The organism is Pseudoalteromonas aurantia (genome assembly GCF_005886875.1).
GTDB classification, from domain to species: Bacteria; Pseudomonadota; Gammaproteobacteria; order Enterobacterales; family Alteromonadaceae; genus Pseudoalteromonas; species Pseudoalteromonas aurantia_A.
The window spans coordinates 57,672-115,342 of the sequence record NZ_PNBY01000036.1; the positions used below are offsets into that span (position 1 = coordinate 57,672).

At 41.6% G+C, this 57,671-nt stretch carries 60 protein-coding genes and 1 tRNA gene (2 of these 61 cut by a window edge); 52 read left to right on the forward strand and 9 right to left on the reverse strand.

Annotation, left to right across the window (positions count from 1 at the left end; translation table 11 throughout):
• The 29 genes from CWC18_RS08550 to CWC18_RS08690 form a co-directional block, all read left to right on the forward strand.
• Positions 1-291: the final stretch of a sensor histidine kinase gene (locus CWC18_RS08550; RefSeq protein WP_138590492.1), read on the forward strand. The gene continues 819 nt to the left of window position 1, outside the view; 291 of the gene's 1,110 nt are visible here — the last part of the coding sequence; its start codon lies beyond the left edge, outside the window; its stop codon occupies positions 289-291.
• Entirely contained in the window at positions 288-1,685 is a 1,398-nt protein-coding gene (locus CWC18_RS08555) for a sigma-54-dependent transcriptional regulator (protein WP_138675089.1), read from the forward strand. Before CWC18_RS08550 ends, CWC18_RS08555 begins: the two co-directional genes overlap by 4 nt.
• Positions 1,686-1,847: 162 nt before the next feature.
• Positions 1,848-2,180, forward strand: a complete 333-nt coding sequence (fliE, locus tag CWC18_RS08560) for a flagellar hook-basal body complex protein FliE (RefSeq protein WP_119861819.1) — start codon at positions 1,848-1,850, stop codon at positions 2,178-2,180.
• 25 nt (positions 2,181-2,205) lie between these two features.
• Positions 2,206-3,918, forward strand: a complete 1,713-nt coding sequence (fliF, locus tag CWC18_RS08565; RefSeq protein WP_138675090.1) for a flagellar basal-body MS-ring/collar protein FliF — start codon at positions 2,206-2,208, stop codon at positions 3,916-3,918.
• Positions 3,911-4,951, forward strand: coding sequence for a flagellar motor switch protein FliG (fliG, locus tag CWC18_RS08570; RefSeq protein WP_138590497.1), 1,041 nt, complete (start codon positions 3,911-3,913; stop codon positions 4,949-4,951). Before fliF ends, fliG begins: the two co-directional genes overlap by 8 nt.
• Before the next feature lie 3 nt (positions 4,952-4,954).
• Complete coding sequence (fliH, locus tag CWC18_RS08575; protein WP_138590499.1) at positions 4,955-5,770, forward strand: flagellar assembly protein FliH; 816 nt, start codon at positions 4,955-4,957, stop codon at positions 5,768-5,770.
• 21 nt (positions 5,771-5,791) lie between these two features.
• Positions 5,792-7,123 (forward strand): flagellar protein export ATPase FliI, encoded by a 1,332-nt coding sequence (fliI, locus tag CWC18_RS08580; protein WP_138590501.1) that lies wholly within the window; start codon positions 5,792-5,794, stop codon positions 7,121-7,123.
• Positions 7,123-7,566, forward strand: a complete 444-nt coding sequence (gene fliJ / locus CWC18_RS08585; protein ID WP_138675091.1) for a flagellar export protein FliJ — start codon at positions 7,123-7,125, stop codon at positions 7,564-7,566. Before fliI ends, fliJ begins: the two co-directional genes overlap by 1 nt.
• 78 nt (positions 7,567-7,644) lie before the next feature.
• Entirely contained in the window at positions 7,645-9,594 is a 1,950-nt protein-coding gene (locus CWC18_RS08590) for a flagellar hook-length control protein FliK (RefSeq protein ID WP_138590505.1), read from the forward strand.
• A 57-nt stretch (positions 9,595-9,651) separates the two neighbouring features.
• The gene (gene fliL, locus CWC18_RS08595; protein ID WP_119861825.1) at positions 9,652-10,176 is read left to right on the forward strand and encodes a flagellar basal body-associated protein FliL; all 525 of its coding nucleotides are present in this window, start codon (positions 9,652-9,654) and stop codon (positions 10,174-10,176) included.
• Positions 10,177-10,188: 12 nt separating this feature from the next.
• Positions 10,189-11,283, forward strand: a complete 1,095-nt coding sequence (fliM, locus tag CWC18_RS08600; RefSeq protein ID WP_138590507.1) for a flagellar motor switch protein FliM — start codon at positions 10,189-10,191, stop codon at positions 11,281-11,283.
• A gap of 27 nt (positions 11,284-11,310) precedes the next feature.
• Positions 11,311-11,709, forward strand: a complete 399-nt coding sequence (gene fliN / locus CWC18_RS08605) for a flagellar motor switch protein FliN (RefSeq protein ID WP_138590509.1) — start codon at positions 11,311-11,313, stop codon at positions 11,707-11,709.
• The gene (gene fliO, locus CWC18_RS08610) at positions 11,706-12,110 is read left to right on the forward strand and encodes a flagellar biosynthetic protein FliO (protein WP_249348216.1); all 405 of its coding nucleotides are present in this window, start codon (positions 11,706-11,708) and stop codon (positions 12,108-12,110) included. The genes fliN and fliO overlap by 4 nt, the downstream gene beginning before the upstream one ends.
• Positions 12,103-12,843: a flagellar type III secretion system pore protein FliP gene (gene fliP, locus CWC18_RS08615; RefSeq protein ID WP_138590511.1), complete on the forward strand. Its 741-nt coding sequence runs from the start codon at positions 12,103-12,105 to the stop codon at positions 12,841-12,843. The genes fliO and fliP overlap by 8 nt, the downstream gene beginning before the upstream one ends.
• Position 12,844: 1 nt before the next feature.
• Positions 12,845-13,114 (forward strand): flagellar biosynthesis protein FliQ, encoded by a 270-nt coding sequence (gene fliQ / locus CWC18_RS08620; protein ID WP_138590513.1) that lies wholly within the window; start codon positions 12,845-12,847, stop codon positions 13,112-13,114.
• 1 nt (position 13,115) lies between these two features.
• The gene (fliR, locus tag CWC18_RS08625) at positions 13,116-13,895 is read left to right on the forward strand and encodes a flagellar biosynthetic protein FliR (RefSeq protein ID WP_138590515.1); all 780 of its coding nucleotides are present in this window, start codon (positions 13,116-13,118) and stop codon (positions 13,893-13,895) included.
• A 3-nt stretch (positions 13,896-13,898) separates the two neighbouring features.
• Positions 13,899-15,029: a flagellar biosynthesis protein FlhB gene (gene flhB, locus CWC18_RS08630; protein ID WP_138590517.1), complete on the forward strand. Its 1,131-nt coding sequence runs from the start codon at positions 13,899-13,901 to the stop codon at positions 15,027-15,029.
• A 158-nt stretch (positions 15,030-15,187) separates the two neighbouring features.
• On the forward strand, positions 15,188-17,287 hold the full coding sequence (flhA, locus tag CWC18_RS08635) for a flagellar biosynthesis protein FlhA (protein ID WP_138590519.1): 2,100 nt from the start codon (positions 15,188-15,190) through the stop codon (positions 17,285-17,287).
• Between the two features lie 21 nt (positions 17,288-17,308).
• Positions 17,309-18,832, forward strand: coding sequence for a flagellar biosynthesis protein FlhF (gene flhF, locus CWC18_RS08640; protein ID WP_138675092.1), 1,524 nt, complete (start codon positions 17,309-17,311; stop codon positions 18,830-18,832).
• A complete protein-coding gene (locus CWC18_RS08645) occupies positions 18,825-19,685 on the forward strand; it encodes a MinD/ParA family ATP-binding protein (RefSeq protein WP_119861833.1) in 861 nt (286 codons plus the stop codon). The genes flhF and CWC18_RS08645 overlap by 8 nt, the downstream gene beginning before the upstream one ends.
• 26 nt (positions 19,686-19,711) lie before the next feature.
• Positions 19,712-20,422, forward strand: coding sequence for an RNA polymerase sigma factor FliA (locus CWC18_RS08650; RefSeq protein WP_040696547.1), 711 nt, complete (start codon positions 19,712-19,714; stop codon positions 20,420-20,422).
• A 38-nt stretch (positions 20,423-20,460) separates the two neighbouring features.
• Positions 20,461-20,844: a chemotaxis response regulator CheY gene (cheY, locus tag CWC18_RS08655; RefSeq protein ID WP_138590523.1), complete on the forward strand. Its 384-nt coding sequence runs from the start codon at positions 20,461-20,463 to the stop codon at positions 20,842-20,844.
• Between the two features lie 19 nt (positions 20,845-20,863).
• Positions 20,864-21,646 (forward strand): protein phosphatase CheZ, encoded by a 783-nt coding sequence (locus CWC18_RS08660; protein WP_138590525.1) that lies wholly within the window; start codon positions 20,864-20,866, stop codon positions 21,644-21,646.
• A 15-nt stretch (positions 21,647-21,661) separates the two neighbouring features.
• A complete protein-coding gene (locus CWC18_RS08665; protein WP_138590527.1) occupies positions 21,662-23,839 on the forward strand; it encodes a chemotaxis protein CheA in 2,178 nt (725 codons plus the stop codon).
• An 84-nt stretch (positions 23,840-23,923) separates the two neighbouring features.
• Positions 23,924-25,072, forward strand: a complete 1,149-nt coding sequence (locus CWC18_RS08670) for a protein-glutamate methylesterase/protein-glutamine glutaminase (RefSeq protein ID WP_138590529.1) — start codon at positions 23,924-23,926, stop codon at positions 25,070-25,072.
• A gap of 83 nt (positions 25,073-25,155) precedes the next feature.
• A complete protein-coding gene (locus CWC18_RS08675; protein ID WP_138590531.1) occupies positions 25,156-25,926 on the forward strand; it encodes a ParA family protein in 771 nt (256 codons plus the stop codon).
• Between the two features lie 8 nt (positions 25,927-25,934).
• Positions 25,935-26,732: a chemotaxis protein CheW gene (locus CWC18_RS08680; RefSeq protein ID WP_138675093.1), complete on the forward strand. Its 798-nt coding sequence runs from the start codon at positions 25,935-25,937 to the stop codon at positions 26,730-26,732.
• A 24-nt stretch (positions 26,733-26,756) separates the two neighbouring features.
• Positions 26,757-27,254 carry a chemotaxis protein CheW gene (locus CWC18_RS08685; protein WP_119861839.1) on the forward strand — a complete coding sequence of 166 codons (498 nt, stop codon included), beginning with the start codon at positions 26,757-26,759 and terminating at the stop codon, positions 27,252-27,254.
• Positions 27,255-27,311: 57 nt separating this feature from the next.
• On the forward strand, positions 27,312-27,686 hold the full coding sequence (locus tag CWC18_RS08690; protein ID WP_171041062.1) for a DUF2802 domain-containing protein: 375 nt from the start codon (positions 27,312-27,314) through the stop codon (positions 27,684-27,686).
• Here the strand turns inward: CWC18_RS08690 and CWC18_RS08695 are convergent, their stop codons facing one another.
• A complete protein-coding gene (locus CWC18_RS08695) occupies positions 27,687-27,983 on the reverse strand; it encodes an EscU/YscU/HrcU family type III secretion system export apparatus switch protein (RefSeq protein ID WP_138675094.1) in 297 nt (98 codons plus the stop codon).
• A 13-nt stretch (positions 27,984-27,996) separates the two neighbouring features.
• On the reverse strand, positions 27,997-30,240 hold the full coding sequence (locus tag CWC18_RS08700) for a flagellar hook-length control protein FliK (protein ID WP_138675095.1): 2,244 nt from the start codon (positions 30,238-30,240) through the stop codon (positions 27,997-27,999).
• A 103-nt stretch (positions 30,241-30,343) separates the two neighbouring features.
• Between CWC18_RS08700 and ccmA the strand changes: the two genes are divergently transcribed.
• From ccmA to CWC18_RS08750, 10 genes are read left to right on the forward strand one after another with little or no spacing between them, the layout of a single operon-like run.
• Complete coding sequence (gene ccmA / locus CWC18_RS08705) at positions 30,344-30,964, forward strand: cytochrome c biogenesis heme-transporting ATPase CcmA (protein WP_138590541.1); 621 nt, start codon at positions 30,344-30,346, stop codon at positions 30,962-30,964.
• Entirely contained in the window at positions 30,964-31,650 is a 687-nt protein-coding gene (gene ccmB, locus CWC18_RS08710; protein ID WP_138675096.1) for a heme exporter protein CcmB, read from the forward strand. The genes ccmA and ccmB overlap by 1 nt, the downstream gene beginning before the upstream one ends.
• Before the next feature lies 1 nt (position 31,651).
• Positions 31,652-32,389, forward strand: coding sequence for a heme ABC transporter permease (locus tag CWC18_RS08715; protein WP_138675097.1), 738 nt, complete (start codon positions 31,652-31,654; stop codon positions 32,387-32,389).
• Positions 32,390-32,391: 2 nt separating this feature from the next.
• Entirely contained in the window at positions 32,392-32,595 is a 204-nt protein-coding gene (gene ccmD, locus CWC18_RS08720) for a heme exporter protein CcmD (RefSeq protein WP_138675098.1), read from the forward strand.
• Positions 32,592-33,071, forward strand: a complete 480-nt coding sequence (ccmE, locus tag CWC18_RS08725; RefSeq protein ID WP_119861847.1) for a cytochrome c maturation protein CcmE — start codon at positions 32,592-32,594, stop codon at positions 33,069-33,071. Before ccmD ends, ccmE begins: the two co-directional genes overlap by 4 nt.
• Position 33,072: 1 nt before the next feature.
• Positions 33,073-35,037: a heme lyase CcmF/NrfE family subunit gene (locus tag CWC18_RS08730; protein ID WP_138675099.1), complete on the forward strand. Its 1,965-nt coding sequence runs from the start codon at positions 33,073-33,075 to the stop codon at positions 35,035-35,037.
• Entirely contained in the window at positions 35,034-35,606 is a 573-nt protein-coding gene (locus tag CWC18_RS08735; protein WP_138675100.1) for a redoxin family protein, read from the forward strand. Before CWC18_RS08730 ends, CWC18_RS08735 begins: the two co-directional genes overlap by 4 nt.
• 11 nt (positions 35,607-35,617) lie before the next feature.
• Positions 35,618-36,070 (forward strand): cytochrome c-type biogenesis protein, encoded by a 453-nt coding sequence (locus CWC18_RS08740; RefSeq protein ID WP_432760768.1) that lies wholly within the window; start codon positions 35,618-35,620, stop codon positions 36,068-36,070.
• A gap of 8 nt (positions 36,071-36,078) precedes the next feature.
• The gene (gene ccmI, locus CWC18_RS08745) at positions 36,079-37,347 is read left to right on the forward strand and encodes a c-type cytochrome biogenesis protein CcmI (RefSeq protein WP_171041066.1); all 1,269 of its coding nucleotides are present in this window, start codon (positions 36,079-36,081) and stop codon (positions 37,345-37,347) included.
• A complete protein-coding gene (locus CWC18_RS08750) occupies positions 37,348-38,082 on the forward strand; it encodes an MlaA family lipoprotein (protein WP_138590558.1) in 735 nt (244 codons plus the stop codon).
• Positions 38,083-38,171: 89 nt separating this feature from the next.
• Here the strand turns inward: CWC18_RS08750 and CWC18_RS08755 are convergent, their stop codons facing one another.
• Positions 38,172-38,456, reverse strand: coding sequence for a hypothetical protein (locus CWC18_RS08755; protein ID WP_138590560.1), 285 nt, complete (start codon positions 38,454-38,456; stop codon positions 38,172-38,174).
• Positions 38,457-38,742: 286 nt separating this feature from the next.
• Complete coding sequence (locus CWC18_RS08760; RefSeq protein ID WP_138590562.1) at positions 38,743-40,314, reverse strand: cation:proton antiporter family protein; 1,572 nt, start codon at positions 40,312-40,314, stop codon at positions 38,743-38,745.
• A 208-nt stretch (positions 40,315-40,522) separates the two neighbouring features.
• On the opposite strand from CWC18_RS08760, the gene CWC18_RS08765 reads away from it, so the two are divergent.
• The gene (locus CWC18_RS08765; protein WP_138675102.1) at positions 40,523-41,266 is read left to right on the forward strand and encodes a sporulation protein; all 744 of its coding nucleotides are present in this window, start codon (positions 40,523-40,525) and stop codon (positions 41,264-41,266) included.
• A 63-nt stretch (positions 41,267-41,329) separates the two neighbouring features.
• Positions 41,330-41,782: a GNAT family N-acetyltransferase gene (locus CWC18_RS08770; RefSeq protein ID WP_138590659.1), complete on the forward strand. Its 453-nt coding sequence runs from the start codon at positions 41,330-41,332 to the stop codon at positions 41,780-41,782.
• A 50-nt stretch (positions 41,783-41,832) separates the two neighbouring features.
• Here CWC18_RS08770 and CWC18_RS08775 read toward each other — a convergent pair whose 3' ends face one another.
• From CWC18_RS08775 to CWC18_RS08790, 4 genes are all read right to left on the reverse strand, one after another.
• Positions 41,833-43,179, reverse strand: a complete 1,347-nt coding sequence (locus tag CWC18_RS08775) for a sodium-dependent transporter (protein ID WP_138590566.1) — start codon at positions 43,177-43,179, stop codon at positions 41,833-41,835.
• A gap of 223 nt (positions 43,180-43,402) precedes the next feature.
• The gene (locus CWC18_RS08780; RefSeq protein ID WP_138590568.1) at positions 43,403-44,701 is read right to left on the reverse strand and encodes a sensor histidine kinase; all 1,299 of its coding nucleotides are present in this window, start codon (positions 44,699-44,701) and stop codon (positions 43,403-43,405) included.
• A gap of 9 nt (positions 44,702-44,710) precedes the next feature.
• The gene (locus CWC18_RS08785; RefSeq protein ID WP_138590570.1) at positions 44,711-45,415 is read right to left on the reverse strand and encodes a response regulator transcription factor; all 705 of its coding nucleotides are present in this window, start codon (positions 45,413-45,415) and stop codon (positions 44,711-44,713) included.
• A 281-nt stretch (positions 45,416-45,696) separates the two neighbouring features.
• The gene (locus tag CWC18_RS08790) at positions 45,697-46,500 is read right to left on the reverse strand and encodes a hypothetical protein (protein ID WP_138675103.1); all 804 of its coding nucleotides are present in this window, start codon (positions 46,498-46,500) and stop codon (positions 45,697-45,699) included.
• 95 nt (positions 46,501-46,595) lie between these two features.
• On the opposite strand from CWC18_RS08790, the gene CWC18_RS08795 reads away from it, so the two are divergent.
• Positions 46,596-47,735 carry a serine hydrolase domain-containing protein gene (locus CWC18_RS08795; protein WP_138590574.1) on the forward strand — a complete coding sequence of 380 codons (1,140 nt, stop codon included), beginning with the start codon at positions 46,596-46,598 and terminating at the stop codon, positions 47,733-47,735.
• A 33-nt stretch (positions 47,736-47,768) separates the two neighbouring features.
• Here CWC18_RS08795 and yhbY read toward each other — a convergent pair whose 3' ends face one another.
• A complete protein-coding gene (gene yhbY / locus CWC18_RS08800) occupies positions 47,769-48,065 on the reverse strand; it encodes a ribosome assembly RNA-binding protein YhbY (RefSeq protein WP_138590576.1) in 297 nt (98 codons plus the stop codon).
• An 85-nt stretch (positions 48,066-48,150) separates the two neighbouring features.
• Between yhbY and rlmE the strand changes: the two genes are divergently transcribed.
• The 10 genes from rlmE to CWC18_RS08850 all read left to right on the forward strand — a co-directional run.
• Positions 48,151-48,780, forward strand: a complete 630-nt coding sequence (rlmE, locus tag CWC18_RS08805; protein WP_138675104.1) for a 23S rRNA (uridine(2552)-2'-O)-methyltransferase RlmE — start codon at positions 48,151-48,153, stop codon at positions 48,778-48,780.
• Positions 48,781-48,847: 67 nt separating this feature from the next.
• Entirely contained in the window at positions 48,848-50,782 is a 1,935-nt protein-coding gene (gene ftsH, locus CWC18_RS08810) for an ATP-dependent zinc metalloprotease FtsH (protein ID WP_138590580.1), read from the forward strand.
• Positions 50,783-50,917: 135 nt separating this feature from the next.
• Complete coding sequence (gene folP / locus CWC18_RS08815; RefSeq protein WP_138590582.1) at positions 50,918-51,763, forward strand: dihydropteroate synthase; 846 nt, start codon at positions 50,918-50,920, stop codon at positions 51,761-51,763.
• On the forward strand, positions 51,760-53,100 hold the full coding sequence (gene glmM / locus CWC18_RS08820; protein ID WP_138675105.1) for a phosphoglucosamine mutase: 1,341 nt from the start codon (positions 51,760-51,762) through the stop codon (positions 53,098-53,100). Before folP ends, glmM begins: the two co-directional genes overlap by 4 nt.
• A gap of 78 nt (positions 53,101-53,178) precedes the next feature.
• Positions 53,179-53,928: a triose-phosphate isomerase gene (gene tpiA, locus CWC18_RS08825; RefSeq protein WP_138675106.1), complete on the forward strand. Its 750-nt coding sequence runs from the start codon at positions 53,179-53,181 to the stop codon at positions 53,926-53,928.
• A 1-nt stretch (position 53,929) separates the two neighbouring features.
• A complete protein-coding gene (secG, locus tag CWC18_RS08830) occupies positions 53,930-54,277 on the forward strand; it encodes a preprotein translocase subunit SecG (protein ID WP_138590588.1) in 348 nt (115 codons plus the stop codon).
• A gap of 66 nt (positions 54,278-54,343) precedes the next feature.
• Positions 54,344-54,428 (forward strand) — tRNA-Leu (locus tag CWC18_RS08835).
• 145 nt (positions 54,429-54,573) lie between these two features.
• Entirely contained in the window at positions 54,574-56,559 is a 1,986-nt protein-coding gene (locus tag CWC18_RS08840) for a UvrD-helicase domain-containing protein (RefSeq protein ID WP_138675107.1), read from the forward strand.
• A gap of 167 nt (positions 56,560-56,726) precedes the next feature.
• Positions 56,727-57,647 (forward strand): FIST signal transduction protein, encoded by a 921-nt coding sequence (locus CWC18_RS08845; RefSeq protein ID WP_138675108.1) that lies wholly within the window; start codon positions 56,727-56,729, stop codon positions 57,645-57,647.
• A gap of 1 nt (position 57,648) precedes the next feature.
• Positions 57,649-57,671, forward strand: partial view of a putative bifunctional diguanylate cyclase/phosphodiesterase gene (locus tag CWC18_RS08850; RefSeq protein WP_138675109.1) — the 5' end (the start) only. Its footprint extends 1,876 nt past the window's final position; the window shows 23 of its 1,899 coding nt (coding positions 1-23); the start codon lies at positions 57,649-57,651; the stop codon falls past the right edge of the window.

A 57,671-nucleotide genomic window follows, 5' to 3' on the forward strand; every position in this document is an offset into this window, starting at 1 on the left:
GGAGAGCATGCGCATGTTGTTGTATGTGCTGAACGTGATGTAGAGACTGAACGAGTACGGATCTCGGTATCGGATAATGGCCCGGGCATTGATGAAGCGATGAAAGGGAAGCTGTTTGAACCTTTCTTCACGACTAAAACACAAGGTACTGGCCTTGGACTTGCAGTGGTTAACTCGGTTGCTAATTCTCATAAAGGATCTGTAGAGGTGTGTAACCTCACTAGTGGTGGTGCACAATTTAGTTTGTTGTTGCCAATTTCATTTGCTATGGAACAATTGGAGGCTGTATGAGTCATTCTATTTTAGTGGTTGAAGATGATGCCGGTTTACGCGAGGCGTTACTCGACACATTACAGTTAGCAGGCTTTGAGTGCGTAGAAGCGTCGAGTGCAGAAGAGGCTGTTATGCTCCTAAAAAAGCAAAGCTTTTCTTTAGTTGTGAGCGATGTTCAAATGGGAGCTATGAGCGGTATAGATTTACTGCGAACCATTAAGCTAAATTACCCCGATTTGCCAGTATTGATGATGACAGCGTATGCGACGATAGACGATGCTGTCGAAGCGATGAGGTTAGGCGCTATTGATTATATGGCTAAGCCCTTTGCTCCTGAAGTGCTTTTAAATATGGTAAGTCGTTATATGCCTGAAAAAGCAAAAGAAACAGACGGACCCATTGTTGCTGATCCACAAAGTATTCAATTATTAGAGTTAGCAGCGAAAGTGGCTAAATCTGATGCAAGTGTAATGGTATTAGGGCCAAGTGGTTCAGGTAAAGAAGTACTCGCACGTTATATTCACGATAAGTCAGACCGTGTCGACGCCCCTTTTGTTGCCATTAACTGTGCTGCAATCCCTGAAAATATGCTTGAAGCAACGCTATTCGGTTATGAGAAAGGGGCATTTACAGGGGCTATCCAAGCTTGTCCGGGTAAATTTGAGCAGGCACAAAATGGTACTATTTTACTTGATGAAATCACGGAGATGGAACTGGGTTTACAGGCTAAATTATTACGCGTGTTACAAGAGCGTGAAGTAGAAAGGCTCGGCGGGCGAAAAACCATTGAATTAAATGTAAGAGTACTGGCTACAAGTAACCGAGATTTAAAAGAAGCCGTCGCAAAGGGTACATTTAGAGAAGATTTATATTATCGCTTAAATGTCTTTCCACTTATGTGGAAGCCTTTGCAGCAGCGTCCGGGTGATATTATTGTTTTGGCCGAACATTTGGTCGCGCGTCATTGTGCCAAATCTGCTCAGGTCACGCCAGTTTTGAGTACCGAAGCAAAAGCGAAGTTGTTGGCGCATAGCTGGCCTGGTAATGTGCGTGAGTTAGATAATGTGGTGCAAAGAGCGCTCATATTGTTGCAAGGCAATAAAATATCAGAGCAAGACATATTTATCGAAAATACAGAAACCTTTGATGTTGCAGAGCCGGTAAACGTGAATAGTACTGAGACGGTGGAACTAGATTTGCAGCTAGAATCAACAGTAGACTCATATGCGCAAAATCAAGGCACTGATTACAAAAGTGAGCTGCAAGACAAAGAACATCAAATTATTTTAGACACCCTTTCACGTTATCAAGGCAAGCGTAAAGATGTTGCTGAGGTACTGGGGATGAGCCCTCGAACACTTCGATATAAACTAGCCAAAATGCGTGATTTAGGGATCGCCTTACCAGCGTAACTACACCTTTACCTTCCTTAGTTATAAGAGCCAGCCCTGTCTGGCTCTTTGGCTGTCAATAATGTGACACAATAAGATCTTTGTAACTCCATGTATTTAAAGTTTTATTTTTGGCATGATTAATGCTTTATCTCTATGTAACAAATTTACAGGATCAGCATTATGAACATTCAACCTAACGCTTTATATCAAGAAATGCAGTCACTCGCGGTTGAGGCGACTCGCAATAAACCCGACACCATTGTACCAACGCAAACTGCTGCAACGTCGTCAGCGCAATTTGGTGATTTATTATCAGATGCAATTAATACTGTAAGTGGCTTGCAAAAAGATGCAAAATCAAAAGTAACGGCGCTCGAAATGGGTGATCGTAGTGTATCATTATCACAAGTGATGATAGCTTCTCAGAAATCTTCAGTGGCATTTGAAGCAACAGTGCAGGTTCGCAATAAGCTTGTTGAATCGTATAAAGAAATCATGAGTATGCCAGTTTAATTATATTGGGTAGTGGAGAGTAACTGTGGCAACGAATCAATCAACCGAATTGGCTTTATCCGATGGCGCGACTGGCGACAGTGGATCTGAAGACCAACAAGAACAAAAATCAGGCTATTTGAGTGGGTTAAATGGCGTTGATATGTTGCGTCAGGTTACTCTTGTAATCGCATTGGCTATTTGTTTAGCTATCGCGATTTTCATTATCATTTGGGCTCGCCAACCTGATATGCGTCCGCTGGGTCAGTATCCTACTGATGAGCTAGTTCAAACACTTGATTTTCTAGATGCTCAAAAAGTTGAATATGAGCTGGATGGCAACACGATCATGGTTGCTGAAAATGACTATCAAAATATTAAACTTAAAATGGCACGAGATGGCTTTACCCAATCACCAAGCTCGGGCACTGATATCTTAATGCAAGATATGGGCTTTGGTGTGAGTCAACGTCTTGAAAGAGAGCGCTTAAAGCATAGTCGTGAACAGCAATTAGCGCGCACGATTGAAGAGCTTCAAGATGTTTCTAGGGCTAAAGTATTATTAGCTATTCCTAAAGAAAACGTATTCGCAAGACGAGAGAAAAAACCGTCGGCGACCGTGGTGCTGACTTTAAAACGTGGCAGAACTCTCGGAGGTGAAGAAGTCGATGCCATTGTTGATATTATTGCTTCAGCGGTACAGGGTTTAGAGCCTGCTCGAGTTACTGTGACTAACCAAAATGGACGTTTATTGAATTCAGGGTCGCAAGACTCATTAGCTGCACGTTCACGCAAAGAATATGACATTGAGCGTAAGAGAGAACAAGAATACTTAGAAAAAATTGACAGCATTTTGATCCCAGTCGTTGGCTTAGGCAAATTTACTGCGCAAGTTGATTTAACCATGGACTTTAGCTCTATTGAAGAGACGCAAAAGCGTTTCAATCCAGATCTGCCGGCAGTACGAAGTGAAACCACATTTGAAGAAAATAATATTGGGGGGTTAGCTGTTGGGATCCCAGGTGCTTTGACGAACCAACCACCAGTAAATTCGAATATTCCGGAAGTTGCCGGGCAAGGTAATGCCCGAAACGGTGCAAACCCAAGTCGTACACACAAAGAAGCTACGCGCAATTATGAGTTAGATACCACTATTAGTCATAAGCGCCAGCAAACCGGTGTAATCCGTAGGATCAGTGTATCAGTAGCTGTAGATTATTTGGCAAAAGCGAATGCAGAAGGTACCGTAATTATGGCGCCGCGCAGCCAAGAAGAGATTAATAACATCAGACGCTTATTACAAGGTGGTGTTGGCTTTGATATGCAACGTGGTGATGCCTTAGAAGTTGTTACAGTCCCATTTGTACGAGAAGATATTTTAGAAACTGCAGAACTGCCCTTGTGGGAGCAAGAGTGGTTTATGAAAACGATGCGCTTAGTGATGGGGGCACTGGTCATTATTGTTTTAATATTAGCAGTTGTGAGACCTATGCTGAAACGCCTGATTTACCCAGACGATACACTAGAAGAGTTTGATGAGGATTCGCTGACGTCAGGTGTTGACTTAGGTGATAGCACACTTGACATGTTAAATAATGATTTTGACGCAGCAGCAGTTGGTTTCTCATCGGACGGTACATTACAATTACCTGACTTACATGGCGACGAAGACTTACTTAAAGCAGTACGAGCTTTAGTCGCGAATGAGCCTGAACTCTCCTCACAAGTAGTGAAAGCGTGGTTAACTGAAGATGACTGATGAAGAACAAAAACAATTACCTGCAACCTTTGATGTTGAAAAGTTGGATGGTGTCGATAAAGCAGCAATTTTACTATTAAGCCTGACAGAGGAGGATGCTGCTCAAATATTAAAACACCTTGAGCCAAAGCAAGTACAAAAAGTGGGTATGTCGATGGCGGCTTTGGATGACTTATCACAGTCAAAGATAAGTGCAGTTCATAACCTATTTATCGAACAAATACAGAGCTTTAGTACAATTGGATTTCAGTCCGAAGACTTTATTCGTAAAGCATTGACCGCTGCACTAGGTGAAGATAAAGCTGCCAGTTTAATCGATCAAATCGTGATGGGATCTGGGGCGAAGGGCTTAGATTCACTGAAATGGATGGATTCTAAGCAGGTTGCTAACATCATTCGTAATGAGCATCCACAAATCCAAACCATCGTACTGTCTTATTTAGAACCTGAGCAATCAGCTGAAATATTGTCTCAGTTTCCTGAAAAGGTGCGTTTAGACTTAACTATGCGTATAGCTAATTTGGAAGAAGTACAACCTGCGGCACTACAAGAGCTTAATGAAATCATGGAGAAACAGTTTGCAGGTCAAGCTGGTGCTCAGGCAGCTAAAATGGGAGGGTTGAAGGCCGCTGCTGATATTATGAACTATCTAGATACTAATGTTGAAGGGCAGTTAATGGATTCAATAAGAGAACACGACGAAGAAATGTCGCAGCAAATTCAAGATTTAATGTTTGTCTTTGAAAATCTACTGGATGTCGAAGATAGAGGGATCCAAGCGATATTACGTGAAGTACAGCAAGACGTATTGATGAAAGCGATTAAAGGTACAGATGATGCGCTCAAAGATAAGATTTTAGCTAATATGTCGAAGCGAGCGGCTGAGATGATGGTAGATGATTTAGAAGCAATGCCACCTGTGCGAATAAGCGAAGTGGAAGCGGCGCAAAAAGAAGTACTCTCAACGGCCAGAAGATTAGCCGATTCTGGTGAAATCATGCTTGGTGGCGGCGGCGGTGAGGAGTTCTTGTAAACGATGAGTGATCCAAAGTTCTACAAAGGACGACCAATCGAAGGCGAAGCATTAGACGAATTATTAAAAAATTGGCCAATCCCAGATGTCTCTGATGATCCAAAGAAATACGCAGGTCGGTCAACGGCTTTTGGACAGCCTCTAGAAGACATATTTCAAAAGCCTGATGACAAAAAGAATGTAGAGCCAGAAGCACAAGAGCCTGAATTTCCAACACTGACAATGGAAGAGCTTGAGCAAATTCGTCAGGATGCGTATGAAGAAGGGATCAAGCAAGGCCATGAGCAAGGTTACATTGATGGCTTTGACAAAGGCGTTAGTGAAGGAAAAGAAGCGGGTTATAAAGAAGGCGTAGACATTGGCAAGCAACAAGGGTTAGATGATGCCAAACCTCTCATTGAAGATAAATTACAGGTGCTATCCCAACTGGTAAATGATTTAAATGCACCATTGAGGCAAGTTGATGAGGCATGTGAAAAGCAGCTCGTTTACCTCGCCAATTTATTGGCGGAGGCCGTGATTTTCCAAGAGGTGACGACTAAGCCTGAGCTCATCTTATTGGCTTTGAAAAAAGCCATGGACGCATTACCCATTGCCGAGCAAACCGTAAAAATTCACTTAAATCCGGAAGATATAGAAATCGTCAAAACAGCGTATGGTGAAGAAGAGCTTGAAAAGCAGCAATGGCAATTAATGGCGGAACCAACCTTAGATAGAGGGGGCTGTGAAGTTAAAACGACACAGTCATCTATTGATATGACGTTAAAAACACGGATAAAAGAAATATTGGATAAATTCTTGCATAATAGTGGTATCTAGTGATGATCATTGAATCCATTTATGAGTCTAAGTAGTCCTTTCGCAGAACGAATAGCACGTTATAAAAATCACATTCCACAATTCTCAGTACCCGTTGCAGGTAGCTTAACACGGGTTGTTGGGCTCACATTAGAAGCTAAAGGCTTGATAGCCCCGGTAGGCAGTCAATGTAAAATCGAGACCATTAGAGGGTTTGTTGATGCTGAGGTGATTGGTTTCAATAATGACATGTTATATCTCATGCCCAATGACCATATTTCGGGTGTATTGCCCGGTGCGCGTGTTATTCCACAATTAAATGAAACAGGCTTACCAGTCGGAATGGGTCTTTTAGGTCGTGTAGTCGATGGCCTTGGGCGACCGTTGGATGGCCTAGGTAATATCGATGCACAAGAGACGTTAAAGTTTGCTCAAGAGCCAATTAATCCCCTTGCTAGACGACCGATAAAAGAGCCAATGGATGTTGGTGTTAGAGCAATCAACTCAATCATTACCGTTGGACAAGGCCAGAGAATGGGGCTATTTGCTGGTAGTGGTGTGGGGAAATCTGTTTTATTAGGAATGATGACGCGCGGCAGTGAAGCTGATGTTATTGTTGTTGGTTTGGTTGGCGAGCGTGGTCGAGAAGTAAAAGAATTTATTGATGAAATCTTAGGTGCTGAAGGGCGAAAGCGTTCAGTGGTGGTCGCTGCGCCTGCAGATGCATCGCCTTTAATGCGCTTAAAGGGGTGTGAAAGTGCGATAACAATTGCAGAGTACTTCCGAGATCAAGGCTTAAGTGTATTGTTATTACTTGACTCGGTTACTCGCTATGCCATGGCGCAAAGAGAGATTGCGCTTGCGGTTGGAGAACCACCAGCCACTAAGGGTTATCCCCCCTCGGTTTTTGCTAAATTACCTGCGTTGGTTGAAAGAGCGGGTAATGGGGGAGAAGGGCAAGGATCGATCACCGCATTTTTTACCGTATTGAGTGAGGGTGACGATATGCAAGACCCTATCGCTGACGCGGCACGCGCTATTTTAGATGGTCATATTGTGCTATCACGAGAACTTGCTGATAGTGGACATTACCCCGCGATAGACATTGAGAAGTCAATTAGTCGTGTCATGCCACAGGTTGTGTCAGAAAGCCATATGCAACAAGCAAGGGTATTAAAACAGGTCTATTCTATGTATCAGCAGAACAAAGACATGATCACGTTAGGGGCTTATCAGCAAGGCAGTGATCAAATGTTAGATCAGGCAATAAATATGATGCCAACAGTGAATGCTTTTTTACAGCAAGGCATGAAAGATGTATTAAATTACGATGAGTGTTTACAGGGGCTCGCACAATTATTGGGGCAAGGCTAATGGCATCAGATAAATTAGCGCTACTTTACAAATTGGAAAGTGAAAAAGAAGAAAATTTGAAAGTAAATTATGTGCAAGCGCAACAGCACCTATCAGCGAATCAGCAAAAGCTTAAAGGCCTTAATGATTTTCGGTTAGAGTATACACAGCAGTTACACTTAAAAGCACAGAATGGCTTACAAACGAGTGGTTTTAATCAGTATCAGGCGTTCATAAAAAAAATTGAAGAGGCTATAAAACAACAGGCTTCTACTGTGATGACGGCACAGCAAGTTGTAGAACAGCGTAAGAAAATTTGGCTTGCTCAGCAAGTTAAAGCCAAAGCGATCGAAATGCTTATGAATAAGCGTGCATTGGAAAAGCAAGCGCGTATAAATAAAGCTGAACAAGTTATGTTAGATGAATTTGCAACAAATCAATTTATGCGTCGAAAAGCGAGCTAAATTGGCGTGTTAATTGCTTTGATAAAATAAGTTATTCAATGTGCGGCCTTCTCTTGCCGTCCAAGTACAGGTGATTATATGCTCAATGTGAAATCAGATTTGGCCTTACTCAACGCAGAATATTCTGAACGGCTCATTAGTGAAGAACAAAAATCGTCAGAAGCTGATGAGGAGTTTGCTCAGGAGCTAAGTAAATATGAAGAGCATATAGCTTGTCAACATAGAGACAAGCATGAGGGTGCCTATGACAGTGAAGTACATAGTCAGAATCATTCAGCGGATGAGGCCTCACGCTCTGGCGATGTTGAATTTGAGCAAGTGAAATCAATGTCGGCTAATGAAGGAGATAATACAGACTTCTTAGCACAGATAAATGCCGCGCAACAACAAAGCACTTCTATACAAAGTCATAGCGATGAAGAAAGTCCCGCTTCGACATCTCAGTTGTCGCAAGTCGCTCAGGCAATAGAAAAAGCGAAACAGGGGCAAGCCCAGCAAAGCATGCCTTCCCTTGAAACGGGTGCAGTTAAAAATTTGAATCGTGAATTGGTAGCAAAAGAGCAAACGGTTGTCTCGGGCAAAGACGAAAAGAAAATAATGGAAGTCTTTGCGAGTAAACAAGGTGTTGTTGATCCAAAAGTAGTTAACGCTTCTGAAAAAGCAAGTGTAGGGGCCGAGGCAGTCCAAATAAAAGACATGACAAATAAATCTGATGGACGCACGAATTTAGGTTCGCTTTTGGTAAATAAAGATCAAATCCAAAAGGGTTCCATTGATGAGCAGCCTAAACATCAAGGCGGTGTAACAATTGATGTGTTAAATCGTAAAGATGAGCACAAAATTGATGTTGATAATGTGAGTGTAAATAAGGCCAGCCCGAATGAACAAACTGCTGGTAAAAAGGGACTACTCAATGGCATAGAAGCGCGTATTACCCCACCTTCCTCTGATACAAAGCCCATAGCACTGTTACAGCAGGCTGAGTCGACTCTGACTGATGAACTTGGCTACCCACAATTAAGTGGCACAGATAAAAAAGCCCTAGAATCGTTACTTCGTGATGCCATTGAAAGCGGTAAGTTATCGAGCGAAGGCAGAAAGCAAGCTGAATTGACATTACAAGCGATGAAAAACTTAGACAATGAGAAGCTTGATAAAACGATGCTTAAGGACGAAGCTGAGCTGCCATCTGAAGTGACAGTAGAGCAGCGCCAAGGTGAGACTAAGCCTGTCGCAAAAAAAACGGATGTAGCACAGTCCCCCTTGAACGCAGTAAAAGTGGGCGATGAGTCTGCTCGTAGTTATGAAGTAAAGGCACTGCAAGAACAAAACCTTAAAGACCAACAAATAGTTGATGAGTTGATATACAAATCAGATGTAGCCACGAATAAAGCGCCGGTCAGTACTCAGGTTGAACAATTATTCAAAGCTGTAATGCAGCCTACTAATTCACAAATGCATTCGACCCAAGTTCAGAGTAATACCGGCTTGAGTGACTTTAACACGACAATTCAAATGTTAGATTCAGTGCAAAGTCAGCAAGTGAATCAAAATCAACAAAGTATGCTCTCGGGTAAGGTCATGGCAGATCCTGAGGTTCAGCAAGCGATAAACATGGCACGTAATGATGCAGCTAAAGTACTACAAGAAAAAGTATCTATGATGCTGAACTTAAACAACAAGCAGGCGGAAATACGATTAGACCCACCAGAGCTTGGTAGTATGCAGATCCGCATTAGGAGTGATGCGGAACAAGCTCAGGTTAACTTTGTGGTGCAAAATCAGCAAGCAAAAGAGGTGCTTGAGCAATCTATGCCTAAACTGAAAGAAATGCTAGCTGAGCAAGGCATTGAATTGGGTGAAAGTAATATACAGCAAGAAAACTCAAGTGCTGAACAGGAACAAAGTGATAACAATCAACAACAAGGGCATTCAAAGCTTGCTAATCACAATGACGAAGCGCAAAATAGCCCACAATTGGTCACTAGCAGATCAGATGAAGGATCAGGAATAGATTACTATGCGTAACAGCTGCTATGATATAAATAGAAACCTAGTGATTTTGCATCACTTTTAAGGATTGGTATGGCAGAAGAAACAGATTTAGAGATAGAAGAAGCGGGTGGTGGGAAGAAAAAGCTCATCATTATCATTGCAGCAGTTGTTGTAATTTTGGGCGGTGTAGCTGGGTTTTTTCTGATGTCAGGGTCGGACGAGCCTGTTGAAACACTGGAAGAAGAAACGGCAATGGTGGAGACCCCAGCTTCTGGTGGAGCGACCGCTGAAACAGGCAGTGCACTTTACGTTGCAATGCCAAGGCCATTTGTTTTTAACGTACCGGGTGCAAGTCGAGATAGGATTGTACAAATTAAGGTACAGCTCTTAGTCAGAGGAGATGGTAATGAGGAAATTGCAAAGAAGCATATTCCTTTAATTGAGGGAACACTTTTAAGTGTATTTTCTACAACCACCGCAGATGAGTTGAGCACTAGCGCAGGCAAAGAAACGCTTAGATTAACCGCATTGGATAAAGTACAAGCGGCAATGGAAGGTGTCGAGGGTAGCAAAGTCGTTGAACGGGTTTTGTTTACTGGCTTTGTAATGCAGTAGTGAGGGTTTACGGTGAGTGATTTATTATCTCAAGACGAAATTGATGCGCTATTACATGGCGTTGATGAAGTTGAAGAAGAAGAAGTAGTCGATGGTGAGGACGGAGAGCCCTCTAACGCTCTACAATATGACTTTTCATCACAAGATCGGATTGTGCGTGGTCGCATGCCGACGCTTGAGATTGTTAATGAACGCTTTGCGCGCCATATGCGGATCAGCTTGTTTAATATGATGCGTCGAACAGCTGAAGTGTCGATTAACGGTGTTCAAATGCTGAAGTTTGGCGAATATATCCATACTTTATTTGTACCAACTAGTTTGAATATGGTGCGTTTTCGTCCGTTAAAAGGCACTGGTCTTATTACCATGGAAGCGCGTTTAGTCTTTATTCTAGTAGACAACTTCTTTGGTGGAGATGGGCGCTATCATGCAAAAATAGAAGGTCGAGAATTTACTCCAACAGAACGCCGTATTGTTCAAATGCTCTTGAAGATTATATTTGAAGACTACAAAGAGGCGTGGGCGCCCGTAATGGATGTCTCTTTCGAATATTTAGATTCAGAAGTAAACCCTGCAATGGCTAACATTGTAAGCCCCACTGAGGTCGTTGTTATAAGCTCTTTTCATATCGAGCTTGATGGCGGTGGCGGCGATTTTCATATTTCTTTGCCTTACTCAATGCTAGAGCCTATTCGTGAATTATTAGATGCCGGTGTGCAATCTGATACAGAAGATACGGACTTACGCTGGAGTAAAGCATTGCGTGATGAAATTATGGATGTTGAGGTTGAGCTATCAACTCAATTACTTGAAGTAGACTTATCGCTAGAGCAAATTATGGAGCTAAAAACGGGTGATGTTATTCCGGTTGAAATGCCTGAACACATTACTGTTTTTGTTGAAGAGTTGCCAACATACCGTGCAAAAATGGGTCGCTCTCGTGACAATATTGCTTTGCAAATTAGCGAAAAAATTAAGCGTCCAGAGTCTGTTAAATCTGAGCTACATGTATTTACCAAAGGCGGTAAAAAATTGGACTCGGATGCAGAACTGGCTGAGTTAGAAGAAGATTTACACTTGTCTGATGGCGTAGACCTCGACTGGTGATCATTGATTTAATAAGGTTTAAATAGTATGAGTGATGATCAAGATACAATGGATGAGTGGGCTGCCGCGTTAGCTGAAGCTGATGATAGCGCTCAAGGCGAAGAACCTGAAGTAGCTGAACTTGATGAACTAACAGATGCATCCGGTAGTTTATCGGCTGATGAAACTCGAAAACTTGATACCATTTTAGATATTCCCGTTACCATTTCTATGGAAGTGGGTCGTTCAAAGATAAATATCAGAAATTTATTGCAGCTCAACCAAGGATCTGTGGTTGAATTGGATCGTGTCGCGGGAGAGCCGTTGGATGTATTGGTAAATGGCACTTTGATTGCACATGGTGAAGTCGTTGTGGTAAATGATAAATTTGGTATTCGTTTAACAGACGTGATCAGTCAAGTAGAACGTATTAAAAAGCTACGATGAACAGACTGCTACTCTTACTTTTATTATTCCCCTGTGTGGCTCTTTCTTCCACACAGACCGTAGGTCTAAGCTCTGAACTCGTATCAGTGGCCTTGTCCTTACTTATGGTTGTATTGTTGATCATTGGTTTAGGTTTTTTTTTAAAAAAGCTGAATCCAAATATTGGGAATAATAGAGACTTTAAAGTTGTGAGAAGTTTGCCACTGGGTACGAAAGAGCGTTTGCTTGTTGTAGAAATTGACGGTAAACAATTGCTCCTAGGTGTAACTCCACAAAATATCAATTACTTACATCAGTTAGATACTCCCTTAGAAGTACAAACTGCCCCAGCTTTTGCCAAAGAGCTAAGCCGCTTTTTAACAATGAACCATAAAAATAATAAGAACACTTCTGATGATTAGATTATTCTTTATTGCGCTTATGCTGATGATCTCACCACATGTTGCAGCCGAAGGTATTGATGCCTTGAGTATTACGACAAATCCAGATGGTTCTCAAGAGTACTCTGTAACATTGCAAGTATTGGCAATAATGACAGCGATGAGTTTCATACCAGCCGCTGTGATTATGATGACGTCATTTACGCGAATTATTATTGTGTTGGCTATTTTGCGACAAGCTATTGGACTTCAGCAGTCTCCCTCCAATCAAATCTTATTGGGTATGTCTCTGTTTTTAACGTTTTTTATTATGGCGCCTATTTTTGGGCAAATAAACGATGATGCAGTACAACCTTATTTGAATGAGAAGATGACATCGATTGAGGCACTAAACGTAGCAAAAGAACCGATTAAAACATTTATGCTGTCGCAGACTCGAATTAAAGATTTGGAAACATTTGCAAAAATAGCCGGTTACGACAAGCTAAATGCGCCAGAAGACACGCCTTTTATGGTCATTATTCCTGCATTTGTGACCAGTGAATTACAAACGGCGTTTATTATTGGTTTTATGTTTTTTATCCCGTTTTTGATAGTTGATTTAGTGGTTGCCAGTGTCTTGATGGCAATGGGTATGATGATGCTGTCGCCTATGATTGTTTCTCTTCCGTTTAAAATTATGCTTTTTGTCCTTGTTGATGGTTGGGGGCTGGTGATGGGGACCCTCGCACGTAGCTTTGGTTTAGGGACTTGATATGGAACCTGAAGTATTTGTTGATATATTAAGTGATGCATTATTCTTAGTGATTAAACTTGTTGCGGCAATTGTACTTCCGGGGTTAACAATTGGCTTAGTCGTCGCAGTGTTTCAAGCTGCGACGTCAATCAATGAACAGACGTTAAGCTTTTTACCTCGACTAATTATTACGATATTAGCTTTGATAGTTGGTGGACATTGGTTAACACAAGAGTTAATGGATTTCTTTAAAGGCTTAGTACTCATGATCCCTGAAATTGCAGGTTAATATGGAGTTCCCGTTTGCAATTATCATCCAATGGTTGAGCGATTTTTTATTACCTCTAGTACGAATAAGCTCGATGATTATGGTCATGGCAGGATTGGGAGCCCAAACAGTGCCAACTAGGATAAAGCTTGGGCTTTCAGTGACCGTTACCTTTGCTGTGGTACCAGTACTACCACCTGCTCAATTTACCGAGCTATTTTCATTGTCTATGATTTTTGTCGTGATCCAGCAAATGATCATTGGTATTGCGATTGGCTTCGCATCTTTATTGTTACTTAATACATTCATTATTGCAGGGCAAATATTAGCAATGCAAACAGGTCTTGGTTTTGCCTCTGTCGTCGACCCTGCAAACGGTTTGAGTGTGCCAGCCGTTGGTCAATTTTATCTTATTTTAGCGACCTTTTTATTTTTTGTATTTAATGGCCATTTGATGATGTTGCAGATGGTGGTGTTTAGTTTTGAAACATTGCCGATTAATGGCCAATGGTTAGTTGTTGATAATTATTGGCAGATAGTAAACTGGGGCGGATGGATGTTTACGACTGCTTTAGCTTTGTCGTTGGCCCCCCTAACAGCTATGCTAGTGATTAATATCTCCTTTGGTATTATGACTCGAGCTTCGCCTCAAATGAATATATTTGCCGTTGGCTTTGCGTTTACTCTAGTAGCGGGTTTGACAATTATATGGGCTACTCTGGGAAATTTTATTGTGCAATATGAGTTTCAGTGGCTGAAAACTGTTGAATTAATGTGTAACTTAATTGGGTGCTCGGTGTAGTGTATGGCAGAAGATTCCGGTCAAGAAAAAACAGAAGAGCCCACAGGGAAAAAAATTGAGGAGTCGCGAAAAAAAGGTCAAGTAGCTCGCTCGAAAGAATTAGGGACGACTTTTGTTCTGATTTTTTCGGCTATTTCACTTTTGATGTATGGGCCTGCGATTGGTAAGGGTCTATACAACATTATGGGCCGTGCATTAACGCTCAATCGGAACGAAACATATGACACAACAAAGATGTTCTCAATTTGGGGGGAAATGTTCTCTGAATTAATCTTTCCGATGTCGATGTTTGTTTTTATAATTGTTATCGCTGCTTTTATAGGTAATACGTTATTAGGCGGTTTTAATTTTAGTTGGCAAGCGGCTGCTCCCAAAGCAAGTAAAATGTCACCAGCGAAGGGAATTAAGCGAATGCTTGGGCCTCAAGCGGGTATTGAACTAATTAAGGCTCTGTTGAAATTTGTACTTGTAGCTGGCTTTGCCATATTTCTCATCAACACGTTCTTTTATGAGATACTTCACCTTAGTGTTGAGCAAGTACCAAGTAGTATTGTTCATGCGTTGGAGATTTTAGCGTGGATGTTTTTAGCGTTGAGCTGCACGCTTATTATTATTTCTGCAATTGACGCCCCTTACCAAAGCTATAATCATCATAAACAGCTTAAAATGACGCTTCAAGAAGTAAAAGATGAATATAAGAACTCTGAAGGTGATCCGCAAATAAAAGCGCGTATAAGGCGGACACAGCGAGAGATGTCGCAGCGCAGAATGATGCAAGATGTCCCCGATGCTGATGTGATTGTGACTAACCCGACACACTATTCAGTTGCGTTAAAATACGATACAGAAAAGGCGGGTGCGCCAATCGTAATTGCTAAAGGGGTAGATGAACTCGCTATGCAAATTAGAAAAGTCGCCATAGGTAATGAGGTACCTATTGTTGAATCTCCGGTTTTAACGCGCTCTTTATATCACACAACAGAAGTGGGACATCAAATACCTGATCAACTATTTACTGCGGTCGCACAAGTCTTAGCGTATGTTTTTCAATTAAAGCGTTTTCAAAAAGGTCGAGGCAAGCGCCCCATCGGTTTGAGTGATGACTTGCCTATTCCTAACGAATTAAAACACTAAAACCACCTCTTTGTGTCTGATCCATGTGATGAGGCCATGAACAGCACATTTATCAAAAAGTGACGATTATTCTAAGAACGTCCATATTGTGAGTCTCCACGATATGGCGCGTAACTTGCTTTAACTAATTAGTGTCAAATTTTTGTAGTCAGTAAGTAATGGATTTTAAAGCGTTTTTACAGCAAATCAACAGAGATAAAAAAGACTACGCCAAAGGCGTAGGAACCCCTCTAATGGTATTGGCTGCACTGGGCATGGTAATATTACCTCTACCCCCATTCTTACTAGATATTCTTTTTTCCTTCAATATAGCATTAGCGCTCGTCGTTTTACTTGTGACTGTGTACACAATGAAGCCACTTGAATTTGGCATGTTCCCTGCTGTTTTATTGATTGCCACGATCATGCGACTCGCACTCAATGTCGCAAGCACACGTGTAGTGTTGTTAGAAGGTCATAACGGTGGGGACGCAGCCGGTAAGGTAATAGAAGCATTCGGATCGGTGGTCATCGGTGGAAATTATGCTGTGGGCTTAGTTGTATTTTTAATTCTTATTATTATTAATTTTGTGGTAATTACAAAGGGAGCTGGGCGTATATCTGAAGTGTCAGCTCGTTTTACTCTAGATGCCATGCCAGGAAAACAAATGGCCATTGATGCTGACTTGAATGCGGGGTTTATTAGTGCGGATGAAGCTCGTGCAAGGCGAGATGAAGTAACCCGGGAAGCTGACTTTTATGGCTCTATGGATGGTGCGAGTAAGTTTGTTAAAGGTGATGCAATAGCGGGTATTGTGATCTTAGCGATTAATATTATAGGTGGTCTTTTTGTCGGGATGATCCAGCATGATCTTTCTTTTGGTCGAGCGATGGAGGTCTATACTTTATTAACAATTGGTGATGGCTTAGTCGCCCAGCTTCCCTCATTGTTGCTTTCCATTGGTACGGCGATTGTTGTAACCAGACAAAATGAATCCCACAATATGGGGGACCAATTTAAATCTCAGCTAGGAAACGAAAAGTCACTTTTTATCGCAGCGGCTATTTTAATTGTGATGGGGTTGGTACCAGGGATGCCACATGTCGCTTTTTTAAGTCTAGGTGCACTGTTGGGGTACCTTGCATATTATACACAAACACAAAAAACCAAAGCTGAAGAAGAGAAAAAGGCGGAAGAGACTAAAGGTGGTGATGTTGCGGCACGTAAACAAGACCAAAAAGAGTTAGGCTGGGATGATGTACAACCTGTTGATGTTATTGGCTTAGAAGTGGGCTACCGTTTAATTCCATTAGTAGACCAAGCGCAAGGAGGTGAGTTACTGAGTCGTATTAAAGGTGTTCGTAAAAAGCTGTCGCAAGAGCTCGGTTTCTTGGTACCACCAGTTCATATTAGAGATAACTTAGAGCTGGATCCTAATGCTTATAATATTACTTTAATGGGAGTCGGTTCTGGGGATGGCGAATTAAAGCACGGTGATGAGTTAGCAATTAACCCAGGCCAAGTATTTGGACCTATCAATGGTGTTGCCACAACTGACCCTGCATTTGGCTTAGAAGCTGTTTGGATAAAACCAGATCAAAAAGATGAAGCCCACTCATTAGGTTACACTGTAGTAGATGCTGCGACAGTCGTTGCGACCCACATTAGCCAATTACTGACAAATAATGCGTCTTTATTACTAGGTCATGAAGAGGTTCAAAACTTGTTGGATATATTAGCAAAAACCCACCCTAGATTAGTCGAAGGACTAGTACCAGATATTTTGCCTTTAACAACTATCGTAAAAGTCCTGCAAAATTTACTTAATGAAGGCGTAGCAATTCGCGACATGCGTTCAATTGTACAGACCCTAGTTGAGTATGGTCCTAGAAGCCAAGACCCAGATGTATTAACGGCCGCAGTGAGGATAGCACTGCGCCGACTGATTATTCAAGACGCAGTTGGGGGGGCTGAAGAAATCCCTGTCATAACATTGGCGCCTGAGTTGGAACAGATGTTGCATCAGTCACTTCAGAACGCAGGTGATGAAGGGGCGGGTATTGAACCAGGCCTTGCGGAGCGGCTTCAAGAATCGTTAAGAGAAGCGCATCAAACGCAAGAAATGTTAGGTGACCCGTCAATTTTATTAACCTCAGGTATGTTGAGAAGTGTGCTCTCAAGATTTGTGAAACATACAATACCTGGACTTCGAGTGATGTCATATCAGGAAGTACCAGATGAAAGACAAATCAAGATTGTGAGCTCAGTTGGACAATAATAGGACTCAAGGGGTTGTAACATGAAAATTAAACGTTTTTTTGCTAAAGATATGCGTACAGCATTAAAAGAAGTCAAAGAAGAACTTGGCGTTGATGCAGTGATCATGTCAAATAAAAAATTGGCAGATGGTGTTGAGATAGTTGCAGCTGTGGATAATGACCGAGAGGTGGTTAAACAACCAGAAGCGTCACCGCAAGCCCCTACGGCCGCTATAAAACCGCAATCACAAGCATCAAGAATCGTGCGGCCTGAGCCTCAACGCGCTCGCCCTGAGCCACAAGCACAGGTGGCTGATAGTTTACAAGCGTTATTGGAACGCCAAGCCCCCCGTCCTCGTTCCCCCGAGCTTGCTTCTATGTTTTCTCAATCAGGAATTGATACAGAACAAGTATTTAATAAACCAGCAAATAAATATGAGCAATATGTGCCTAATCAGTCTCGCGTTGAGCCGCAAAATTACGCTAGACATTCGCCGCAAAAGCAAGCACAACCCCGTCAAAATGATATTTCAGCGAGAATACACTCTGATAGTTCAGATTGGCAGTTCTGCGATGAACTGGACTCTGGCTTTGGCGACGACATGACGAAAGCAAATACTGCAGCTAAACCTGATGAAATGACATCTATGCGTGAAGAGATGAATGCAATTCGTCAATTATTAGAACATCAGGTTTCAGGTTTAATGCAGCAAGATATGGCGCGTAGAGATCCAACAAGAGCCTGCTTAACTGACCGACTCCAAGGTATGGGGATCGATGCTGAAGTCGCTGAGCAAATGGCATGCTTTATACCTGATGATGTTTCTCGAAAAGAGGCGTGGAATGCGTTATTGAGCATGGTGGTCAACCAGATGCACACAACTAACAATGATATTTTACGTCAAGGTGGTGTTTATGCGCTAGTTGGACCTACAGGTGTAGGGAAAACGACGACGGTAGCGAAGCTCGCAGCGTTAGGGGCTCAGAAATATGGCGCTGATAAAGTTGCTTTAATTACAACGGATACATATAGAATTGGGGCGTATGAACAACTTGCGACGTATGGCCGTATTATTGGTTGTCCAGTAAAGCAGGTAAAAGATGCTAATGAATTAGCGGAAGTTTTATATCATTTACGTAATAAGCGTCTAGTATTAATAGATACTGCGGGCATGAGTCAAAGAGATTTGCGTTTAACAGAGCAATTAAATACGTTAATGCGCAGCGCACGTGTAGATATTAGAAGTTATTTAGTGTTGAGTGCCACGTCTCAGATGCATGTATTGCAAGAGTCAGTGCGTCATTTCCAAAAAGTGAATTTAAGTGGTTGTATTTTCACAAAACTTGATGAATGTCTAAGTTTAGGTGAGATTATTAGTATTGCGATTCAAAATCGCTTGCCAATAGGGTATCTTACCAATGGTCAACGAGTGCCTGAAGACATTCGAGTGGCAAATGCTCAAAAGTTAGTCAAAAAAGCTGAGCAATTGTATTTAAAGAGAATAAAAGCACAACATTCAAGGCGTGAAGCAGTGGCGTCTCAGACAGTAGGAATGTATGATTAACACAGTTTTAGATCAAGCAAGTGGCCTGCGTAGGATGAATCAAAATAATAACCATGGTGTAAAAGTCATTGCCGTTACCGGAGGTAAGGGGGGTGTTGGGAAAACCAATGTGTCGTTGAACACAGCTATAGCGCTAGGCCAACAAGGCAGTAGAGTACTGGTTTTAGATGCCGATTTAGGCTTAGCAAATTGTGACGTTATGTTAGGTTTGCGTGTTGAAAAGAATTTATCACATGTGCTTTCGGGCGAGTGTGAGTTAGATGAGATTCTGGTTGAAGGGCCAGCAGGCATTAAAATTGTGCCTGCTACATCCGGCTCGCAAAATATGGTTGAGCTAACTCCGGCTGAACATGCTGGACTAATTCGTGCTTTTAGTGAGCTAAATACCGAGTTTGATATACTCATTGTAGATACCGCTGCGGGTATTTCAGATATGGTTCTGAGCTTTTCTAGAGCGGCCCAAGATGTGATGGTGGTTGTATGTGATGAACCTACATCAATAACTGATGCCTATGCACTAATCAAAGTGTTGAGCAGAGAGCACGGCGTTTACAAATTTAAAATAGTTGCCAATATGGTGCGAAGTTTAAGAGAAGGGCAAGAATTGTTTGCTAAACTGTCAAAAGTGACGGACAGATTCTTAGATGTGGCACTTGAGTTAGTTGCAACGGTCCCTTATGACGAAAATATGCGAAAATCTTCGCGTCGTCAAAAAACAATTGTTGAACTATTTCCAAAATCTCCAGCTGCGGTTGCATTTCGTGGTTTGGCAAGCAAGGCCGTCAAATGGCCTATACCACATCAGCCATCAGGTCATTTAGAGTTTTTTATTGAACAACTTGTCAATGGGTAATTATGGCATCATCGGTGGGTAAAGCGATGGGGTATCAAACGACAGAACACTTGAGCATGGTGGTAGAGCGCCATGCATCACTTGTTAAAAAGGTGGCGTGTCATTTGCTGGCACGTTTGCCTGCAAATATCCAATTAGATGATTTAATTCAATCTGGTATGATTGGCCTTATCGAAGCATCAAAGAACTTTGATGCCAGCAAAGGTGCGAGTTTTGAAACATTTGCCGGAATTCGGATCCGAGGCGCTATGCTTGATGAGATCCGCCGTGGTGATTGGGCACCGAGGTCTGTTCATAAAAATAGCAGAACGGTGGCTGAAGCGATATCTTTTCTCGAATCTGAGCTTGGGCGAGAACCAAAAGACACTGAAATCGCTGAAAAACTTGATATTACGCTAGATGAGTACCATCATATTCTACATGATGTAAATGCGAGTAAGATTATCGGTATAGAGGACTTAGGCGTCGATGAAGACGTTATAACTCCTGCAAACCATGATTTATCGCTAGACAAACCCTTTAATAACGTTAAAAATGAACGTTTTAACGAATCGTTGCTTTCAGCGATACAATCCCTGCCGGAAAGAGATGGGTTAGTATTGTCTCTGTATTACAACGATGAGATGAATTTAAAAGAAATCGGCCAGATACTTGATGTAAGCGAATCTCGTGTTAGCCAAATACATGGGCAGGCAATGATAAAGCTCAAAGCTAAAATCAATGACTGGGTCAATTAGAGTAAAAATAATAGGTTGAAACCTCACTGGAGGATGTTTTGGATAAAAACATGAAAATTCTCGTGGTTGATGATTTTTCTACAATGAGGAGAATAATCAAAAACTTACTTAGGGACTTGGGCTTTACAAATGTACAGGAAGCTGATGATGGAAGTACTGCGCTTCCTATGCTGCAAAATCAAGAGTTTGATTTTGTGGTAACCGACTGGAACATGCCGGGGATGCAAGGCATCGATCTCTTGCGTGCAATCCGTGCAGATGACGGCCTGAAGCATATCCCAGTTCTTATGGTAACTGCTGAAGCTAAGAAAGAGCAGATTGTTGCTGCGGCGCAAGCTGGTGTGAATGGATACATCGTTAAGCCATTTACTGCAGGAACACTGAAAACTAAGTTAGAAAAAGTGTTTGAACGTTTAGGTTAATAATAAGAAGGAGAGGCTTATGTCAACGCCTTCTGTGCCTCAAATCACCCTTGAACAAGCGAAGCAACTTGTTGTGTACTTGGAGCAAGGTGAGCAAGACAAAGCAGACCAGCTTATTCTGGATGCTGCCAATAAAGAACAGTCTGAGTTGTTCGCGGAGGTTGGGAAATTAACCCGACAGTTGCATGAATCTTTAAAAAGTTTTGAACTCGACACTCGTCTTTCTGATTTGACGACTGAAGCCATTCCCGATGCTAAACAACGTTTAAACTACGTCATGGAAATGACGGAAAATGCGGCGAATAAAACAATGGATGCGATAGAGGCTAGTTTGCCTTTGGCGCAACAATTGGGTGATGACATATCACAAATAAAGCCTACTTGGGACCGTCTTATGAACCGAGATATTCAGCTTGGTGAGTTTAAGACTTTATGTCATGATCTAGACCGCTTTATGCAGGGCTCTCAAACTCGAACGGATGAGCTACAGAGCCTGATGACTAACGTGCTAATGGCACAAGATTATCAAGATTTAACCGGCCAAGTTATTCGCCGTGTTATTGAACTTGTCAGGGAAGTTGAAGATAACCTTATCCATATGCTTACCGTTTTTGGTACAACTGATGATCAGCCAAATCAAGAAAGTAACCTTGTTACAGATGATGCAGCTGTTCAAACAACTGAAATAGATATAAATGCGATTTCTGGTCCAGAAGGTCCTATATTAGACGCTGAAATGCGTGATGATGTAGTGTCTGGGCAGGATGAAGTCGATGATTTATTGTCTAGTTTAGGCTTCTAATAGGAGAGTATGTACATGAGCTTTGAAGTCGATGAAGATATCTTACAAGACTTTCTTGTTGAAGCTGGGGAAATTTTAGAGCTGCTGTCTGAGCAATTAGTCGAGCTAGAAAATAATCCTGAAGATAAAGAGTTATTGAACGCAATTTTTCGTGGCTTTCATACAGTAAAAGGTGGTGCTGGTTTTTTAAGCATGACCGAACTGGTTGACGCATGTCATGGTGCTGAAAACGTGTTTGATGTGCTTAGGCAAGGTCAGCGCAGTGTTAGCTCAGAGCTAATGGATGTGATTTTACAGTCACTAGATACCATTAATGAAATGTTTAGTCATATTCAAAATCGCGAAAAACCAGAACCGGCTGATCCACAACTACTAGAAATATTACACCAATTAAGTCGCCCTGAATCAGAAGATGAAGCGCCCGTAACGACTCCTGAACCTGAGCCCGTTGAAGTGCCAGCGCCTGCAGATGATGTGTTGTTTGATGCAGATGTAACACCAGCTGCGTCGGCTACTACAGAAAGCGGTATTGATGAAATATCAGAAGATGAGTTTGAAAACTTATTAGATGAGTTACATGGTTCAGGACAAGGCCCTACAGTTACCGCAACCTCAACGCCTGCTGCCAGTAGTGATGGTGATATAAGTGATGATGAATTTGACAGTTTACTTGACGAATTACATGGCGTTGGTAGTTTCGGTAATATAGAGGCAGAACAATCAGCTCCACCAGCATCCGCTTCACCAAGTGCAAGTGCCGTAGATGATGATGAAATAAATGACGATGATTTTGAAGCATTGTTAGATGAGCTACATGGTAAAGGTGGTGCACCTAGTTCTAAAGAGGCTGAGGTTCCTGTTAAACCAAGTGCACCAGCGCCAAAACCTGAGCAACCGAAAGCAGCTACTCCAGCCCCAGCCCCTAAACCAGCTCCAGCCCCGAAGCCTGCAGCCAAACCTGCGCCTAAAAAAGCGGAAGCGTCGCCAGTAAAAGCGCCTGCTGCTAAGAAGCCTGCCGCCGCTCAGGCTGAAACAACAGTTCGTGTAGATACTAAACGTTTAGATCAAATCATGAATATGGTTGGCGAATTGGTACTTGTTCGTAACAGGCTTGTTAGCCTTGCAAATAATACCAATAGTGAAACTATGGGTAAGGCGATATCGAATTTGGATGTGGTTACTGCTGATCTACAAGGTGCGGTAATGAAAACCCGGATGCAGCCAATTAAGAAAGTATTTGGTCGCTTTCCACGCGTAGTTCGAGATTTAGCACGAAGCCTGAAAAAAGACATTAACTTGATTTTAGAAGGTGAAGAGACAGATTTAGATAAAAACTTGGTTGAAGCTCTTGCAGATCCACTTGTCCACTTAGTGAGAAATTCCGTTGACCATGGTATTGAAATGCCCGATGTGCGTGAAGCCGGTAATAAACCAAGAACGGGTACTGTCACACTTTCCGCTTCTCAGGAAGGGGATCATATCTTATTGACCATCAGAGATGATGGTGCTGGGATGGATCCTGAGAAGCTAAAGAAAATAGCCATTGGTAAAGGGGTCATAGATTCAGATCAAGCGAGCCGCTTATCTGACACCGAATCGTATAACTTAATTTTTGCACCGGGTTTTTCGACTAAAGAAGAAATATCAGATATTTCAGGTCGTGGCGTTGGAATGGATGTTGTAAAGACGAAAATTACTCAGCTAAATGGTTCTGTAAATATACAGTCTGAATTAGGTGTTGGTACCATTTTAGAAATTAAAGTACCGCTAACTTTGGCCATATTGCCGACGTTAATGGTGGTGGTTGGCGAGCAAACGTTCGCATTACCATTAGCTGGCGTGAGTGAAATCTTCCATTTAGATTTAACCAAGACAAATATCGTTGATGGGCAGCTGACTATTATTGTTCGTCAAAAAGCCATTCCATTGTTTTACTTAGAGCATTGGTTAGTAAAAGGTGCCGATACAACGACAAGAAAAGCAGAAGGCCATGTTGTTATTGTTCAAATAGGAACTCAACAAGTTGGCTTTGTTGTTGACTCTTTAATTGGTCAAGAGGAGGTTGTTATAAAACCTTTAGACCAACTACTACAAGGTACGCCAGGAATGGCGGGGGCAACAATTACTTCTGATGGCGGGATTGCCTTAATCTTAGATGTGCCAAATATGTTGAAGTATTATGCTGGGCAATAGCCCAATTGGGTAAATTATAGTTAAATTGATTGAAGTGGTGCTTGGGCACCACTTTTCAGATCCGCATAAAAAATGAGCGTGCCAATGGCAGTTAAAGTATTAGTAGTTGATGACTCGAGCTTTTTTCGTCGTCGAGTCAGTGAAATTTTAGAAAAAGATAGCGATATAAAAGTCATTGACTTTGCAGTAAATGGCCAAGATGCTGTCGAAAAAGCAGCAAAATTACGGCCTGATGTTATCACTATGGATGTTGAAATGCCTGTGATGGACGGGATCAGTGCTGTAAAAAAAATCATGCAGGCTAACCCGACGCCAATCTTAATGTTTTCATCTCTAACAAGAGAAGGAGCGGGGGCGACATTAGATGCATTAGATGCTGGGGCTGTGGATTTCTTACCTAAAAAGTTTGAAGATATCGCTCGAAATAGCGAAGAGGCGATTAAGTCGTTACAAACAAAAGTAAAAGAGATTGGTCGTAGAAGAATGCCGCGTATGGCACTCTCTATGACTTCAACACGCGCTCCAGTGAGTGATACTACGAGTCGTCTTAATACACGGCAAATAAAGCCAACAGTCCCACAACCGGATCGCAGCTTTAACCGAACTGCAGCGCCGGTTTCAAGCTCTAGTGCAGCAAGTGTAAAAGCATCAGGAAAACGTTATCAGTTGGTTGCTATTGGGACTTCTACAGGGGGCCCAGTTGCATTACAGACTATTTTGACACAACTTCCAGCTAACTTTCCTCACCCCATTTTACTTATCCAACATATGCCTGCTGCGTTTACACCTGCTTTTGCTGGTAGGCTAGACAGCTTGTGTAAAATAAAAGTACAAGAAGCAAAAAATGGGGACAGATTGACGCCTGGTGTCGCTTATTTAGCTCCAGGTGGACAACAGATGATGGTTGAGGCACGTGGTGGATCAAAAACGCTAAAAGTTTTTGAAGACGATAGCCCTCGGATCACCTACAAACCGAGTGTTGATATCACCTTTGCAAGTGCAGCGAAAGCGTATCAAGGCGATGTGCTGGCGGTTGTGTTAACCGGTATGGGAGCTGATGGACGAGATGGTGCGAGAATGCTAAAACAGGCTGGCGCGACTATCTGGGCGCAGGACGAAAAAACCTGTGTTGTTTATGGAATGCCCCAAGCGGTTGCAAACGCCGGTTTATCGACTGAAAGTTTAGCACTTCAGGATGTAGCGACACGTGTTACAAAAGAAGTTGGCTGTTAGTCGATATTTTTGAGTACCCTAATAAAGGTTTAGATGATAGATTCATAATGAATAGACATCGCGTTTAGGAATAGACATAAATAGTGAAGATCTGGACAGTCGCAAATCAAAAAGGTGGAGTAGGGAAAACAACCACTGCTGTGAGCTTAGGTGGCATATTAGCGTTGCAAGGAAAGCGGGTGTTACTTATTGACACTGATCCTCATGCTTCATTAACTTACTATTTTGGTATTGATTCCGAAGAGTTAGAAGTGAGTGTTTATGATATTTTTGCTCGTGGTGCAGCAATGCAAAGCGAAGAAATTTTACAGGCCTTATGTCCATCAACAATTGATAATTTAGATATTTTGCCAGCAACGATGGCTATTGCGACACTTGATAGAAGTATGGGAAACAGGACTGGTATGGGTCTTGTCCTGAAAAAAACGTTAGCGAAAATTAGCGAACACTATGATTATGCAATTTTAGATTGCCCACCTGTGTTAGGGGTTTTAATGGTGAATGCCTTAGCAGCCAGTGAACGTATTTTAATCCCTGTGCAAACAGAGTTTTTGGCATTGAAAGGGCTTGACCGTATGATGCGAACGATGGAATTGATGCAAAGTTCGCAGTCTAAAGATTATCAATATACGATAGTTCCGACCATGTACGATAAAAGAACAAAAGCATCGTTAGAGGCATATAAGTCATTACTTGCAAACTATAAAGACTATGTTTGGCCTGGTGTTATTCCAGTGGATACTAAGTTTCGAGATGCTAGCCTTGCGCAGAAGGTACCTGTAGAATTTTGTCCTAAGTCTCGCGGGGTGTTTGCATACCAAGCATTATTAGAGCATTTGCAACAGGCTAAATAGAGGTGTTAATGAGTAAGCATTTGTTTGCTAATGAAAAAGTAATGAAGCAGTATTTAGGTGCTTTGTTGACTGAGGAGTCTTTTCAAGAGGAAGAGTTGGCACCTGTTGCTAAATTATTAGAGCAAGTACAAAGTGTTGATGAAGTAGTTACAGATATTGTTGAAGCCGAAGCGGTATCACCTGAATTAGAGGTCGAAACGCGTATTGTAGATGTTTCTGAGACGATAGATGTTGAAGAGAAACCTCAAGATATCGTTGAGCTACAAGCAAAAAATCTTGAGATAACAGAAAATAATACTATTATCAAAGAAGCAACAGAAACGGTAAATCAATCCGTTAGTGCACGAGAAGCGTATGGTGAAGATGAATTTCAGGCGCTATTTTTTGAAGTTGCAGGGTTAACACTTGCAGTTCCGTTAAAATCATTAGGCGGAATTCACCAGTTAGGTGAAATAAACCAGTTGTTTGGTAAGCCCAAATGGTTTAAAGGGGTGATGTTAAATCGAGAAGAAAAGTTAAATGTTGTAGACACTGCACGGTGGGTTATGCCCGAAAAGTTTACAGCAGAGCTTGAGGAGCGTTTAGATTATCAGTATTTGATAACTCTGGGCGATAGTCCATGGGGCTTATTGGCAGAGAGCCTAGTTAATAATATAACCTTGCAACCAGATGATGTAAAATGGCGTACAAGCGACGGTAAACGACCATGGTTGGCGGGAGTTATTAAGAAGAAAATGTGCGCCTTAATAGACGTCGATAATTTGAACCGCTTGCTTGAGCAAGGCCTCGATAGTCGAGAGCAGTAACTAAGATCTTTATGGAGTAAAACCATGAGCCAAGATAGACTACTTTCTGCAGACAAGAATGCTGATAGTAACGATGAAGTTCTTCAATGGGTAACGTATAAGCTTGAAGATGAAACGTATGGCATTAATGTAATGCAAGTACAAGAAGTGTTACGTTACACTGAAATTGCACCCGTACCAGGCGCACCAAGCTATGTACTGGGCATTATTAATCTGCGTGGTAATGTTGTTACCGTTATTGACACTAGAGCGCGCTTTGGACTAATGAGTGCTGAGGTTACTGATAATTCGCGTATTGTAATTATTGAGGCTGAAAAGCAAGTTATCGGTATTTTGGTCGACAGTGTTGCGGAAGTGGTATACTTGCGTAGTTCAGAGATTGATAGTGCGCCAAACATTGGAACTGAAGAAAGTGCTAAATTTATCCAAGGTGTATCGAACCGTGAAGGTGAGTTGTTGATCTTGGTTGACCTTAATAAACTGCTCAATGATGATGAGTGGGATGAAGTGAGCCATATATAAATAGTGGAAGTAGTAAATAATAATTTGGTTTTACTGTTTGTCTCAATAACCTCAAGTATGCTGTCGCTAGTCTGCTTGGGGTTTATTTTTGTGCTTACCAAAAAAAATCAACAGAATGAACAAAAACACAAGGTGTTACGCCAACACTTGCAACAGAGCGAAAACCAAACTGCTATTTTACGTAGTGAAATTGCTGAGCTTAGGTCTGGTTTACTGAGTATAGGTCAACGACTGGTTGCATGTGAGAATTACGCCAAAGATATCGCACAGCAGCAAGCTGCTCAAAAGTATGATGATCCAGATGCTAAAATCTATTCACGTGCTGTAAAAATGGTAGAGCTGGGTGCTGACATTGAAGAGATCATGCGTGAATGTGAATTGCCTCGTGCAGAAGCCGAGCTGCTCATGTCTTTGCATAACAAATCGTCATGATTAGGCTTTAATATCAAGTTTGCTATTAAATCCGTTCCATCCAGGGGGAAATTTCCCCCTTAAAACATACGAAAAAGCAATTAATTCAGCAATGACATAATAGAGCTCAGGAGGGATCTCCTGATTAAGATCTAGCTTACTGAGCGTGTTAGCTAGGCTTGCATCTTGATGTAACATAATACCTTTCTCTTCAGCGATCGCAATTATCTCGTCGGCGAGTTCACCAAACCCTTTACAGGCAACGTGTGGTGATTTTCCGGCTTCATATAATAGGCCTATGGCCGTTTTTTGTTCCATATTAGTTCCCGTTTTATATTTGAATATTGACAATCGAGTGACTATTAAAGAATAACTCGACTTGCTCAGCGTTTTCCGACAGGGCAATTTCGCTAACTTGTAAACCGTGCTCGCTGAGTTTTCGCCGTAGCCCATCAATGTGGGGCGCGGCAAGTTGACGTGCCTGTACTGTACTCGCTAGTAATTGTATATCAAGTGATTTATCCATGAGCTCAGCGTGTGCACTGATTTTTCCTTGATTAGCATAGTCAAAGTTTAAGCGAATAAACCAAACTGTTTTCTCGGGCATATTTTCTTTGGCTTTTCTTTTATATTGTCCAATTTGTAATTCAGTTTGCTTACACTCGGAGGGGAGTTTCATGGGTAAAAATAAGCTGAGTAATAGCTGTGTATCGGAATCAAACTTAGCTGCATTTGGATTTGCTGGCAAGTTCACGTGACTTGCGTTGTTTACCTGTATTAAGTCATCTACTAACTGTGATTGTAGTAGTGGTAAGTTTTGCAGCATTTGCTTAGGTTGTACACTTTTGAATTCGGGCGTCAGTGTTTTGAGTAAAGTATGTAAGCGTTCTAGCTTTGCATCTTCACTATAACCTTGCACCGCTTTTGGCGCAGCAATTAGTGTTACGAGGAGCTTGTCGAGTGCTTGTGTAAAGTTTGCAGCTGTTGCCTTTATAGTTGTTTTTGGCTGTGAGCTTAAGAGTTGTCCTAATTGTGGTTGTAATTCTTGTAAGACCTTTTCGGAATTGGTGTTCTCTTCGCTTATCATTCTTGAGAATGCGTTGTTGACTAACCTTGTTAAATCTATCGAGTTACTGTTTCTATAATTGAACAGAGCCTCTATTTTTGGAGAAATATCAGAATTAACAGCCGTGTTTGATTGATTACTTGGTTTGACGGCTAATAAGGTACTTAACAACAAGCGTTCTATTGGCCGTTTTGGCACGTATGGTGCCTCTGAGAGAGGTTTTTGACGTGGTGTATTGGCGGATAGGTTTGTTTCTTGTACTGCGATTAACGGAGACGTTAGTACTTTCAGTAACGTAGGGTTGGTTTGACCGACCTCTTTATCAGAGAGTGATGATTTAGCTAATATAGGGTCTTGTAAGACTTGTGTCAGTTGCGACAGAAGTTGAACAATGGGAGGTTGTGCCGGGTGTTGAGCGGATTGAAGCACCATGGGGCGGCCAACCTGGTTAATTAATTGAGGCGTAAAGGTGGCTGTACTTTTTGGTGTTGCGGACGTCAATTTTGGATTGTTCGGGCCACTAAAAGGCAGCGTAGCCCATTTGATAAGTGCCGTTTTTACAGCGAGCTTGATATCATCTAAGCTGATATTTAATAAAGGTTTAGTATAGTTTAAAGTTGTTTCAAGGCGAACTGAATCGACGTTTTGGATCGTGGTTGTTGGTTGTGTTGTAACATCAGAAAATTGACGTTTAACGGGGTGAGACAGAGCCAGTAAATGAGATTGTGGTACCTGAGATAACTTGACCCCCTGCGTTTGCTTGGATATTTCTACAGGAAACCATTTATTGCCCGCTTTGCTCGGTTGGGCATTGACTAGTGCGTCCGATAGTTTTAATGGCTGTTGTGACTCAGTAAATTTAATTTGCACACTTTGTTTGTCGACTAACATCAGCGGCATCTGTTTTTGTGCTGATAAGCTATCAATGACTTTGTGTTTGCTAATAGTACCAGCCAATAATTTGTCTTCAAATTGATTAAATAATGTGAATGATATTTTATGCGCGTCGGCTTGAATACCGGCAACAAGTTTACTCTCGTTTTTAAGTACTTGTGCAAGTACTGGATTAATTGACAGTGACATGCCTAATTTATTGAAGTGTAATTGTGGATGAGGTTTTTCGGTTACACTCACATGATGTTGAATATTGGTACTTGGGTGCTGGTTTTTTAATAATGTGAGTAATGATAATAACGCGTTGGCCGCTTTGATTTGCACATTTTGCTCGGGCGTTTTAAGGGTTAAACTTTGCCCATTATTGTGTATTGTAATGAGTGCTTCTTCAATTCGAATGGGGACTGTGTTGCCATTATTTATTGCTAAGCGCAGTGGTTGCCATCTCCCATTAAGTTCAACTTCCATCTGAAGGCTATTAGGCTTGATGACAATATTTCTCGCAGTAAACGTTTGTGTCGAGAGATTAAGCTCGCTTTTTGTACCAGCATCGCTTAAAGCTGCGCGAGTGTCAGATGTACTCGAAGGTTGGATAGATATTGGCTGCTTATTCATTATTCTAAATCAAATTTTCAGTAATCGTTTGTGTTGGATTATTCGTATTACCATACCATTATGGTAGACTAACGCCCAATTTTGAGTAGTGAGAATCATCAATTTGCTAGAGATTAAATCTGTCACTTGTGTCAAACAAGAGCGTTGTTTATTCGAGTCTTTAAGCTTTGCTTTAGACGCAGGTCAAATTATGCAAGTTGAGGGCCCAAATGGTGCTGGTAAAACATCTTTGTTGCGCATTATTGCTGGATTCGCGAATGCCGATGAAGGGGAAGTCATTTTTCAAGGTCATTCAATCACACAATGTTATGACGACTTCGCTGCTGAACTTTTATTTATTGGCCATAAAACAGGCGTTAATGGTCAGCTGACGGCTTATGAAAATGTATGTTATTGGTTAGATGTACATGGTTATGAGCGTGCCACAAATATTTATGACATTTTGGCGAAATTGGGTTTAGTTGGTCTGGAAGATGTCCCTGTCCGAACACTATCAGCGGGTCAGCAGCGACGGGTTGCATTAGCAAGACTTTGGATGAATAACGCTAAGGTGTGGATTTTAGATGAACCGTTTACGGCGCTTGATAAAAGGGGCGTTGTGATGTTGCAGCAACAGTTTGCTCAGCAGTTGAGCCGTGGTGGGGCTATTTTACTAACAACTCACCAAGATTTAACTGCACATTTTTCTGCTCTGAAAAAAGTGGTTTTGGAGTACCGACATTAATGAACGCATCACATTCCTACTTGCAACTTTTTTATGCAGTATATTCTAAAGACTTAACTTTGGCATTTCGACAACGAGCAGAAATTGTTAACCCGCTATTGTTTTTCCTTATCGTTATTACCTTATTCCCACTAGCCATAGGCCCTGAACCGGCTTTATTAGCGCGCATGGCGCCAGGGATTATTTGGGTGGCGGCTTTGTTATCGACCATGCTTGGTTTAGATAAAGTGTTTCGGGATGATTTTAATGATGGGTCGTTAGAGCAGTTAATTGCATCTGCATACCCTTTACCGTTAACCGTCCTCGCTAAGGTGTTAGCACATTGGACAATAACAGGGTTGCCAATGGTATTAATGGTTCCTGTTTTTGCATTACTTATGAATTTAGATACTCAACTGTTGACTGCAACATTGCTAACTTTGTTAATTGGCACGCCATTGCTGAGCTTTATTGGCGCAATTGGTGCAGCACTAACCGTTGGGCTGCAAAAAGGCGGCATATTAATGAGTCTTTTAGTACTACCTTTGTATATACCTGTATTAATTTTTGCGACGTCTGCCATCGACACGAGTAGTATGTCATTGGCGTATGGTGGACAACTCGCGATCCTGGGGGCTATGTTAGCGGTAGCAGCTGTTATGGCCCCTTTAGCAATATCGTCAGCTTTAAAAGTGAGTGTAAGTTAACATGTGGAAATGGTTACATCCCTATGCAAAAGCAGAGCGTGCGTACCAATTGTGTAATACGCTACTGCCTTATTTTACCGTGTTTACCGTTGTGTCTTTGGTTGTAGGTTGGGTCTGGGGGCTCGCCTATGCGCCGGCAGATTATCAACAAAAAGATAGCTACCGTATAATTTTTATTCATGTCCCCTCTGCAATTTTATCTATGGGGGCTTACTCATCGATGGCTATTGCTGCCATCGTCGCGTTGGTATGGCAACTCAGAAATGCTGAGTTAGCAGTGGTTGCCATAGCGCCTGTCGGGGCAGCGATGACCGTAATCGCATTAGTGACTGGCGCTGCTTGGGGTAAACCTATGTGGGGCGCATGGTGGGTGTGGGATGCACGACTAACATCAGAGTTAATATTATTATTTTTATATTTAGGGGTTTTATCTCTTTACCATGCGTTTGAAGATAAAAAATCAGCCGGAAGAGCTGCCTGTATTTTGTCAATTGTGGGAGTCATTAATCTCCCGATTATTCATTTCTCTGTTGAGTGGTGGAATACATTGCATCAAGGGGCAACGATCACCAAGTTTGATACTTCAGCCATAGATCCGTCAATGCTATGGCCGCTGTTCGTTAATATTGCTGCGTTTGCTGGCTTTGTTGGGGTGGTGACGTTAATTCGGTTGAAAAATGAGATCTTACAACGAGAAAAGCATCGCCCGTGGGTGCGTAATTTAGTAAGTCGAGGTTAAGTATGCAATTTGAGTCATTTAGTGATTTTATAGCGATGGGCGGATATGGTTTTTATGTTTGGTTATCGTACTGTAGTTGTGCTTTTGTATTGTTATCGGTGTTGTTAAGCGCTTTACATGATGGAAAACACCTCAAACAGCAGGTTAAATTACAAATAGAGCGTGAAGCGAGAATTAAGAAAGCACATCAGGAGCAAGCAGTATGAACCCTAGACGTAAAAAGCGCATGCTTGCAGTTTTAGCTATTATCTTTGGTGTGGGATCGGCAATCGGCTTAACTTTATACGCATTGCAAGAAAATATAAATCTATTTTATACACCAAGCGAGTTAATTGAAGGTAAAGGTGAGGGGAAAGAAAAGCCTTTCGTGGGTCAAAAATTAAGAATTGGCGGTATGGTTGTGCCTGGATCTGTGGTTCGAGATGAAACCAATTTAGATGTAACATTCAAATTAGTCGATACTGGCCCGCTTGTTACTATCAAGTATCATGGTATTTTGCCTGACTTATTTCGTGAAGGGCAAGGTATTGTGGCGCAGGGCACTTTGATTGAACCTAATGTTATCGAGGCATTTGAAGTACTTGCTAAACATGATGAAGAATACATGCCCTCTGAAGTTGCTGAAGCAGTTAAAGGCATTAAACATGTTAAGCCAACTTATAATTTAAATAGCGAGAACTAGTATGATCCCTGAGATTGGTTATTTCTCGTTAGTGCTTGCAATGGCTCTGAGTCTTTTGCTGTGTATTTTTCCTATGTGGGGCGCTTACACTGGGAATCTAAGACTAATGCGTGCAGCGCCATCATTGGCGGTAGGTCAATGCTTATTTGTGTTGGTGTCTTTCGCAATTTTGATTTACATAACGCTTATGGATGATTTCACCGTTGCATATGTTGCGCATCATTCAAGTACCAGTTTACCTTGGTACTACAAAGTTACCTCCACATGGGGGGGTCATGAAGGAGCCATTTTATTGTGGCTAGTCATGCAATCAAGCTGGACGGCACTCGTTGCGATGATGTCGAACTCATTACCTTGGGTATTACGAGCACGTGTATTAGGTGTTTTAGGCTTCCTGGGGGTGGGTTTTATGTTATACACCCTGTGGATGTCCAGCCCGTTTGAGCGTTTACTTCCTTATTACCCTGTTGAGGGTCGCGACCTTAATCCTTTGTTACAAGATCCAGGTATGATCATACACCCTCCATTGCTTTACATGGGGTATGTTGGGTTATCGGTATCATTTGCTTTTGCCATTGCTGCGCTATTAACTGGAAAATTAGACAATACTTGGGCTAAGTGGTCACGGCCTTGGACAATGGTTGCATGGGGCTTTTTAACCCTTGGGATAACCATTGGAAGTTGGTGGGCATACTCTGAGCTTGGTTGGGGAGGTTGGTGGTTTTGGGATCCTGTAGAAAATGCTTCATTAATGCCGTGGTTAGTTGCAACGGCGTTGCTGCATTCATTGGCAAGTACCGAAAAGCGCGGCATTTTTAAGTCTTGGACAGTGTTACTTGCGATCACGGCTTTTAGTTTGTGTCTGCTGGGGACCTTTATTGTACGTTCCGGTATTATTGTTTCGGTTCATGCGTTTGCAACTGATCCTGACAGAGGATTATTTATTCTGAGCTTTTTACTTGTTGTTGTTGGCGGGAGTTTGGCTTTATATGCCATGCGCGTGTCTGAGGTTAAAAGTGAGGGGCGTTATAAGTTGCTCTCAAGAGAAGTTACATTATGGGCAAATAATATCTTTTTAGTGGTCGCCACGTTAATTGTGCTCCTTGGCACCTTGTTACCGATGATCCACAAAGAATTAGGATTAGGATCGATTTCGATTGGTGTACCTTTCTTCAATCAAATGTTTGCGATATTGATTGTGCCGTTTGCATTGTTATTAGGAATCGCACCATTTTTAAGGTGGAAACAAAATAAGCCGTCGCCTTTGGTCAAAAAAGTCGTGGGGTTAGCTGCCAGTTCTTTATTACTAACTGCTGTGTGGTTGTATGGTAGTTACGATACGGTATCGGCATTAACGTTCGTTGCTACAGCGTTGGCTGTTTGGATCACGTTAGGTGCCTTGTTAGATATTTTTGAAAAAGTATCTGTAGAAAAGCAATTATTACACGGTTTTAAGCGCCAAAGCTTAAGTTATTGGGCAATGATATTAGGCCATGTAGGCATCGCCTTTGTGATTGCAGGTGTTACATTAACATCAGCTTATTCAGTGGAGCGTTCTGTCAGTGTAAAACCTGGAGATATTGCACTGCTTAACGAGTATCAATATCGTTTTGAAGGCGTTAAAGAGATCCGCGGGCCGAATTACAGTGGTCATGCGGGGGTGGTTACCGTATTAAAAGGAGAGAAAAAAGTCACTGAGCTTTATGCAGAAAAGCGCCTTTATGATGTTGGCATGCAGTTTATGACGGAAGCAGCCATTGATGATGGCTTTTTCCGCGACTTGTATTTGGCACTTGGTGAGCAGCTTAGCAATGGGTATTGGTCACTGCGTATCTATCACAAGCCTTATGTACGTTGGATGTGGTTAGGCGGCTTATTAATTTCATTTGCTGGCTTTTTGGTCGTTGCAGATAGGCGCTATAGAAAGCGTACTCACAACAAAAAAATGGATGGGGTAACAGCATGAATAAGAAGTTCTTAGCGATTATTCCGTTTTTAATTTTTATGTTTCTCTGTGTCTTTTTGTACCAAGGCCTTTTTGGAAATCCGCGTGAGTTACAAACAGGGCGAATTGGTCAAACAATGCCGAGCTTTGTGCTGCCCGACTTAATGGATGAAGGTAAACTATGGACAAATACAGATTTGCTTGGTGACGTTTATTTATTAAATGTATGGGGTACTTGGTGTCCAACTTGTATTGCTGAATTAGGCTATTTAGAGCAGTTGCGCGAGCAGGGGGTCCGCATCATAGGTTTATATTATGAGCAAGCTTATGACCCTGATTTTGGTGATCACTTTGACATTGACGCACTTCGCACAGAAGTAAAAACAATGCTCAAGAGGGCGGGAAGTCCGTACCAGTTTAATATTTTAGATTTAGAGCGAACATTGGCACTTGACTTAGGGGTGTCAGGTGCACCAGAAACTTTTTTAGTAGATAAAGAAGGTAAAATATTGTTGCACCATACGGGAGATATAAACCCCAGAGTATGGCGAGCTAAGTTTGCCCCGGTGATCCAGGAGTTATCACAATGAACGCTGTATTGATGATGTTGGCGATGGCGATGGCGATGAGCCTGGCCGTATATTCAGCAGAAGATAAATACGAATTCTCAACACCAGAGAGAGCGGCAACATTTAAAGAGCTGACCCATGAACTGCGCTGTCCTAAATGCCAGAATCAAAACATTGCAGATTCTGATGCGATTGTAGCCAAAGATTTAAGAGACAAAGTAGTTACCTTGGTTCACGATGGAAAAAGCAAGCAAGAAGTGATTGATTATATGATCGACCGCTATGGTTACTTTGTTCATTATCAACCGCCAGTGACACCCGCCACGATTATTTTATGGGTGCTGCCTATTTTGATCGTTATCATCGGTTTTGGATTTATCGTATTTCGACAAAAAAAAGCGTCTAGAAAGCAGAATTGGAGCACAGATGATGAGAAAAAACTGGCGAAGTTAATTGCTCAATACCAACGTAAGGAGCAACAATAATGAATGAGATGATGACAATGTGGGCGATGTTCACCTTACTCACTGTGCCTGCACTATTATTTGTCGTTGTGCCGTTTTTACGTAAAGAGTCGATATTGACGCTGGATCATGATGCCAATGCCGAACGCATCGATATTTATCATCAACGGTTGGAAGAGTTAAATCAAGATTTAAAGAGTCAGCGAATAGAACAAACGGTTCACGACGAATCCATATTGGAATTAAAGCAGCGCTTGCATCATGAGTTATCACCAGAAAAACAATTGAACAGTCGGGGTAATAACCGCATTTTCGCTTTAACAGGTGTTGCATTTACACTCGCTGTAAGTGGGGTTTTCTATAGTTTTACGGGAAGTCAGACACAAATTGAAAACTGGTATGGGGCAATCGACAAGCTACCTGAATATGGAGAGCGCGCGGTGATGCAGCAAGGAGAGCCTTTAAGCCAGAATGAGTTGCAAGCATTTGCTCTTGGTCTGAGGACTAAACTCGCAAACAGCGGCGATGATGCAGTAGCCTGGATGTTACTTGGCCGTGTTGCGATGTCTTTAAATGATTACACGATGGCGAAGCAGGCGTTTGATAAAGCTTTGCAGATGAACCCTGATAATAACAATATATTGGTTAATTATAGCCAAGTCTTATTGGTTGAAGGCTCCGAAACGGGTATGAATCAGGCTGCTAACATGTTATCAAAAGTTTTACGGTCAGAGCCCAGCAATATCGATGCAATCTCCTTATTGGCATTAATTGCGTATGAACGTAAAGACTGGGTTGAGGCTAAGACTGCTTTTGAAGTATTACTTTCGACAATGACGGATTCAGACCCGCGTTACAGTATGATTTCTCAGCGTATTGCAGAAATAGATGGGCAATTAGTCGATGAAAAACAGCAGGCCACAGCAGAAATGACTGGTCCTAGCTTAGCTGTTACCGTTACGCTAGCTGATAATTTAATTAAATCAGTGCCTGAAAATGCCACGTTATTTGTATTTGCAAAGGCAGTAGATGGCCCGAGAATGCCACTTGCTGTAGAAAAACTTACAGATTTTAACTTGCCTTTAATGGTCACTCTGGATGATAGTATGGCAATGATGCCAAACTTAAAGTTATCTAATTTTGAGCAAATTGTCATAACTGCACGTATCTCTTTAGACAATTCAGTTACGATCAGTAATGGGGAACTTGAAGGGCAATCAGAGCCAATTACATTAACTGGCTCAGCACAGAACCATACGGTAGAAATAAGCCGTGTAATAACCAGCACAGGAAGCTAAATGTTTAAACCTATTTATAGCGTGTTATTAGCGCTGACAGTTCTTTCGGGCTGTGCAACAGTACCTGAAGAGAAAAAAGATGAACGAGATCCATTACAGTCTTTTAATCGTCCTATGTATGACTTTAATATGGACGTATTGGACGCGTATATTATACGCCCTGCTGCGGTCGGTTACCTAGCGGTTACCCCAGCGCCAGTTAGGGCTGGCATTGTTAATTTTACGACCAATATAGCAGCGCCGATTGATGCTGTTAATGCGGGGCTACAAGGTAAGCATGGAGATATGGGCGTCAATGTTGCCAGGTTTTTGATCAATTCAACGGTGGGCGTATTAGGGATATTTGATGTGGCCAGTAGTTTCGGCTTAAAACATCAAGATGAAGACTTTGGACAAACGTTAGGAGTATGGGGTCTAGGTGACGGTGCATACGTTATGTTGCCAGCCATGGGCCCTTCCACTGTTAGAAATGTGGCGGGAGACCTTGTTGATAATTTAGTACTTCCAGAGATTGCTTTATCAACACCTCAGACCCTGGTTTTATTCGCTTTGCGTGCTGTTGAAGCGCGAGCGTCATTGATGGCGCAAGAGAGCTTACTGAGAGAGTCAATCGATCCCTATGTGTTTATGAAAGATATTTACTTTCAAAGGCAATTATATGAGCTTTACGATGGTAATCCACCAATGGAAGAGGAAGAAACGGATTTTGATGAGGACTTTTTAGAAAATTTATAATGTGAGTAGTATACGTTATTAGAGAAAGATAGGCTGGCGACGGGCATGGCCAGCCTATAAAGGGAGTATGTAGGCTCCCATAATTTTGATTAGTGCATCAAACTGCGTTGTTTTCTGAAAAAGCCAAGCTCATTTAAATTGGCTATTATTGCAGGGTCATCAAGACGCTCTGGGATTTCTTGCTCACGAAGTGCATGATCGGCAGGGACCGAGTGCAGGTCTAGCATCTTATGAAATAGAATACCTCGTATTGTCAACGCTGTCATTCCGTTGTCTTGAAGCTCATCTAAGCGACTTTGTAAATCCGAGAAGGGCGCGGCTTTGACGTCATCAACAACAGCAGAGAATTGATTTACTGGTTTTGTTTTAAGCATTTTTACCCTCATTAGATTGGATTAACACGATGGGAGTTTTCCATGCATACTCCGATACTTCAAAATTTTTGTGTTAAAAATAGATACTTACGTATTTTCGAATAAAGCCAGTGTACTCTGTTTTAGGCTGTGATTACTAACTTAGATGTAAAGTTTTGTAAATCGCAAGAAGGAGTGTTTGTTTACAGTTTGTATCTATAATCTAGACGTCTAGAAGTAAGGTATTGATGAGGAGATAAAAATAATTATCAGTACCTTTAATGATACTGATAATTCAGTGATTGCTCTAAGAAAATAATTTTTGTTTAACGTGTTCGGCGAAACCACTTCCGGCTTCTAAATAGAAGTTATAGGTATAATCTACCCCCATTTCCTCTAATTCTTTTTGTTGATCTGGGTAATTTGCTATGGCGGTGACTTGCCCGCTGAACCCTGAAGCATTGAGCTGCTCTAATGCATAGATGTTCTGCATATGTTTTGGCATAGCGAGCATGACCATTTCAACATTTGAGTGATTAACCCGCTGCCAGAAGTCTGGGTCGGTCGCATCGGCGAGTAAGACCCTTCGGCCTCGCTTAACATGGCGTTCGACTACCTCTGGTTTAATATCTATTCCCGCAATAATACCAGCGTTAGATGCCTCAATCGTTTCGTATGCACCAGTCCCAATTCGACCCATGCCGAATATAACAATTTGGGTGTCGGTCAAATTCACCGGCAGCTCTTCTTCTAACCGTTTACAGCTTTCGAATTTAAGTAAAAAAGGCTCTAGCTTTACAAATAGTTCGTTGGCTCTTTTATTCAGTGGTGACGCTATAACAAAGGTCAGAGAGACGGCTATTGCTACTACGGCTAACCAATCAGAAGTAATTGCGCCGCTGGAGGCTGCCACTGCACACACAATCAAACCAAACTCACTATAGTTTGAGAGGGTAAACGCACTGAGCAGTGATGTACGTGCACGTAGTCCAAATAAATTAGTGAAGGTATAGTACAGCGAAACTTTGATTGGCAAGACAATGACCAGCAATAACGCGATTAAAAACGCATTGGTTGAAATATTGGCATTAAGTCCAATGTTTAAGAAAAATCCGACTAGCATGATATCTTTGAGATTGAGCAAAGACTTTGAGAGCTCACTGGCTTTTTTGTGAGGAGCGAACATCATACCAATAATGAGTGCGCCAAGATCGCCTTTAAGGCCTGCATATTCAAAAGCATGGTAACCAATCACCAGTGCAAAGAAGAACCCGAACAAGGGAAGCAGTTCACCGTGCTTCGAGCGGTTTAAAACCCAAAACATCACGGGTTTAAGTGCGAACAAGCTGACAAGTAATACGAGTGCCCACATATTTGGTATTTTACCGGTGCTGATGGCTAAGAACGCCACTGCAAAAATATCTTGCATAACTAAAATACCAATTGATATTTTTCCGTGTAGTGTTGCCATTTCACCGCGTTCTTCTAGTACTTTAACGGCAAATACGGTACTTGAGAAACTAAAAGCAAAGCCAACTAACATGGCACTGGTTAAGGATAATTCTGTAAATAACGGCAGAGAAATGTAGCCGAGAAGCATTAAAAGGCTCGTGAAAAATGCTGTGCATACCACAATATGCAAAGTAGCAGGTGCCCACACTTGCGGTTTGATTAAGTTTGAAACCTTTAGCTTCAAGCCAATTGAAAATAATAACAGCGTAACGCCTAAATCGGCCAGAGAAGTGAGTAACTCTGTTGTTTGATGACCAAGTAGGTTTAAGATAAACCCTGCCATTAAAAAGCCGATAAGTGGCGGGAGTTTAAGTTGATACACTGAGAAACCACAGACAAAAGCGATGGCAAAAAACAGTAATTCCATTTGGCAACCAATTAGGGATATTTTGTGCTTAAAGTGTATCAAAACCTGCTGATTTATAAATTAAAAACTTATAGATGAGGCCATAAATTAGCAGCATAAAGCCGAGTATGAATACGATATTCTGATTTATGTTATAAATTTTCACTGACAAACTCTATTTTTTATGGTTAAGATGCAAGAAAAGGAGCAATCTCGAACAGGAGACTTAATGTTTAAAAAAATCCTTGCATCAGTAGGTATCGGTGCTGCGAAAGTCGATACTGTTTTAGAGACCGAGCATTTACAACCTGGGCAGAAGTTTCAGGCGCAGGTTATTGTAAATGGTGGTGATGTTGTACAAGAGGTGACAGGTCTGGAACTCGCCTTGATGACACGTATTAAACATGATGGTGAAAATGGTGAATACTTTACCAATCATATTTTGGAAAAGTGGAGTGTGGGAGAGCGCTTTAGTATCGGTCCAGGCGAGCAAAAAGTCATCCCTTTTGAAGCACGTTTACATTCAGAAACCCCGATCACAGAAATTAACGCAGGCTATAATTATAGTTTTGTTTGGATTGAAACAGGGTTGGATATTGACCTTGCGCTTGATCCATCGGATAAAGACACTTTACATATTTATCCAAATGAGGCGGTTAAAACCTGTATGGCTGCGATGGAGAAGTTAGGGTTTACATTGGTTAAAGCTGATGTTGAGCAAGGCTATTTGAAAGCCACGGATTTCCAATCCTTTTCGGGGTGTTATCAAGAACTTGAATATCGACCTAATAGTCAATCCATTTTTGGAATACAGGAAATAGAGTTGTCTTTCGTACCCGAGGCACATAAAACCCATGTTTTAATTGAACTCGATAGAACATTTCGAAGAGATGGATATGTGGACTTAACAATTGAACACGGTCAAGTGAACTTATCGGCACTTTGTGATCAACTAGAGCGACTATTTACTTAGTAAAGAAGAGTTATATGCGATTAAGCCCAGCCATGCTGGGCTTTTTTATATGAGGTGTTAATGATGCAATGGCAGTGTAAGAAGTTTTTAGAGTTGGATGTTCCAACATTATTTACCATTATGAAGGCACGGGTTGATGTTTTTGTTGTAGAGCAGGCGTGTCCATACCCTGAACTTGATGAGTTTGATCGTGCGTTTGATACTCATCATGTATATGCCTCTGTGGATGGCTGTATCGCAGCTTATGCGCGTGTATACGTTCAAACGCCTGAGTGTATTGCAATTGGCAGGGTTTTAGTTAGTGAGCGGTACCGTGGGAAAGGATTAGCAGCGACGTTAATGGAAAAGAGCATTGCAGTGGCAATAAACTACGGATCTTGCAGTGAAATCAAGCTGAGTGCGCAGACGTACCTTCTGAAATTTTATGCTGAACAGGGCTTCAAATCCATTGGAGATCCTTACTTAGAGGACGGCATTGAGCATCAGGATATGATTCTAATCCCTGAGAGAAAATAGTATAAAAGGTGCTATAACGCACCTTCCATAACCGTAGTGATAAGTGACTTCTATAATGAGTGTATAAATACCAGGGCAATGGCAATTGGACAGACGAATTTAATGTACCATGGCCAAATCTTCCAAAACCAAGTTGCAGCAATGTCAGGTCTACCTGATTCAATTTCTTTTAGCAGTGTCCCTCTGTTCCATAACCAACCTACAAAGATACAGCAAAGCATACCAAGCAGTGGTTGCCCAAATTGTGTGGTCAGACTGATAACTAGGCCAAATAGTGTATTGAAGTTAAATATGATGGTAAAGCTCACAAGGGTGATAAGTGCACCAATGATCCATGTGGCTTGGATACGTTTTAGTGCGAATTTCTCTACAGCATACGATACCGGCGCTTCTAGCATTGAAATAGAAGAGGTCAGGGCTGCAATACTCATTAAGGCAAAGAAGGCAAAACCGACGAACAAACCAACTTCACCCATACCGTTAAACAGAGCAGGTAGCACTTGGAATACTAACGTATCTTCTGATAGTAAGCTGCCATCTGCGGCAAATATGTCAACACCTTGAGCTTGCGCTACGTACATTGCAGGTATGATCAATAACCCGGCGACGAACGCAATTAAAACATCGATGAGTGTGACATATGCGCCCAAAGAAACTAAGTTCTCTTTTTTACTGATATAAGAACCATAAATGATCATCACGCTAGTCCCCAAAGACAACGAGAAAAATGCTTGGCCTAAGGCACTCACGAGCAAGTCTGGGTTGAGCAAAGATGAAAAATCTGGGATCAGATATGCTTTTAGCCCCTTACTTGCGCCGTCTTGAGTGAGAACATAGACAATGAGTAAAAACAAAATGCTTAACAAAGCAGGCATTAAACGTTTAGACCACTTCTCAATACCATTCTCGACCCCTTTACTAATAATCGCGATAGTTAAAATGATAAATAACGAAGTAAAGAAAAGGTCTCGGCCTAAAGATTGGGTACTTAACCAATGTGTCATACCAGGCATACCGACGAGCTTGGTAACAGGCTCAATGGTGGCGCTAAACATCCAACCTGCAACAATTGCATAAAAGCTTAAGATTAAACCTGCACAGACAATTCCCCCAAACCCAACGAAAAAAGCAAAGCGTTTATGGGTCGGTTTGGAGGAGAGTTTTTGTAACGATGAAACGGCGTTAGCTTGTCCATATCGTCCTATTACAAGCTCTGCCATCAATGCGGGATAAGCTAAGCAAAATGCTAAAATTAAATACACTAGCACGAATGCAGCGCCACCATTACTGGCGGTTTGGGTTGGAAAGCCCCATATATTACCTAAACCAACTGCAGACCCTGCTGCGGCCATAATGAAACCAAAGCGAGAACTGAACTCTCCGCGAACACTGCTCATATTATTTATACTTCTCTATTTTTATAACGGCGACCACAATCTACTGTAATTAATCCTAAATAAAAAGTGCTAATTACACTCTAATTAACATGATCTAGGACAAAATTGTACTCACTTTGAACCTGTAAGCTTTATGATGCGTAAAACTATGCGTTTACTTAATATTAAATTTATGATTATTAATAACTTAATTCGCTTATTAATATGAACCGTTTGTGTATTTTTACAGTGCCCTTGTAGCTTTACACGGTATACTTAATGTGAATTTGGCACCTCCTAACGTGTCGGATTGTGACACGGAGACTTTGCCGTGATGCCAATCGACTACTTTCGCAACAATTGCAAGCCCAAGACCATATCCTTTCTCGTCGCGGTTTCGGTGATTTTGTTCCTGAAAAAAAGGGCTAAATACTTTATGCCAATTGTTTGGGGCAATACCTGGCCCATCGTCTTCAACATCAATGACGATGTACTGATCCAGCTCATGTACTTTGACAAAGATATTATGGGATGCGAATTTGCAGGCATTACTTAATAAATTGGTCACTGCACGGGCCATCCAGTGAAGATCTGCGGTGAGAAATAACTCAGGGTCAACTTCGTAACTGCTGATCAACTCGGCTTTGCTAATTTTAGGTTGCACCTGCTCGATAAGCGCAACTATGTAAGGGGTTACGTGAGTTGATTCGAAATTAAGCAAGTGCGCCTTTTGTTCTAAGGTGGCAAATGATAAATAGCTAGACAACATATTTTCCATTTGATCTAAGTCACTTTCCATTCGGGATAAAATGGATTTGACTTGCTGCATGTCTGGTTCTTCCATTGCTGCATCTAACCCAAACCTTAAACACGCCACAGGGGTTCGAATATCGTGTGAGAGGCTCGAAGCCATGAGTTTATTTTCAGCAAGTAGTTTGTCGATTTGGTTGGCCATGCTATTAAAAGTGAGCTCTACATCTTTAATGTAAGTAAAGTGATTGACTTCGATACGAGCGCTCATATCACCGCTAGCAAAACGTTTTGCGGCCTCGGTTAATACGGATAGCCTTTTTGCTAAGGGGGCAAGGATAAACCACATAAAAGCACAGATCCCAGCATAAAAGATAAACGTGAGCGCAATATCACTATTTTGTTCTCTGGCGGGTTTCTCAACTTTTAGCTCTAAATAATCGGGTAATAATGCATCGTTTGTTTTTAATAAGTTTAATCCTTGTTCTTCTTCAAGGAGCAGCTGCCCTTCGGTTATCATTTTCGTTTTGAGTTCGAGAGGCAGTGCTAGTGTGTCGCCTTTTCTATAAGTCAGTGTGATGTTGAAATCACGGCTTAAACGCTGCGTAAAATCGGCTCTTTGGTCGATGGGTTGCCGAGCAACTTGCTGAGCAAAGCCATTGGTTAATGTGCTTTCCCAGCTGAAGCTATCAACAGTGGGGGCTGTCTGCTGGCTAAACGCGTCAATAAGTAAGCTCAGTACAACAATCGAGATAATTGCGCTGGTAAGCAAATATAGATAAAGTTTCTTCACGAAATATAACTACCAGGCACTGGGCACCATCAAATAGCCTTTACCCCATATCGTTTTAATTTTCTCGGGCTGTTGTGGGTCATCATTGAACTTTTTACGTAAGGCAGAAATAAGCACATCAACACTGCGATCTAGTCCATCATATTCACGGCCTTTTGTCGCCTTAAAAACGGCATCTCTTGAGACGACTTCACCCGCATTAGAAGCAAGAAAGTTCAACAGTAAGTATTCAGCGCTTGAGATATTGACTTCATGGCTGTGAAGGAGCACTTTGCGAGCTTGCGTGTCAATACTTAAATTACCAACTTGGATAATATTAGTGTTAACTTCTGCGGGTTTATTATCTTGTGTTGTGCGTAACATTGCTTTGATACGAGCGAGCAACGCCCGAGGTCTAACAGGCTTTATAACATAATCGCTTGCACCGACTTCAAGGCCGATGACTTCGTCCATCTCTTCATCTCTGGCTGTGAGCATGATAATTGGTTGGTGATAAAATTGTCTTAATTCCCTACATACACTAATGCCATCTTGTCCTGGAAGCATAACATCTAACAACACAATATCTGGGTTCGTAGATTTAACCATAGAAACAACTTTATCACCTCGCTCACACACATGGGTAGTGTAACCTTGGTTATTTAGATAATCGGCGACCCACTGCGCTAGGGATACATCATCTTCGACGAGTAGAATTGTACCGTAATTGTCCATTAAAATTGTCTCCTACGCCAATTATGGCTAGTTAATAGGCTGGTCTTGTTTATAATTAAGTGTAGCGCCAATGCTGTTGTTTGTTAAGCTATTCTGGGTACTTGATGTACACCGATATTGAATATTTAGACCGTATATCTATATTTTTAATAGAAGGAATATTTAATATTCTAGGGTAAGTACGAAGTAGCTATGTAACACGTTAAGCGAGGCCAGTAATCGTTATCTGTCACTGGCCATTTTAAAGGGAGAGAGGACTTTTTGCTGTAAAAAATTGTAAGCTATTGAAGGTTAATTTTTTCAATTAGTAAATTAGTCAATGAAGTTTGCATTGCGCTGCTTAAAGCGCTGACTTCAGTTTCAGTGCACGCACCGGCAATTTTTGTTGGCTGACTTACACTCGTTTTTACATCATAACTAGGTATGGTGATTGGGTTGTTAAAGCGAGCTTGTCTAGCGGCATCGGTGTTATGCTTGACGATGAAAGAGATAACGGCATGTTCGTTCGAGATGCTTTGACTTTGCGTGTAATTAAGCTGTAGTGGGATCCCTTGAAAGCTAGCGCTATCGATAGATGATTTTGCGAACCACACTACGTCTGATGAGGCTTGGTGTGTTAGGCGCATACTGACTGAAGCAATGATGTTAGCACATTGATAACTGGGTACTTGCTGTGCTAAGCGCGTAAAAAATGGGTGGGGGTTTTTAGGTTGATTAAGTGTGTATATTTTATCTGGGCCAAATTCCAAGTCTAATTGGTGTACCGTTAATACGTAATCAGCTTTACTTGATGTGACAATTTTCAAGCCTATGGTATTAAGTGACTGGATTAACTGAGCTTTAAGCGTATCCGTCATGCTGACTTTGTCAGTCATAATACGCACTGTATTATTTTTTTTAATAGGATGTGCAGGCAGCTGCACAGACTTTATACGTGCTGAATCAAGTTCAGTACTGTAACTAAGCTGATAAACTTCTTTTGTTAAAAGAGGTTTTGCAGGAATATCAAGTTTCGGTGCTAGCTTTTTGGTCGATACGCAACCAAAAGTCAAACTTAAAATAATAATACAAAACAGTAACCGCATCTAAATACCTCAATCGCGTTAAAAAATTATTTAGCCTTTACAAACAGAGTCTAACTTCGTGTACACTTCACTCAAGAAAATTAAAATGAATCAATATGAAGTTTTTAGTTTCAGTCGTATTTTGGCTATTCACTGCTCACTCTTTTGCTATAGACTCTGCAAAAGTTCAGTGGAACCAATTTTTGAACAGCTATTCTAAGCAAGTCGAGCGCAAACTCAAAGAAAAATCCATTCCTGGAGCAGCATTAAGCATTGTTCATGGCGAATTAGGTGATTATGCGAAAGGATATGGCATAACAAAAGTGCGAAAAGGTAGGGCGGTAGATGCCCATACTCGTTTTAGATTGGCATCAGTATCCAAAACCTTTGCAGGTTCTTTGAGTGCGAAGCTAGCCAGTGAGAACAAATTGCTACTGGATGATTATGTTAGTGATTACTTGCCCGCTTTTGCCGATTCAGAATATAAGCATTTAAAACTCTATCATTTATTAAGTCACTCGAGTGGCTTGGTCCCCAATGCATACGATAATTTAATTGAATCTCGTATGCCTTATCAAGATATTGTTGAACGTTTGATATTGGTTGAAAAAATATGTCGACCGGGTCAATGCTATGGATATCAGAATGTGATGTTTAGCATCATTGCAGACGTTATCTTGAAAGCGACAGGTATGCCTTATGAGCAATGGCTTAAAGAGTTTGTTTTTACGCCACTTAATATGAATGATGGTGGAGTCGGGTTAGCGAATATGACTCGAGATACAAACTATGCTCTACCACATGTTTTGGGAAGAAAACGTTGGCATACGGCAAAACTCAAAGCGAATTATTATAAAGTTGCACCAGCTGCGGGAGTAAACGCAAGTGCAGCAGATATGGTGCAATGGTTAAAGTTACAATTAGGCTATTATCCCAGTGTGATGTCATTGGAGGCGCTCACAATACAAAGCAGACCTTATACGCGTACAAAACGTGAGTTGCGACGCCGTATTTGGCGTGAGCACGTGACACAAGCATATTATGGGTTGGGTTGGCGCATTTATGAATATAAAGGGACGACATTGTATTATCACAGTGGCTGGGTGCAAGGCTATAGAACCGATGTTGTGGTGATCCCTGCAATTAACATGGGCTTTAGTTTATTATTGAACGCAGAAAGTGGAGTGATAAACGCTTTAACAACTGATTTTATTAATAGCGCGCTACAGTTTGCTCAGAACGCACCAGAGGCATAGCCTCTGGTGGCACTGAGCTTTCAGAAGAATCAATTACGTACGAGGTAATTGAATCTTTTTCTCTTCACTTTGGCGATATAGTACGACCACATGGCCAATGCTCTGTACTTTGTAGGCTTTAGTTTCTCTAATAATCGCATCAAAAATTAGCTGCTTTGTTTCGCGATCATTAGTCGGCACTTTTACCTTGATAAGTTCATGGATGGTCAATGAATGGTCGATTTCCATCACCACACCTTCCGTTAAGCCGTTTGCTCCGAGCAAAACAACGGGTTTTAATGAGTGTGCTAATCCTTTTAAGTACTGCTTTTGTTTATTTGATAAGGTCATATTGGTACAATTTACTAAATATAGGCTTGAATTATTGATATTCTACCGCCATCTAGACAATATTACTAATGAGTTGCAGCGAATAATGACAAATAAAAAACACTCAGCGAGTTCCCAGCGCTGGTTAAAAGAACATGTTGATGATCCATATGTTCAAGAAGCACAAAAACGAGGGTTTCGTTCACGGGCTGTATTTAAGTTAGAAGAGATACAGCAGCGGGACAAATTGATAAAACCTGGTATGAGTGTTGTCGATCTTGGTGCTGCTCCTGGTAGTTGGTCTCAATACCTTGCAGAGCAAGTTGGCGCAAAAGGTCAAGTTATTGCGTGTGACATTTTACCGATGGACTCTTTGCCTGGTGTTGACTTTTTACAAGGCGACTTTCGTGAAGAGGCTGTATTAGATGCTTTACTAAATCGCATTGGCGGTAAAAATGTTGATGTCGTATTTTCTGACATGGCACCTAATATGAGTGGTAACATGTCGACAGATCAGGCTGGAAGCATGTATTTAGTCGAACTTGCATTAGATATGTGTCATCAGGTACTGCGGAAAAATGGCGCATTTGCTGTAAAAGTGTTCCAAGGTGAAAGCTTTGATCACTTTGTTCAAGAAGTACGTAAATGTTTTAACGTGGTAAAGATCCGCAAGCCAAAAGCGTCTAGACCTCGTTCGAGAGAAGTATATATAGTGGCGACAGGTTACAAACTGTAGTACAGTTGGACGGCATTAAGTTGAATTTAAACAATTTTGAATACAAGAGGTTAACCCCTTGAGCGATATGGCAAAGAATTTAATACTCTGGTTGGTTATTGCAGTTGTGCTAATGACCGTGTTTCAGAGCTTCAATGGCGGCGATCAAATTGATCGTCAAACAAGTTACACACAGTTTGTGAAAGAAGTGCGCAGTGGCGCAATTCGAGATGTTAACGTTGACCGTTACTCAGGTACTATTACCGGCGTAAAGGGCAATGGTGAGCGTTTTCAAACAATAATCCCAATGCATGACGCAGATTTAATTAACGATCTGCTAAAAAACGATGTGAATGTGAAAGGTGTTAAACCAGAAGAGCAATCTTTCTTGGCTAATATTTTCATTTCTTGGTTCCCAATGCTGCTATTAATTGGTGTGTGGATATTCTTCATGCGCCAAATGCAAGGCGGTGGCGGTAAAGGTGCAATGTCTTTCGGTAAGAGCAAAGCGCGCCTTATGAGTGAAGATCAAGTTAAAACGACTTTTGCTGATGTCGCTGGTTGTGATGAAGCGAAAGAAGATGTAACTGAATTGGTTGACTTTTTACGCGACCCGTCAAAGTTTCAAAAGCTCGGTGGTAGTATTCCTAAAGGTGTTCTGATGGTCGGTCCTCCGGGAACGGGTAAAACACTTTTAGCAAAAGCGGTTGCTGGTGAAGCCAAAGTACCATTTTTCACAATATCAGGTTCAGATTTTGTTGAAATGTTTGTTGGTGTGGGTGCATCACGTGTACGTGACATGTTTGAGCAAGCTAAAAAAGCAGCACCGTGTATCATCTTTATTGATGAAATAGATGCCGTAGGCCGCAAGCGTGGCGCGGGTATGGGGGGGGGGCATGATGAACGTGAGCAAACACTCAATCAGATGCTTGTAGAGATGGATGGTTTTGAGGGCAATGAAGGTATTATTGTTATTGCTGCAACTAACCGACCAGATGTCCTTGACCCAGCTTTATTACGCCCAGGTCGCTTTGACCGTCAAGTTGTTGTTGGTTTGCCTGATATTCGTGGTCGTGAGCAAATATTGAATGTTCATATGAGAAAAGTACCGCTTGATGATAATGTTGAATCGTCAGTAATTGCACGTGGTACACCTGGATTTTCGGGTGCTGACTTGGCGAACCTTGTGAATGAAGCTGCACTATTTGCTGCACGTGGTAATAAGCGCAAAGTAAGTATGGCTGAATTCGATGCCGCAAAAGACAAGATAATGATGGGCGCCGAGCGCAAGTCTATGGTTATGAGCGAGCACGAGAAAGAAATGACCGCTTATCATGAGGCTGGACACGCGATTGTTGGTCGTTTGGTTCCTGAACATGATCCTGTTTACAAAGTGTCGATTATTCCTCGGGGTCGAGCGTTAGGTGTAACTATGTACTTACCTGAGCAAGACAGAGTTAGCCATTCTAAAGAACATTTAGAATCGATGTTGTCTAGTTTATATGGTGGTCGTATTGCTGAAGCACTAATTTATGGTGACGATAAAGTGACGACAGGTGCAAGTAACGACATCGAACGTGCGACAGATATTGCTAAAAAGATGGTTACTCAGTGGGGTTTAAGCAACAAGTTAGGCCCACAAATGTACATGGAAGATCAGAATGAAATGTACATGGGTGGCGGCTCTCAGCGTATGTCGGGCATGTCAGATGAGACAGCTAAATTAATTGACTCAGAGATCAAAGGCTTTGTAACCCGCAATTATGACCGTGCAGAACAAATATTGAAAGACAATATGGATGTATTGCATAGTATGAAAGACGCACTTATGAAGTATGAGACAATTGATGCACCTCAAATTGATGATTTGATGGCACGTGTTGAAGTGAGACCACCTCGTGATGCGCATGATATTAAGCCAAAAGCTAAAGCATCAAAATCAGATGATGATGCAAATGACACAGAAAAAAAGTCGACTTCTGAATCTCAATCAAGTTCAGAGCTTGATGATAGTCCAGAATAACGGTTAAAATACTGTCCTCTTATTAAAGCCCCGAATATCGGGGCTTTTTAATATCCAAACGAAAGCCAAAAACTGGATTGAGAATTAAAACTAAAAAGCTCCTCACTATAGAATATTATTAAGCTAGGGTACACCATGACTACGTTAAGTTTACCTCGGGGTCGCACTTTGGACCTCAATGTTCCGCAAGTAATGGGAATTATCAATGTCACACCAGATTCATTTTCTGATGGCGGGAATTATTTCAATAGCGAGCATGCTGTAAAACAAGCCATGACAATTCTAAAACAAGGTGCAACTATTTTAGATATTGGTGGTGAGTCTACACGTCCAGGGGCACCTGATGTCACTTGTGAAGTTGAACTACAAAGAGTGCTCCCCGTGATCTCAGCAATTCGAGCGAGGTCTGATTGTGTGATTTCTATCGATACGAGCAAGGCACAAGTCATGGAAGCGGCAATAAACGCTGGTGCCGATATCATTAACGACGTACGCGCTTTACAAGAGCCTAATGCGTTGGAAATGGCTGCACAATTTGACGATGTACCCGTTTGCTTAATGCATATGCAAGGACAGCCCAGAACGATGCAAGCAAATCCAAGCTATACAAATTTGATACCTCAGGTGAAGCTGTTTTTTAATGAGCGTATTGAAGCTTGTGAACAAGCGGGAATAAAGCGCGATAGGTTAATTATTGATCCTGGGTTTGGCTTTGGTAAAAATCTGGCGCATAACTTGAGTCTACTGGGGGAGTTTGAGCAGTTTGCTACGTTTGAGCTACCTTTATTGGCAGGGTTATCGCGCAAATCAATGTTTGGTCAATTATTGAATCGGGACACTGATAAACGCTTAGCGGCGAGTTTAGCTGGCGCGTTACTGTGCGCGCAGAAGGGCGCACATATTATTAGAGTCCATGATGTTCAGGAAACAGCTGACGTGTTAAATGTATGGCAGGCAGCTAGAAATGGAGTAACTTTATGACAACAAGAAAATATTTCGGTACCGACGGTGTTCGAGGTTTAGTAGGTGAGTACCCGATAACACCAGAGTTTGCATTAAAACTTGGTTGGGCTGCGGGAAAAGTATTGTCAAAGTCAGGTACTAAGAAAGTCATTATCGGAAAAGATACACGTATTTCCGGCTATTTATTAGAAACTTCATTAGAAGCTGGTTTAATTGCCGCCGGTATTGATGTGGTTTTACTAGGGCCAATGCCGACACCGGCTGTGGCTTATTTAACACAAACTTTTCGTGCTGAAGCTGGTATTGTGATAAGTGCGTCTCATAACCCATACCATGACAATGGCATAAAGTTTTTTAGTGGTAATGGCCTAAAGCTTGCTGATTCAGTGGAGCTTGAAATAGAAGCAATGCTTGATGATAAAATGACGTGTGTGCCATCAGAGCAACTCGGCAAGGCGCACAGGCTAGACAACGCAGATGGACGCTACATTGAGTTTTGTAAAGGCCAGTTTCCTAATGAACTGTCATTAGAAGGGCTAAAAATTGTTTTAGACTGCGCAAATGGTGCGACGTACCATATTGCGCCAGCTGTGATGCGTGAGTTAGGTGCGACGGTGATTTGTCATGCCTGTGAACCAAACGGGGTAAACATCAACCTTAACTGTGGTGCAACTCATGTAGACAGTTTAAAACGTAAAGTACTTGAGCATGATGCTGACATGGGTATTGCCTACGATGGTGACGGTGACCGAGTGATGATGGTTGATCATAATGGCAGAGTTTTTGATGGTGATGATATAGTTTACATTATTGCCAGCCAAGCGTTTGAACAAGGTACGCTAGGTGGCGGTGTTGTAGGTACTGTCATGTCTAACATGGGGTTAGAAAATGCATTAAAGGCAAAAGGCATTGAGTTTGCTCGAAGCAAAGTAGGTGACCGTTACGTTATGGAGCTTTTAGCGCAGAATGATTGGAAAATCGGTGGTGAAAGTTCTGGTCATGTCTTGAGCTTAGATCTCATCAGCACAGGTGATGGAATTATATCGAGCTTACAAGTGCTTGCAGCGATGGTCTCACAAAATAAAACGCTACAAGATTTAGGACAAGGGTTTGTAAAATACCCAATGAATATGATCAATGTTAGGTATTCTGTCTCAGTAGACCCAACAACTTCACCTGAAGTGATTGCAGTTGTAAATGCGGTTGAAGCTGAATTGGCGGGTAAAGGTCGTGTGTTATTAAGAAAGTCAGGCACTGAACCTGTCATTAGAGTCATGGTCGAAGCTGAGCAAGAGAAGCAGGTCCTCGATTTTTCTCAAAAAATTGCTGAAGTTGTTGAAACTGTGAGCAATTAATCAATTTTTTTATTTTTTATCTTGTAACTTTGGGTGAGTCGAGTTAGTATCTCACCCGCTTTAAATGCGGAGTATCGAATGGCGCAGCGTAAGCCAATAGTTGCTGGAAACTGGAAAATGAACGGTTCAATAGAACTAGTATCAGAGATCAGTACAGCAATAAGTAAATATAAAAATGAGCAAGTTGACGTTATTATTTTTCCTCCTGCTCTTTTATTGTGTAAGGCTGTCGAGTCCGGTGTTAATGTTGGCACTCAAACTATTTCTGAATTTGATTCCGGTGCCTTTACAGGGGAAATAGAAGCTAAGTTAGCAAAACAACTTGGTGCAAATTATACGCTGGTAGGTCATTCAGAAAGACGTGCAATTTTCGGCGAAACAAGCGAAATTGTTGCTGATAAATTTGCCAAAGCACAAGAAAAAGGGTTAATACCGGTACTCTGTGTAGGTGAAACAGAAAAGCAAAGAGAGTTAGGCGCAACAGAAAAAGTAGTAGCTGAACAAATAAATGCGGTAATATCTAAATTAGGTATAGCAGCGCTCTCAAATTCTGTGCTAGCATACGAGCCCGTTTGGGCAATCGGAACCGGTAAAACGGCGACTCCTGAGCAAGCACAGTCTGTACACAAATTTATTCGTGACATGCTTAGCACACAAAGCGAGCCTGTCGCACAATCACTGCAAATTCTTTATGGTGGCAGTGTTAATGATAAAAACAGTAAAAGCTTATTTACACAACCAGATATAGATGGCGGTCTTATCGGCGGCGCTAGTCTGAAAGCAGATGCATTTGTGAGCATTTGCAACAGTGCATTAGGAAACGTATAGCATGTACGAAATATTATTGGTTATTTATTTAATTGTTGCACTAGCACTTATCGGTATGGTGTTAATACAGCAAGGTAAAGGTGCAGACATGGGATCTTCATTCGGGGCAGGTGCATCAGCGACTGTATTCGGATCATCAGGTGCCGGTAATTTTATGACTAAAACAACGACAGTTTTAGCGACTGTATTCTTTGTTTTAAGTATTGTTTTGGGTAACTTGACAGCAGGTCAAATTAAACAAACAGACGAGTGGGAAAATCTAGAAGCACCAGCTGAGTCAGTTTCAGTGCCTGCAGCGTCAGATGTACCAGCGTCAACTGACAACAACACGTCAGACGTACCAAATTAATAAAAGATTGGTAACCTTTAGTTACCCAGTCGGTTAGCGCCTCAGTTAATCAAATGACTGTAAAAAGCGGATGTGGTGGAATTGGTAGACACGCTACCTTGAGGGGGTAGTGCTTTCGGGCGTGGGGGTTCAAGTCCCCCCATCCGCACCAAATAATAAGAACCCGGTTGATGAAAGTCAGCCGGGTTTTTTATCTTTTAATAGTATGTTAAAACACACTTATGTTGCTGTTTTTACTTTGTGATCGCCTTTACTTCAATTATGCTATGAATACCTCTATTTAAGTGTTACTCCTCTTGTTATTTATCACGCCACTTATTTTTAAATATACAGCCCCATACCTCAGTATAGGTATTCATGATGATGGTATCGTGTTGCATAACCGTCATGGCAAGCCTGAGTTACTGCTTTGGAAACAAATAAATCAGCCTCCTAAACTTGATCGTAAAGTTGTTTTTAGTTATTTAACTATTTCACATACTCACGGCCAGCTATCACAGCCTATTAAAGTGGAAAATAAGTTAGAGTTCACTTTGAGACTGCAAAAGCTATGGGTCTTGCATCATCAAAAAGCGTTAATGGAGCGCATACTCAAACTAGAAAGATTACTTAAAGAAAGGTATTTATCACATGGTCTTATGAGCATGCTTATGTCTGCTCTGATCCCGTATTGCGACAAATGGCTATCTTGGGATATACGCTGTGAGATCAGTGCTGAATTAGTTCAAGCCATTGCTACTTTAAAGGAGTTTACGCAATGGAGTAGCAGTGATATAGCTGAATTCCAAGAAAGTTATGTAAGCTATAAACTTCGAGAACATGAAGCATTTTTTGACACGGTAGAGAAGTTACCACTCACTGCTGCACAGAGGCGGGCTTGTGTAATACAAGACGAGCGGCAGTTATTACTTGCAGGTGCAGGTACGGGAAAAACAAGTGTGATGATAGCAAAAGCGCAATACTTGGCGCACACCCGCCAAGCATATGCTAAGCATATACTGATGTTAGCGTATGGTAATGAGGCCGCGCGTGAAATGGTGCAAAGAGCAAGTCAATACCCTACATTTCCAAAGTGCATGACGTTTCATAAATTAGGCTTAAAGATCATTGAGAGCGTAGAGGGGAAGGCACCAAAGATTTCAACCCTTGCTCAGAATGAAGTTGAGAAACGTACGTTTGTGAAAGAAACGATATTACTCCTTTGCCAAGAAGAGCAATATCAGCTCAGCTTTACGCGTTATGCTGAGTGTTCAGGCAAGGATTTACAGAGCATTCGTCAATACCTAGAAGGCTCTAAAGGCGGTCGTTTGTTAAAAACCATTACAGGCGCGTTAGCACACTTAAAATGTGCTAGGGCGATGAATAGTTTGTCGAGAGTAGAAACACACTTTAGTGACGCACTACTGTGTATTAGACCTATTTTGGCGGAGTATAGCCTTTATTTGAGTAATGAAAAGGCGATTGATTTTGAAGATATGGTTCTCAAGTCAATTAAGTATGTACAAGAAAAAAGGTTTATATCTCCCTGGACACACTTTTTAGTGGATGAGTTTCAGGATATATCCCCCATACGCGCCAAATTATTGAAAGCATTAATAACACAGTCCGAGCGACATCATTTGTTCTGTGTTGGAGATGATTGGCAATCTATCTACAGGTTTAGTGGCGCAGATATTTCTTATACAACGGATTTCACAAACTTCTTTGGCAAAGGGACCGTAACACAACTAGACACAACATTTCGCTATCATCAAGCGTTATTAGACGTGTCTAGCCGCTTTATTTGTGCCAATCCTAGTCAAATAATGAAACGAATATCGGCCCATAGCACTGATGATATCGCTCCGCTGGTATATGTTGAAGGTTCCGACGACCAGCAGTCATTGCTCATCGCGTTAAGCCAATTAAATGCCAGAGCAGGTAAGGGATGTAGCGTATTAATATTAGCGCGATACCATAAGTTGTTACCTGATAAATCGCACTTATCTATGTTACAGCAACAGTTTGAACGTTTAGAGTTAGGAACTATGACATTTCATGGCTCAAAAGGTAAAGAAGCTGATTACAGTATTTTATTAGGCTTGCATGCAGGTGCAGGAGGGGTGCCTGCTCAAGAAGGGGAAGGTACGTTATTAAATGCTTTATTGCCTGAACAAGGGCATTTCCCCCATGCTGAAGAGCGGCGATTATTTTATGTCGCCTTAACGCGTGCTAAACGCCAAGTGTACCTTATTAAACCAAAAGCGAATCCGAGTGAATTTTTATTGGAGCTCGATAATTAAGCAATAGTTCTTTGTTTAATTAGGTAAAAATTGTCGCAATTGGTAATCCTCTGCTAAGTTTAAAACATTACGATTGCGAGTGACTTGTCGAGATGGAAACAGAGCAATACATTTATCACAAAAGCCAGTAGATTAAGGAACCCGTATTAAATGAACGGGTTCAGCTTGTGACTGTGTTTTTTAGTTTAGATGAACGAAACTGCAACGAGCTTAAGCGTTTGAAGGATTATTTTCCGAATGCCAAAATAGTAGGCTGCAGTAGCGCAGGTGATATAACTGCAGATCAGCTGTTTGATGACGCAATGGTTATTACCGCTTTTTCATTCAGCAATACTCGAGTCGCTATTTATAGTGATGCATTGCAAGAGACAGCAATGAGTGAGTTTTGTGAGTTTGCAGCCTCAGCGTTGCAAAAACCCGATCTCAAATGGTTACTGGTAATTAGCGATGGGCATGTTTTAGAGGAAGGCGCTGTGATCTTATGTGCTTTTTACTCAGAAACGCTGAAAGTAAGCTATGCATGTGTTGGCGGATGGGATCCGTTTGGACCAAAACGAGAGATCACTCAAGCTAAAGGAAATTGTCTGTATGCGCTAGATGGAGAACCTGCGATCACCTTGTACAAGCAGTATTTAGGTCCATATGCCAATGATTTACCAGCATCAGCGCTGAGGTTTCCACTTCAGGTCACACATCCTGAAACAGGCCTCACGATGATAAGCACGATATTAGATATTGATTATGAGGACAATAGCATGGTATTTGCTGGCGATATGCCACATCAAGGCTATGCACAATTAATGAAAGCTAACTTTGATCGGCTCGCGGATGGGGCTGGGGCTGCGCTTATGAAGTCATTAGAAAGTGCACATGGCGATTCAGGCGTTGCTTTATTAATTAGTTGCGTCGGTAGAAAGCTTGTTTTGGGGCCGAGAGTCGAGGAGGAGATAGAAGCGCTCATAACAAAATTAGCTTCTGGGTTTAAGTGTATGGGCTTTTATTCATATGGAGAGTTGGCTCCAGACGATCATGGTGGGCCTTGCCTTTTACACAACCAAACGATGACAGTAACACTTGTCTCAGAATAATATGCATCATTTATTAGCTCAATT

Coding starts and splice junctions, on each gene's coding strand:
- CWC18_RS08765 (WP_138675102.1), top strand. CDS start 40,523: ATGTTTAAAAAAATCCTTGCATCAGTAGGTATCGGTGCTGCGAAAGTC.
- CWC18_RS08750 (WP_138590558.1), top strand. CDS start 37,348: ATGTTTAAACCTATTTATAGCGTGTTATTAGCGCTGACAGTTCTTTCG.
- fliO (WP_249348216.1), top strand. CDS start 11,706: ATGAACAGACTGCTACTCTTACTTTTATTATTCCCCTGTGTGGCTCTT.
- CWC18_RS08660 (WP_138590525.1), top strand. CDS start 20,864: ATGTCAACGCCTTCTGTGCCTCAAATCACCCTTGAACAAGCGAAGCAA.
- fliJ (WP_138675091.1), top strand. CDS start 7,123: ATGGCATCAGATAAATTAGCGCTACTTTACAAATTGGAAAGTGAAAAA.
- glmM (WP_138675105.1), top strand. CDS start 51,760: ATGACAACAAGAAAATATTTCGGTACCGACGGTGTTCGAGGTTTAGTA.
- fliH (WP_138590499.1), top strand. CDS start 4,955: ATGAGTGATCCAAAGTTCTACAAAGGACGACCAATCGAAGGCGAAGCA.
- CWC18_RS08670 (WP_138590529.1), top strand. CDS start 23,924: ATGGCAGTTAAAGTATTAGTAGTTGATGACTCGAGCTTTTTTCGTCGT.
- fliQ (WP_138590513.1), top strand. CDS start 12,845: ATGGAACCTGAAGTATTTGTTGATATATTAAGTGATGCATTATTCTTA.
- CWC18_RS08730 (WP_138675099.1), top strand. CDS start 33,073: ATGATCCCTGAGATTGGTTATTTCTCGTTAGTGCTTGCAATGGCTCTG.
- fliE (WP_119861819.1), top strand. CDS start 1,848: ATGAACATTCAACCTAACGCTTTATATCAAGAAATGCAGTCACTCGCG.
- CWC18_RS08665 (WP_138590527.1), top strand. CDS start 21,662: ATGAGCTTTGAAGTCGATGAAGATATCTTACAAGACTTTCTTGTTGAA.
- CWC18_RS08775 (WP_138590566.1), bottom strand. CDS start 43,179: ATGAGCAGTGTTCGCGGAGAGTTCAGTTCTCGCTTTGGTTTCATTATG.
- CWC18_RS08740 (WP_432760768.1), top strand. CDS start 35,618: ATGATGTTGGCGATGGCGATGGCGATGAGCCTGGCCGTATATTCAGCA.
- CWC18_RS08700 (WP_138675095.1), bottom strand. CDS start 30,240: ATGAATAAGCAGCCAATATCTATCCAACCTTCGAGTACATCTGACACT.
- rlmE (WP_138675104.1), top strand. CDS start 48,151: ATGACAAATAAAAAACACTCAGCGAGTTCCCAGCGCTGGTTAAAAGAA.
- CWC18_RS08685 (WP_119861839.1), top strand. CDS start 26,757: ATGAGCCAAGATAGACTACTTTCTGCAGACAAGAATGCTGATAGTAAC.
- secG (WP_138590588.1), top strand. CDS start 53,930: ATGTACGAAATATTATTGGTTATTTATTTAATTGTTGCACTAGCACTT.
- ccmB (WP_138675096.1), top strand. CDS start 30,964: ATGAACGCATCACATTCCTACTTGCAACTTTTTTATGCAGTATATTCT.
- CWC18_RS08790 (WP_138675103.1), bottom strand. CDS start 46,500: ATGCGGTTACTGTTTTGTATTATTATTTTAAGTTTGACTTTTGGTTGC.
- CWC18_RS08785 (WP_138590570.1), bottom strand. CDS start 45,415: ATGGACAATTACGGTACAATTCTACTCGTCGAAGATGATGTATCCCTA.
- fliR (WP_138590515.1), top strand. CDS start 13,116: ATGGAGTTCCCGTTTGCAATTATCATCCAATGGTTGAGCGATTTTTTA.
- flhF (WP_138675092.1), top strand. CDS start 17,309: ATGAAAATTAAACGTTTTTTTGCTAAAGATATGCGTACAGCATTAAAA.
- ccmI (WP_171041066.1), top strand. CDS start 36,079: ATGATGACAATGTGGGCGATGTTCACCTTACTCACTGTGCCTGCACTA.
- CWC18_RS08690 (WP_171041062.1), top strand. CDS start 27,312: ATGCTGTCGCTAGTCTGCTTGGGGTTTATTTTTGTGCTTACCAAAAAA.
- yhbY (WP_138590576.1), bottom strand. CDS start 48,065: ATGACCTTATCAAATAAACAAAAGCAGTACTTAAAAGGATTAGCACAC.
- fliL (WP_119861825.1), top strand. CDS start 9,652: ATGGCAGAAGAAACAGATTTAGAGATAGAAGAAGCGGGTGGTGGGAAG.
- CWC18_RS08755 (WP_138590560.1), bottom strand. CDS start 38,456: ATGCTTAAAACAAAACCAGTAAATCAATTCTCTGCTGTTGTTGATGAC.
- folP (WP_138590582.1), top strand. CDS start 50,918: ATGACTACGTTAAGTTTACCTCGGGGTCGCACTTTGGACCTCAATGTT.
- CWC18_RS08715 (WP_138675097.1), top strand. CDS start 31,652: ATGTGGAAATGGTTACATCCCTATGCAAAAGCAGAGCGTGCGTACCAA.
- fliP (WP_138590511.1), top strand. CDS start 12,103: ATGATTAGATTATTCTTTATTGCGCTTATGCTGATGATCTCACCACAT.
- CWC18_RS08735 (WP_138675100.1), top strand. CDS start 35,034: ATGAATAAGAAGTTCTTAGCGATTATTCCGTTTTTAATTTTTATGTTT.
- fliI (WP_138590501.1), top strand. CDS start 5,792: ATGAGTCTAAGTAGTCCTTTCGCAGAACGAATAGCACGTTATAAAAAT.
- CWC18_RS08760 (WP_138590562.1), bottom strand. CDS start 40,314: ATGGAATTACTGTTTTTTGCCATCGCTTTTGTCTGTGGTTTCTCAGTG.
- CWC18_RS08645 (WP_119861833.1), top strand. CDS start 18,825: ATGATTAACACAGTTTTAGATCAAGCAAGTGGCCTGCGTAGGATGAAT.
- CWC18_RS08795 (WP_138590574.1), top strand. CDS start 46,596: ATGAAGTTTTTAGTTTCAGTCGTATTTTGGCTATTCACTGCTCACTCT.
- CWC18_RS08555 (WP_138675089.1), top strand. CDS start 288: ATGAGTCATTCTATTTTAGTGGTTGAAGATGATGCCGGTTTACGCGAG.
- CWC18_RS08770 (WP_138590659.1), top strand. CDS start 41,330: ATGCAATGGCAGTGTAAGAAGTTTTTAGAGTTGGATGTTCCAACATTA.
- tpiA (WP_138675106.1), top strand. CDS start 53,179: ATGGCGCAGCGTAAGCCAATAGTTGCTGGAAACTGGAAAATGAACGGT.
- CWC18_RS08695 (WP_138675094.1), bottom strand. CDS start 27,983: ATGGAACAAAAAACGGCCATAGGCCTATTATATGAAGCCGGAAAATCA.
- ccmD (WP_138675098.1), top strand. CDS start 32,392: ATGCAATTTGAGTCATTTAGTGATTTTATAGCGATGGGCGGATATGGT.
- fliG (WP_138590497.1), top strand. CDS start 3,911: ATGACTGATGAAGAACAAAAACAATTACCTGCAACCTTTGATGTTGAA.
- CWC18_RS08680 (WP_138675093.1), top strand. CDS start 25,935: ATGAGTAAGCATTTGTTTGCTAATGAAAAAGTAATGAAGCAGTATTTA.
- ccmE (WP_119861847.1), top strand. CDS start 32,592: ATGAACCCTAGACGTAAAAAGCGCATGCTTGCAGTTTTAGCTATTATC.
- flhA (WP_138590519.1), top strand. CDS start 15,188: ATGGATTTTAAAGCGTTTTTACAGCAAATCAACAGAGATAAAAAAGAC.
- CWC18_RS08590 (WP_138590505.1), top strand. CDS start 7,645: ATGCTCAATGTGAAATCAGATTTGGCCTTACTCAACGCAGAATATTCT.
- fliN (WP_138590509.1), top strand. CDS start 11,311: ATGAGTGATGATCAAGATACAATGGATGAGTGGGCTGCCGCGTTAGCT.
- ftsH (WP_138590580.1), top strand. CDS start 48,848: ATGGCAAAGAATTTAATACTCTGGTTGGTTATTGCAGTTGTGCTAATG.
- CWC18_RS08650 (WP_040696547.1), top strand. CDS start 19,712: ATGGGGTATCAAACGACAGAACACTTGAGCATGGTGGTAGAGCGCCAT.
- flhB (WP_138590517.1), top strand. CDS start 13,899: ATGGCAGAAGATTCCGGTCAAGAAAAAACAGAAGAGCCCACAGGGAAA.